Genomic DNA, 51,149 nt, shown 5'->3' with positions numbered 1-51,149 from the left:
GTGCATCCCCTAATATCCATTTTAAATTCAAAAATAAAGAAACCACCAATCCCATCTTTCGAAGGGGTCGCCATTCTAACCAAGTTATCCACATCTGTCAGGCAAATTTATGAGACTTTTGCCGAAAAAGAAAGCATTTGATTATAAATTTAAATTTAAAACCACTTGTGCATAACTTCTTACACAAGCTGTGGATAGTTTTAGCGCTAAAGTTATCCACAATTTATAAAATTAATAAAAACATAGTTATCCACAAAGTAAATCATTGTTTAAACTTATAAAAACATCAATTTCCACATAAAAAATGCATGCTAATAAGAATAAATTTAAATTTTAAAATTTGAATTTACTTATAAGATCGGGCTGGGTTGTGGATAACTAAGCATATCGAAATTTAAATTCAAAATCCAAGAATTAAATTTAAACTAGAATCTTGGTTGTTGATAAGTCTGCGTGTAAACTGTGAATATAGTTGAATATTGATATAATATAAAGGGATAGCTTGTGTATATTTTTTGTTTTCCATCATGTGAGATATTTGCTAGGTGTTTTATTGCTCCAAAACAGAACAAACAAAATGTAAAGTTTTTGATTTTCCATTGACAGCGTAAACATTGCACAATAAAATCGCGGACCTTTATAGAAAGATCATTTTGGGAGTTTCGATATGAAACGTACTTTCCAACCATCTGAATTAAAGCGTAAACGCGTTCATGGTTTCCGCGCTCGTATGGCTACTAAAGCAGGTCGTCAAGTTTTAGCTCGTCGTCGTGCAAAAGGTCGTCATAGCTTAACTGTTTAATACTGTTAAGCTGACCAGATTTGGGTGATGGCACTTTACAGTTTCGGCATGGAATCTCGTATTCGTTGTGCCGCTGATTACAAAAGTGTATTTGATGGTGCACTTTTTAAAGTGCACCAGCCCCATTTCCTTTTTTTAGCAAAATTAACCGAACAGCCAAATAGCCGTTTGGGTATTGTTGTTGCTAAAAAGAAAGTACGTCGTGCTCATGAACGAAATCGAATAAAACGTCTTGCTCGGGAGAGCTTTCGCTTACACAAAGTGCAATTTAATGCTGATATCGATATTGTGGTGATGCCTAAAGTTGGTATAGAAGCAATCGCAAATCAAGAATTACATCAACAATTAGAGTTTGCTTGGCAAAAATTACAACGCTTAGCAAAAAAGCATTCAAAAGCTGTTATAACATCCTCACAAAATTAGAGATCTCCAATGGTACGATTACTACATTGGTTGATAAGATGTTACCAGATTGCTATTAGTCCATTATTGGGTCCTCGTTGTCGCTATATTCCTACTTGCTCGCAATATGCGATTGAAGCATTGCAAACACATGGTGCGGTCAAAGGTGTCTGGTTATCGACTAAACGAATTTGCCGTTGTCATCCTTGGGGTGGTTCAGGCTATGATCCCGTACCGCGCAAGGCACTTCGTTTTATTTCGTTTCATCAAATAGATTCTCAAATGTATCACGTTGCTGTACCCTTTCGTGATCGTTTATTCAAGCAAAATCTCTCTAACCATTTGGGATAATAGATATGCAACAATGGGCCAGATTTGCAATTCTTGGAGCCATGTTTGTTACCGCATATTTGCTTATTTTGGCTTGGCAAAAAGACTATGGTCATGCTGCACCCGCACCGCAACAACAAGCGGCGGTTGTCACGGCACATGACGTATCTGCGGATTTGCCAAACGCTCAAAATGCAACAGCGGCTTCAGACTTGCCACAAGCGAATGTGACTGCATCACAAACCACAGAGCATAATACATCTGTGAGTCAGCAACTGATTTCAGTACAAACTGATCTTTATCACCTGTGGATCAATCCAAAAGGTGGTGATATTGTCCGTATTGAATTGTTAAGCCATGATGAAAGCAAAGACAGCGATAAGCCGTTTGTCATGCTGGAAAGTGATGCGAAACGTACTTATGTCGCTCAATCTGGTTTAATTGGTTTAAATGGACCAGATAGCAGCCGTAGCGGCCGTCCAATGTATGATGTTGAAAAAACAGCGTATACTTTGGCGGATGCGAAGAGCGTTGCAGCAAAAGATGGTAAGACACATCAAGTGTTGACTGTGCCATTGGTATTTAAAACACCTGAAGGTGTGGAAGTGATCAAGTCGTTCACCTTCACGCAAGGTGATTACCCAATTACAGTGAAACATCAGGTTGTTAACCGTAGTCAGCAAAACTGGCAAGGCCAAATGTTTGGTCAGTTAAAGCGTGACAATTCTGATGATCCAGGTAAATCTTCTCAAGGTATCTTCACTTTGGGAACTTATCTTGGTGGCGCATGGGGCACGCCAGATGCGCATTATAACAAGTTGAAATTTGCGAATTTCAATGATGAAAAACTGAATGTCGAAGCCAAAGGCGGCTGGGTGGCCATGGTTCAGCATTATTTTGTCAGTGCTTGGATTCCTGGGAATTTAAAACTGACTCAGGCTGATGGTCAGCCTTATGCTGCAAAATTAGAATCACGCCAGTCTACTGATGGTATGAATATCATGGGCTTCACCTCTCCAGTGATCAATGTACCTGCGGGTACGTCAATGGAAGTGGATGCACAACTTTATTCTGGCCCAAAAATTCAGTCTGAACTCAAAGATTTAGCTGCTGGTTTAAACCAAACTGTAGATTACGGTTGGTTATGGCCAATTGCCAAGTTATTGTTCCTGGGCTTGCAATTCTTCCATAATCTTGTTGGTAACTGGGGATGGTCAATTATCTTATTGACGATCTTGGTGAAGTTGATTTTATGGCCACTTTCTTCAAAAAGTTATCGTTCGATGGCGAAAATGCGTGTGATTGCACCAGAAATGCAACGTATGAAAGAAGAATTTGGTGAAGACCGTATGCGTTTCTCACAAGAAATGATGGCCTTATATAAGCGTGAACAAGTCAATCCATTGTCTGGTTGCTTGCCGTTATTGCTACAAATGCCGATTTTCTTAGCCTTGTACTGGGTGTTGATGGAATCCGTTGAACTTCGTCATGCGCCATGGTTGGGCTGGATTCAGGATTTATCCGCAATGGATCCATGGTTTATCTTGCCGTTGATCATGGGTGTGACCATGTATGTTCAGCAAATGCTGAACCCACAACCGACTGATCCAATGCAGGCAAAAGTATTCCGTATCATGCCAATCATGTTTACGGTATTCATGTTGTTCTTCCCTGCTGGTTTGGTGCTTTACTGGATCGTCAACAACAGTATTACCATTTTGCAACAATGGTTTATTAACAAAGGTGTCGAAAAAGACCGTCTCAACAAGGTTGAGCCGAGCGCTTAAGTTCGAACTTTTACTGAATAAATCCGCTTAAGATGGTAATCTTAAGCGGATTTTTCTTTGTCTGTATTTAGGGTTCCTGTTTCATAACCCTCGTGTTTTTTAGGTGAATTTAACATGCAACATCAAACCACAATTGCTGCGATTGCTACCCCATTAGGTCGTGGTGGTGTGGGCGTGATTCGACTTTCTGGACCGAAAGCCTATGCAATAGCAGAGCAACTGACCCAGAAAAAGCTCCCTACGGCACGCATGGCAGGTTTCCGTCAGTTTTGTGATGCCGATGGCTCGGTGATGGATGAAGGCATCGTGCTATGTTTTCCAAATCCACACTCGTTTACTGGCGAAGATGTGGTGGAATTACAGGGGCATGGTGGCCCTGTCATCCAAAATGCTTTGCTGGCACGTTTGCTCGATTTGGGCGCGACTGCTGCAAAGGCAGGTGAATTTTCCATGCGTGCCTTTGAAAATGGCAAAATGGATTTAGTACAGGCGGAAGCGATTGCTGATTTGATTGATGCTACCTCACAGGCGGCTGCACGTTCGGCAGTTCGTTCCCTACAAGGTGCATTTTCAACCAAAATTAATACGGTTTTAGAAAAGCTCATTCACTTGCGTTTGCATGTTGAAGCCGCGATTGATTTTCCAGAAGAAGAAATTGATTTCCTTGCCGATGGCAAGATTTTAGCTTTGCTGGATGATGTACAGGATTCGGTCAAGGCAGTACAGCAATCTGCACGGCAAGGACAGCTGTTACGTGAAGGTTTGCAGGTGGTGATCGCGGGTAAGCCCAATGCGGGTAAATCGAGTCTGTTAAACGCACTTGCAGGGCATGAGCGTGCCATTGTGACCGATATTGCAGGTACTACTCGTGATGTACTACATGAAAAGATCAGTTTAAATGGCTTGCCGATCACCTTAACTGACACTGCTGGTTTACGTGAGACGGGCGATATTGTAGAGCAGGAAGGGATTCGTCGTGCAATCAAGGAAATCGAACAAGCCGATTTGCTGCTGTTGGTGTATGATTTGAATCAAGGTGATGAGCCATTGCAATTGGCGTATGAATATTTTTCAGAGCATCTTGAGCCAAAACGTTTGCTATTGATTGGCAATAAATGCGATTTAACGGGTCAAGATGCCACATTAAGTGATTATCAAGGCTTCCGTCATATCAGTGTCTCCGCAAAACAAGATATGGGTGTTCAGGCGCTCATAGAGGCGATTACAGCGCATGCGGGCTTCCAACCTGAGGAAGACACCTTTATCGCCCGAACACGTCATTTAGATGCAATGAAGCGTACTCAGCGCTATCTTGCAGAAGCACGTGAGCAGTTAGTTGTGTTTAATGCAGGTGAACTTGTAGCTGAATCATTGCGACTGGCTCAAAATGCGTTGGGCGAAATCACGGGTGATTTCAGTGCTGATGATTTACTCGGAAAAATTTTTGGTTCATTCTGTATTGGAAAGTAATTTTTTAAGAGTTTAAAATTTTATATAGGCATTAAGAATATCTTCTTAGTGCTTTTTTTGTAGAATTTATTGTGTATTTTATACCAAATAAAGAATTAATTTTTTAGATTAATAAAAATTATTAATTCGTTTCATTATTTTGCTTATGCTTATATAGCTTTAATTTATCTTGTGAATATAAATTAATATATTTTAAAATTGGTAATGATAAACTGATTAAATTCTAAAATGAATATTAGGTTATATACCGTGAACTATTTTATTTTGACTGTGTTTTTTTGTATGTTTTCGACATTTATTTATGCGAAAACAGAGGTTTATCAATGTAAAGAGAATGGATCTGTTATATTCCAATCCAAACCTTGCAAAGGTACAGGTCAGACTGTAGCTGATAAGGTTAAAGAACAACAACAAGCAAAAGAACGTAAACTTGCTGAAATTCAGGAAAAAGAAAAACTTTTACAAGAGAGATTAAAGCACCAGCCGAAAAAAGAAATTGGTTTTAAAGCAACTATCATAAATTTTAAGAATAAAATGATTCGTTATTGGCATGCTTTAAAGAAGAAATTTTCAATTGATTCCTAAAATATTGAATATAAATCTTTAGATTTTAAAAAACAGCCTAAATAATTCCTATTATTTAGGCTGTTTTTTTTGTTTAAATGCCTTGCATTTCTTGCTCTTCAGAGTCTTCTTTCAGCATATTTAAAGAAGTTGCTGCACTAGCTGGAACTCCTTCTTGACGAGTACTTTTCAGCTTAATTTGTAAGCGTAACTCATTCAATGAGTCAGCATTACGTAACGCTTCATCATAACTAATTGCACCTTCGTTGTATAAATCAAACAAGGCCTGATCAAAAGTTTGCATACCTAATTCACGAGACTTGGTCATAATTTCTTTAAGATTATGAAATTGACCTTTTAAGATATTTTCTGCAATTAATGGTGTATTCAGTAGAATCTCTACGGCTGCACGACGACCTTGACCATCTTGAGTACGAACCAAGCGTTGAGAAATAATCGCTTTCATATTAGATGAAAGATCCATCAGCAATTGATTACGGCGTTCATCTGGAAAGAAGTTCATGATCCGATCTAATGCTTGATTGGCGTTGTTGGCATGTAAAGTTCCTAAACATAAATGCCCAGTTTCAGCAAAAGCAATGGCATGTTCCATGGTTTCAGTATCACGGATTTCACCAATCAAAATGACATCAGGTGCCTGACGCAATGTATTTTTTAAGGCATGGTGCCAAGTATGGCAATCTACACCGACTTCTCGGTGGGTAATCATTGACTTTTTATGCTTATGGACATATTCCACGGGGTCTTCAACAGTAATAATATGCCCCGCCGAATTTTCATTACGATGGTCAATCATGGCTGCCAATGACGTAGATTTACCTGATCCCGTACTTCCAACTACCAATATTAGGCCACGTTTTTCCATCATGACATTTTTCAATGATTCTGGGAGTTTGAGCTTTTGGAAGGTTGGGATTTCTGACGTAATGGTTCGGATAACCATACCGATTTGTAGTTGTTGCTTAAATACATTGACACGAAAGCGTGATACTTCTGGAATATTAATTGCGAAATTACATTCCCATTCATTTTCAAATTCTTGGCGTTGCTTTTCATTCATTAAGCTATATGCAAATAGCTTAGTTTTTTCTGGGGTTAAAGTTTGCTGACCTAAAGGACGCATTAAACCTTGGAGTTTAATACTCGGTGGAAAGTCTGCTGTAATGAATAAATCTGAGCCGCCATATTCAACCACTTTGGTCAACATATGAAACATAAACGTTTTGGCTTCTTCTAATAATTCCGCATTATACATGGATGTACCTAAATTTTAAGACAAGACTAGATTGAGTCAGATAGTGTGAAGTTAAAACTAATCATGCAAAGGAAAACATATCCTTGTTTCTTTAAAATGAAGTTTCAAAAGTTCTGTAAGTCATTTCATGGCTTTTCATTCACGCTGAACGAGATTACAAAAGTTGCCTTGCTGATTGTGATTGGATTATTCCAAAAATAAACCAATCGATCTAGTTTGATTTTTATTTATTATATGAATATCAATACAATGTGAGAATTTTTGTCATTTTTTTACCAAAACGAGCTTTTTTATCTTTGATTTGAAACCACTTTTTAAAAAAAGATGTTCCACGTGAAACATGACGATGATTGGTTGGCTTTTGGTTGTGACTGAGTAAGCTGTGCAATTTATGAGGATAAGCCTGATTAAAATAGCGCTAATTATGAGTTGAGTATGAGACATGTTGAAAAGAATCGCTTTATTTTCATTATTGAGTTGCACGTCTGCGATGATTTTTGCAAATGTAGAAACCTTAAAAAATAATTTAAATCAGCAATATCCCAATATTCATGTTAGCAATATTCAAGCAACAGAAATGACAGGACTATATAGTGCCAATTTAGACAATCAGATTATTTATTTGGATGAAAATGCCCAACATATGTTTATTGGTTCGATGGTTCGTTTAAAAGATCAAAAGAATCTGACCAAGGACTTGGTTCTAAAGCAAAATTCAATTGACTGGAAACAATTACCTTTAAAAGATGCAATAAAAACGGTAAAGGGCAATGGTAAACAGCAGCTTACTATTTTTTCAGATCCGAATTGCCCCTATTGTAAGAAATTAGAAGCTGAACTGGATAAGCTCAATGATGTCACCATTTATACGTTTATCTACCCACTAAAAGCACAATCGATTGCGGTCTCAAAATCGATTTGGTGTGATCCTAACCAAGCTTATGCGTGGAAAAACTTATTGCAGAAGAATGTACAGCCTAAAGAAAAAACTTGTACTAATCCGATTGATCGCAATCTGGAATTAGGGAAAAAATTAGGTATAGAAGGAACGCCAACGCTGATATTCGGGAATGGTCTGAAAATGGTTGGCGGGCGGAGTGCTGAAGACATTCGGATGATTTGGAAAGAACTCGGTTTATAAATTAAAAATGCCCAATGCATTGTAATAAAATGATTTGGGCATTTTTAATTTATTTTGTTCTAACTTTTTTTGGTGACCAAGTTGTAGATGAACAAAATAATAATGGCACCAATGACCGATGCAATAAAGCCAGCCGCTGAGTTTTCACCATATAATCCAAGTAAGCGACCGCCATAAGTTGCTAATAATGAACCTGCAATCCCTAATAAGGTCGTAACAATAAATCCTGCTTTATCTTCACCAGGATGCAACGCACGGGCAATTAAACCTGCAAAAAAACCGACCACAATCGCTACAATGAGAGACCACATGACCTTTTCTCCTTGTTTTACCATAGTATTTGTTTGTTACTATCCTGCTCGATTTAGCCTAACTCTGTCTGTAGTGGATTACTGAGTTATGTCGTATTTTTGTGCAATCTTTATCGTGCTTTGATTAACAAGCTAGAATAAAAAAGGCGCTTTAAAGCGCCTTTATAATTGATCAAAGACCGATTTCACCGATAAAGGGTAAGTGACGATACTTTTGATCGAAATCTAAACCGTAACCGACAATAAAGCGATCTTCGACTTCAAAACCTAAGAATTTTACTTCTAAATCAATCTCACGGCGTGAAGGTTTGCTCACCAAAGTACAAAGTTCAATTGAGTTTGGATTACGTGTTTTGAGCATTTCAACGACTTTGCTCAAGGTATTCCCTGAATCAATAATATCTTCAACAACAAGCACATCTTTACCGTGAATCTCACCATCAAGATCTTTTAAAATTTTGACATCGCGGGTTGAAACCGTCCCGCCACCATAGCTAGACACAGTCATAAAATCGAGTTCGTGTGGTTTTTCGATTGAACGGCATAAATCTGCCATAAAAATGACTGAGCCACGCAGTAAGCCAATCAATACCAGCTCTTTATCACTTTGAGCATAGTGTGCATTGATCTTTTCACCAAGTTCTTTGACTTTGGCTTGAATCTCTTCGCTCGAAATCATAATGCGCATTGCAATGGTCATCGGTAGATTCCTAAAACTTAAAAAAGGGAAAATAAAAAAGGTGTTGACCTGCAACACCTCGTAATCTTGAGCTAATGTGGCAATTTTAAAACAAAATCAGATTTCATGCACCTTTTGATGATGAAGAAAATGTTTCATTTTGAGCAGATGTACTGTCACGTTTCAGTAGCACCGCAGATCCAATAGCCAACAATAAAACTCCAAACTTTTGTTTGTTTAAAATTTTAGTTTTGACTATAGGCTTTTTGTCCATAGATATAGGTTGCCTCGACATTTCGATCATCCCCCATGGTAAATAATGCAAATAGACTATCTTCAAGTGATTTGGAACGTGACTGACGTAATTGTTGCAGTGCGGTTGGTTTAATATTTAACACCACAAAATCGGCTTCTTTACCGACGTTGAAATTGCCTAGCTTGTCATCTAAATCTAACGCTTTTGCGCCACCTAAGGTCGCATGATACAGCGATTCGTAAGCTGATAATTTGTCACCCTGAAGCTGTTGAACTTTGTAAGCCTCATTGACAGTTTGTAATAAACTGAAAGAGGTTCCTGCCCCAACGTCAGTTCCCAATCCAACTTTAACTTGCTGCTGCCATGTTTTGTTCAGCGGAAATAAACCACTACCCAAAAATAAATTTGAGGTTGGACAGAACGCAATTGCAGAGTCGGTCTCATGCATACATTGCCATTCAGCATCTTCTAAATGAACGCAGTGAGCAAATACAGAACGGTTTCCTGTTAGACCATAATGATGATACACATCCAGATAGCCTTTTTGTTCAGGAAATAAATCTTTAACCCATGCAATTTCATCTTTATTTTCGCTTAGATGTGTATGTACATAAACATCAGGATGTTCAGCTTTGAGTTGCCCTGCTCTTTCAAGTTGTTCAGGTGTAGAGGTTGGAGCAAAGCGTGGTGTGATGGCATATAACGCACGACCTTGACCATGCCACTTTTCAATCAGTGCCTTAGAGTCGTCATAGCTGCTGTCTGCGCTATCACACAGGGCTTCAGGTGCATGACGATCCATCATGACTTTACCTGCAATTAGACGCATCTGATGCTGTTCTGCGGCTTCAAATAAAGCATCTACTGATTCAGGATGAACCGTACAAAATACTAGTGCAGTGGTTGTGCCATTTTTAAGTAGTTCATTCACAAAAAACTTGGCGATCTCGCTCGCATAAGCTTTGTCTTTAAACTGGATTTCAGTTGGAAAAGTATAAGTGTTTAACCAGCTCAAAAGTTGTTCGCCGTAAGCACCGACCATTTCCGTTTGTGGAAAGTGAATGTGCGTATCGATCATGCCTGGGATGATCAGTTGCTCTGGATAATGCTGAATATCAACGTTTGCAGGTAGATGGTCTTGAGCGTCGTTCCACGTGCCAAACCAGCGAATTTTGCCTTGTTCTGTGATGATGACACCATCTTCGAGATAACGGACTTGATCGGCAATTTCACTCGCTTGGGAAACGGTTTTTTGAATATCTAAGAAGCGACCACGAATAACTGTGATGGGAGTAGCCAAAGTCATAACAACCTACCAATTTATTTTTTCGATTGATTGTACTCGATTTTGCTCGTTTTACTGGATTATTCGTCTAATTTAAGTATAGAAAGCCGAGCGAGGTATGAGTAATTGATTGGATCAATTCACTTTACTTTTCGGTGTAAATACGTAAATTGTCAGCAATAATGATACTTCTTGAGAAAAATACACATGTATTATTGGAATACCAAAGCTTTAGCGCATGAGTTGGCTGAAGATACTCTAAGTAAACAACATTATAAAAACTATTATCTCGCAGCGGCATTGGTGGTGAGTGCGGTGTACTATTACGGTATGTATTCGCCTTATTCTGATATTCGAGTGATTGGGATTGAAGCTGCATTGACCCTACTGATTATGCTGATTGGGATTCAACGGACTTATCAAGCCAATGGTGCTGATCAAGGTATCCATTTCTTAAATCGGGTCACGGCGTTGTCCTTTCCTATTTTGATGCAAAATACTGTGTTTGGCATTGTTTTTGGGCTGGTTTTATTGGGAGTTTATCAATATTTTGGTTTAGCGCAAACCGCATTTGAAATGTGGTACGAATGGTGTGTTTCGGCTTTTACCATTTTTCTGCAAATTTTATTTTTCACTCGCTTAGTGTCTTATATGAAACGTGTGGCAGCACATACGATTTAAACTTGATACGGTCAGGATGTATGTCATTAAATCCTGACCGATTGATGATTGTTATCTAGATTTACTCTATAAAATAATGCGCGGCAAAATGGGCATCATTGCCAATAATGTCGTAGCAGTCCTCACGAATCGACATGCCTGCACACTGATGTCCCACCATCCATAAACCCAGCGTGGGTAACTGACCAGCAAACAATGGAGTCTCTACCCATTTTTGTACCACATAGCCATATTTATCATAGTCATCAAAATAGAAACTACCAGAAGCAGCACCTTGATCTTGACCATCTTGCAACACTCGAATATTCGCCCCTTCCCTTGCTAAGATCGGTTTTTTCACCCATTTGCCAGAGAATTTTTGCTGGGGATCAAAATGATGGGTCTCAACTAAAAGTGGGTGATTTGGATAGCGTTTCCAAAGCTCCACTAAAATTGCTTTATTAGAGAGCAGCATTTTCCAACATGGTTCGATCCAATTCGATTGCGGACTCAGATATTGAGAGAATGATTCTTCCCAAATCCATTCCCAAGGATATAACTTGAATAGGTTTTGAATGGGTCGATTATTCAGATCAACAAAACTCTGTCCATTCCAGCCAATATTTTCCATTGAAAGTTCAGAAACTTGTAGATGCGCTTGAAAAGCGGTATCCATTAAATATTCTAGATTGCCCCAATCCTCTCGCCCTGCCTCCTGACAGGCTGCAAAATGCACGTGACTTCCTCGCGGTAGAATGGTTCGCCAACGCTTAATCAAGTCTTCGTGAATACTGTTAAACTGATCTCGATTCGAAATCCCAGATACTTGTTCGATCCATAGCCATTGTGCTACTGATGCCTCTAACAGTCCTGTGGGAGTATCAGCATTGTATTCCAGCATTTTGATATTGCGCCCATCATAGGCAAAGTCAAAGCGTCCATAAAGCATCGGCGCATTTTGTCGCCAAGACTGTTCGATTTGTGCAATTGCAGCAACTGGAATCTGGAAATAATCAGGATAATTACCGCGTTGAATCAAATCACTTGTCACAGCTAAACACATTTGATGCAGTTCATTAGCTGCATCTTCAAGCTGTTCAATTTGCTTCAATGTAAATTCGTAGGCAATTCCTTCTGACCAGTAAATTGAGCCATCCAGTGAGGGTAAATTAAAATAATCGAAACCAATTTTTTGGTGTTCGAGTTGCCAGTCTGTGCGGGGTGCTAATATTTTTCTTTTCATCTTGAGTTTCAGTCTTTTAATTAGCCGCCAAATGATGAGCCGCCACGACCGAAACCGCCACGAATAGGTGATGATACAGAATAGCGTTTTGCAGTGGTTGAAATTGAAGGTTGTCCCACACTGAGATTGGTATGTGGTCTCAAGGTGTTGCCGTTAAAAGAGACTTCACGATTATGTTGATAATATTGTGGTCCTAAATAACGCCCAGAACCAAAGCCACCATAATAACGAACGCCAGCAGTAGAACCTCCGCTTCCTGAGCTATTTTCTTCTTCACAAGTTTCAGTATTCCAGTCTGTTGCACAATCATATTGATTGTTATAAACATCTTGTACTAGAGGTCCATCATTGTGGCTACATGCAGTGAGTAGCAATGGCACCACCACAAGATTAATTTTTTTAGAACGCATGAGACCCCACTCATTTTAATTTGCTTGATCGACATAAATATGTGAGCAAGTCTTGTTTATTATGTTTCTGATTAGGAAAGATAAAAGCTTTAAGCCGCCATATGATATTGATCTGTTTTTTTAATGTACAGTCTATTTTTATGATTTAACTGTTCAGGCACCTGAATTTATCAAATGCCTGAATTCAACTGATTAAGATTGCAACTGCTTTTTATTATGACGTAATGATAGATAAGCGGTGATACTGAGTACCAGTACGATAAAACTCAATGAAATCCAGATTGGCATGTGGAACACATCCAGCAATAACATTTTCGCACCGATGAACAGTAAGATAATGCCCAAACCATACGGTAGGTAATGCAGTTTGGTTGCGGCACCAGCCAACAGGAAGAACATTGCACGTAAACCCAAAATCGCCATTAAGTTCGCTGTTAATACAATGAACGGGTCACTGGTTACAGCGAAAATTGCAGGAATAGAGTCAACCGCGAAAATAACATCAGATGCTTCAACTAAGATTAAAACTAAAAATAAAGGTGTTGCCCATAACACGCCATTTTGACGGACGAAAAATTTATTACCTTCAAGTTGAGGGGTAATACGCATGTGTTTGCGTAACCATTTCAGTAATTTAATATCTTCAATATTGGTTTCTTCGTCTTGACCTTTCAGGAATTTAAAACCTGTATAAACAAGGAATGCACCGAAAATATAAAGTACCCAAGAAAATTCTTGTACGAACCAAGCCCCAATAAAGATAAAAATGGTTCTTAAGACAATTGCGCCGAGTACGCCGTACAGCAGGATTTTACGTTGTAATGCAGGTGGAATTGCAAAAGCTGCGAAGATCATCAGCCAAACGAAGACGTTATCAATTGCTAATGATTTTTCCAGTAGATAACCTGCGAAGTATTCCATGGTTTTTTGATTCGCAAGGGTGAGTCCTACTGTTTGCTGTAGATAGAGCCACAAGCCCCCACCAAATAGCACTGCTACAGTGACCCAAGCAATACTCCAGTAAGCGGCTTGCTTGATTGGAACATCTTGGTTTTGTTTTTGTTTAAAGCCTAAAAAATCGACCAAAAGCATGACTGTGACAAGGCCGAAGAATACGACATACAGCCATAGATTACCGATAGTTTCCATCACAACTCCCTATCTAGCAACTGGGCATAAAAAAACCTTGACCAGTTGCCAGATGAATAAATACATCTGTTTCAACATGATCAAGGTCTTGCCTACATCGCAAATCGATTGCGATGCTCAGAGTCCGACTTTTTGCAAAGTGTAATGACGAAGCTCTGACACCTAAGTATTTTAACTACACTACCTAGGTTTGGAGGAGGCTACTCCCCTTGTCAAACGAATTCTGTATGGATGGTGACATCCAAATGTGTGTATAGAATTACACATTTTTAGCAAATGTGCAAATCTTCAGCAAATTAGGCCAGGATTAAAAATTTTCAAAATCTCTGTGCGTAAAAATTGATGTCGAGGATTGTGTTTTACGTGCTCATGCCAATACATACCCATATTGATTTTGGGTAATTCAATCGGAAGTGCATGAATCTGTAAATCTTTTGAATAGTGTAGATGTTTTAGAATACTTTGAGGGATAGTCAGTATTGCATTTGGGTGCTGCGCTAAGACCTGTAAAGCTGTCGAATAGTGCTGACAGCGTAAAAAAATTTGCCGAGACAATTGTTGCCGATTGAGATAAATATCCTCTAATAATAACCCCGTACGCCGTGATGACACACCAATATGCGGTGATGATAAATACAGAGATAAATTCATTTTAGTTTGCTGTGTGCAGACCACAAAATAATCTTCAATCAGGTTTTCAAACTGTAAATGAGCTTGATACGGTTGTACTAAGTCAATCACAAAATCGATTTGTTGTGCTGACAAATCAGCCAACATATTTTTACGATCAAGTTTAGAACTAAAAAACTGGATATTGAGATTTTGCTTGGCAAAGTGATTGACCAATTGAGGAAAAATAATGGGTTCGATTTCATCATGAATCGCGATTTTTATACTTTGTAGCATGCTCGGCCTAAAATCTTGCTGAGGCATAGCGATTTTTTGAATACTCAATAAAGCCATTTGAATCGGCTGATAAATCTGCTCAGCATAAGGCGTAGGCAGCATTTTTTGCCCACTACGCACAAACAGCTCATCTTTAAGTTGTACACGTAAACGTTGTAAAGCATGACTGACAGCAGATTGGCTGATACACAACAATTGGGCAGCTTTAGAAATGCTCTTTTGTTCAAAAATCGCAATAAACAGCGGATATAAATTAATATCAATACGATGAAAGTGAGCCACTTCCAATGGGCTAGTATTATGAATCTGATTCATAGTTTTGAATAAAATAAAATCATTTCATTCATAATAAATTTTCGCTTATGGTGATGTAAAGCAGCGAATCAAGCTTCGCCAAATTTTTACTTTGAGGGAAATGATGATGTTTGCATTATCTGAGCGCGCACAGGATTTTATTGCACGAACCAAAGCCTTTATCCAACAAGAAATTGAACCGATCGAAAAGGTATTTTGGGATGACGTCCATCATCTCAATGTGGATGGTGACTGGACCAAGTGGCAGTGGCCTGAACAATTACAACAATTGAAAGATAAGGCTAAAGCGGCTGGCTTATGGAATATGTTTTTGCCCGATGCGGAATTGGGTGCTGGTTTATCGGTTCAGGAATATGCGCATATTGCCGAACTGACTGGACGTAGCTTACTTGCACCCACCGTATTTAACTGTAATGCACCTGATAGCGGCAATATGGAAGTGTTATGGCGCTATGGTAGCGAGGCACAAAAACAGCAATGGTTGCAACCTTTGCTTGCAGGGGAAATCCGTTCAGTGTTCTGTATGACTGAACCCGCCGTGGCTTCCAGTGATGCCACTAATATGCAAGCCACGGCAGTGATTGATGGTGATGAAATCGTCCTGAATGGGCGTAAATGGTGGTCATCGGGCTTGGGTGATCCTAATGCCAAAGTGATTATCTTCATGGCTTATACCCCTGACGAGAGCAAAGACCGTCATCATCAACATTCGATGGTCTTAGTACCGATTGAAACGCAAGGCGTGACGATTGAAAGAATGTTGCCTGTGTTTGGTGATTACGATGCGCCGCATGGGCATGGACAGGTCAGTTTTGACAATGTGCGTGTACCCGTCAGCAGCTTTATTGGCGGCGCTGGGCAAGGTTTTGAAATCGCTCAAGGGCGTTTAGGGCCTGGACGAATCCATCATTGTATGCGTTGTATTGGCGCAGCTGAAAAAGCCTTAGAGTTGATGATTGATCGTGGCATGTCCCGTAAAGCATTTGGTAAAGAATTATTAAAGTTGGGTGGGAATTTAGAACGTGTGGCAGAAGCCCGTGTGCAAATCGACCAAGCCCGTTTATTAACGCTGTATGCGGCTTACAAGATGGACACTTTAGGTAATATGGCGGCACTCACCGAAATTTCTGCAATCAAAGTGGTTGCACCAACCGTATTGCAAAATGTGGTGGATATGGCGATTCAGATTCATGGCGGCGAAGGTGTGTCACGTGATACACCACTGACTGCATTTTTTAATCAAGCACGCAGTTTACGTTTAGCTGATGGACCAGACGAAGTACATAAGGGCATGATTGCTAAACTAGAACTCAAAAAACGTGGCTATGGTCGTTGATAAGGATATAAGAAAATGGCAGTGATTGATGTGGGTGGTCAGGTTCGGCATGGCGAAGAACTGGATATTTCCGCAGTGGAAACGTGGTTAAAAGACCAAGGTATAAATCTACAAGGACAGGCACAAGTCACCCAATATTCGGGTGGTGCATCGAATTGGACTTATCGCCTGCAATATGACAATGCAGATCTAATTTTACGCCGTCCACCGAAAGGCACCAAAGCCAAATCAGCACATGATATGGAACGTGAATACAATGTGCAGAAGCATCTTGCGCAGTTCTACCCTGTCCTGCCCGAAATGATGGCACTGTGTCAGGACGAGAGCGTAATTGGCTGTGATTTCTATGTGATGAAACGGATTGAAGGCATTATTCCACGTGCCAACCTACCCAAAGAATTACAGTTAGATGAGCAACAGGTACAGCAATTGTGCCTGAATGTTCTAGATAAATTGATCGAGCTGCATCAAGTACCGTATCAAGGTACAGAATTGGAACAACTGGGCAAAGGTGAAGGTTATTGTCGCCGTCAAGTCGAAGGTTGGGATGCACGTTATAGCAAAGCACTCACGCCAAATGTACCTGATTTTGCTTTTGTGCGTGAGTGGTTGTTGGAACATATCCCTGCCGATGCTAAAACTTGCGTGATTCATAATGACTGGCGTTTTGATAATGTCATTTTAGATCCACAACAACCTACAAAAGTGATTGGTGTGCTGGATTGGGAAATGGCAACACTCGGTGATCCATTGATGGATTTGGGCAGCGCCCTTGCCTACTGGATTCAAGAGGATGATGATGCGCTGATGAAATCAAGCCGCCGTCAACCGACCAATTTAAAAGGTATGCTGACACGTCAACAGGTGGTGGATTACTATCTGGAAAAAACAGGTTTGCAACCAACGAATTGGGCCTTTTATGAAGTGTTTGGTTTGTTCCGTTTAGCCGTGATTGCGCAACAGATTTATTATCGTTATTACCATCAGCAAACTGATAATCCCGCCTTTAAGGATTTTTGGATTTTGATTCATGCCTTACATATTCGGGCCTTAAAACTGATTGCGCAAAACAATACTGAAGCACGTCCATTGATTCCTGAATATGCTGCAAAACTACAGGATATTTTAAAACGATGAGCACAATTTATTTGGTGCGGCATGGGCAAGCGTCGTTTGGTGCAGCGAGCTACGATCAGCTTTCAGCTAAAGGTGAACAACAGGCACAGGTTGTGGGTGATTTTTTTAAACAAACCCTAAAACAAACGCCTTTAGTGGTTGCAGGTTCAATGCAACGTCATCAGCAGACGGCACAACTCGCTTTATCGCAAAGTTTCCATAATGCATCCATTCAAACCGAATCGGCGTGGAATGAGTTTGATCATCAGCATGTCTTTGCTCAATATGAACCGCATTTTAATCAGCCTGAATTGCTGAAACAGGATGTTGAATTGATGGCCAATCCACGTGCTTATCTGGCCAAAATCTTTGATGGTGCAATAGACCGCTGGATTGGAGCGCAATATGACCATGAATATCATGAAACATGGTTAGGCTTTCAATCACGTGTTGAGCAAGCATTGCAATCGCTTTGCGAAAGTATTGATATGACCAAGCATCGTCAAGCCGTCGTATTTAGTTCTGGTGGCGTGATTTCTGTGGCGGTAGGTAAAGTATTAGGTTTGAATGCAAAGCAGATCTTTGCGCTAAATTGGTCGATTGCCAATGCCAGTATTACCACACTGCGTTGGACAGATGGACGTTTGCAATTACTGAGCTTTAATGAGCATCATTATTTAAAAATACGTGATGCTGAACTTTTAACATGGATTTAAAAAATAGGTGGCAGGCATGGCAAAGACCATTTTAATTACAGGGGCAAGCTCGGGTTTGGGCGCAGGTATGGCGCGTGAATTTGCTGCCAAAGGCTATAATCTTGCGTTGTGTGCACGGCGGCTGGAACGTTTGGAAACACTCAAACAGGAGCTACAAAGCCAGTTTTCGATTCAGGTTAAGATTAAAACCCTTGATGTGACCCATTACGATGATGTGTTTACGGTTTTTAAAGCCTTTCAGCAAGAATTTGGAACGATTGACCGAATTATTGTCAATGCAGGTGTGGGTGAAGGTCGCCGTATCGGTAAGGGTCATTTTGATGTAAACCGCGCTACGGCTGAAACCAATTTTATTTCGGCATTGGCGCAATGTGAAGCCGCGGTTGAAATCTTTAGAGCGCAAAATAAAGGTCATTTGGTGGTGATCTCCTCAATGAGTGCAATGCGCGGTTTACCAAAGCATTTATCGACCTATGCTGCGAGCAAAGCAGCAGTGGCACATTTAGCGGAAGGCATTCGTGCCGAGTTGTTGAATACGCCAATTAAAGTCTCAACGATTTTCCCTGGCTATATTCGTACTGAATTGAATGAAGGTGCGAAGAAATTACCGTTTGAAGTGGATGAAAAGACAGGTTGCAAGGCGTTGGTGAAAGCCATTGAGAAGGAATCAGTAAAGGCTTATGTTCCGCAGTGGCCGTGGTTGCCAATGGGGATAGCAATGAAGATTTTGCCTTTAAAACTGGTAAATAAATTGAGTTAATTACAATAAATGGATTGGATATGTTTCATTTGGAAAAGGCTGCACAGCCTCATATAGGCTGAATAGTCGAGTTGTTTGGGTATAGGCGTTTCCTTACTTTTCAAAGATGAAAAGTAACAAAAATCTTTTGTTGAGCAGAGGGTACATCCATGTAACCCCTGCTCAACTGGCGGCATCCATGCCGCCGTCACAATAGTAAATATCAGCAAGAAATTAATTTAATCTGAGTTTGACAAGAAAAATGATACGCGTAAACGTCATCCACAACCTGCGTAATATCAGCAAAATGCTGTTTCTGCGAAGCATTAATTAAATGCAAGAAGTGATCAGGTTTTGTGGATGACAATGGTTTTGCCTACTTTTCTCGAAAGAAAAGTAGGGCGAGCCGCAGGCTGATCCAGAAATCAGATAAGAACTTGCAAGACCCCGTTGAGACAATAGTTTTTCAATAAGTTAGAGAAAATGTTGAAGTTAATTAAGACAAAGCCGTAATCAACTTTTGGTGTAATCCACCAAAACCACCATTCGACATAATCACCACAGCATCACCCTCACCTGCTTCATTCACCACACGAGCAATGATCTCATCTAAAGAGCGGCTGACTTCGGCCTTGTTTGATGAAGCGGCAATCACAGGCTGTAAATCCCAGTCCAAGCCTTCTGGTTGATACCAGATCACTTCATCGGCTAAACGTGCTGAATGTGCCAAACCATCTTTATGGCTGCCCATACGCATGGTGTTAGAGCGTGGCTCAATGATCGCCCACAGTTTACGTTCGCCTAGACGTTTACGTGCGCCGTCCAGCGTGGTTTCAATTGCGGTTGGATGATGGGCAAAGTCATCATAGACTTCGATACCACGCACCGTACCTAACAGCTCCATACGGCGTTTAACGCCACCGAAGTTGGATAAGGCTTCACAGGCTTGTTCAATCGTTACACCGACATGCTGAGCTGCGGCAATGGTGGCTAAAGCATTGGCAACACTGTGTTGCCCTGTCATGTTCCATTTCACTTCACCAATCACTTGACCGTGTTCAAGCACGTTAAAATGACTGCCATCAGCACTGATCAGCTCCGCAGATAAAGCAGCTTGGTCATTTGGCTCAAGACTGGTACGAACCACAGGCGTCCAGCAGCCCTGTTCTAGCACTTCATCAATATTGGTTTCAGTAATCGGCGCAATAATACGACCTTCACTTGGAATGGTACGCACTAAATGGTGAAACTGTTTTTGAATGGCAGCGAGGTCATCAAAGATGTCGGCATGGTCAAATTCAAGGTTGTTTAAAATCGCTGTTTTAGGGTGATAGTGAACGAACTTAGAACGCTTATCGAAGAAGGCAGAATCATACTCATCGGCTTCTACACAGAAATATTTGCCACCACCTAAACGTGCACTTTCACTAAAACCAAGCGGTACGCCACCAATCAAAAAGCCAGGGTTTAAACCTGCTTGATCAAGCACCCAAGCCAGCATGGTCGTGGTTGTGGTTTTGCCATGTGTCCCCGCCACACCAAGTACATGCTTGCCCTGCAAGACATGATCTGCCAAAAACTGTGGGCCAGAAATATAAGGCAGGCCTTCATTCAGCATGTATTCAATGGCATCAATGCCACGTTTCATGGCATTACCGACGATCACAAGGTCAGGATGCGGTTGTAAATGGCTACGCTCATACCCCTGCATCAATTCAATCCCTGCATTTTCCAGTTGAGTCGACATCGGTGGATAAACATTGGCATCTGAACCTGTGACTTTATGTCCTAAATCTCGTGCTAACAGAGCCAAAGACCCCATAAATGTGCCACAAATACCCAAAATATGCAGATGCATAATGCGCCTTCTCCACTGCTTTACATACATCACTAATCTCGTGTGTATGATTGTCGTTATCAATAAAAATCAATCGCAAAGATAGCAAGGCTGACATGGAAAAGATAGTCAAAATTCGTTGTTGTTATTAACTTAAAATTGAGTGATTTTAACGTTATTCTGATGTATTGAAATGCAAATGATTCAGCCCTTATTTTTTATAAAAGGACATCCGATTGAGCCCTACACTTTTAGCATTATGTTTGTTGATCATTTCTAACTGTTTTATGACGATGGCCTGGTATGGGCATCTGAAAATTTTACACAATGCGCCGCTTTGGCAAGCGATTTTGTTTAGTTGGTTGATTGCTCTATTGGAATATAGTTTTATGATTCCTGCAACTAAACTATTAAATCAACAGGGTTGGAGTTTGGGCGAAATGAAAATCACCCAAGAAGTTGTTACGCTGATTGTGTTTGTGCCCTTTATGATTTTTCTGTTTAAACAACCATTCAAGTTGGATTATGTCTGGGCGATGTTTTGCTTAATGGGCTGTGTCTATTTTGTGTTCCGTAACCAGAGCTAATTTTTCGGCTACTGCGCTAATGTTCTTTATTTGGGGATGCCTGAAAAAACCGCTATAATATTTGCCAATTTATTCCTTTGTGCTTGGCGTAAGTCGAGACATTTCCCTATTTTTATCATGTTTTGGAAAAGCCAATGAATGCGGTCGCAACAGATAGCCAACCTTTAGTCGGAATTATCATGGGTTCTCAATCAGATTGGGCAACACTTGAACATACCGCTAATATGCTCAAACAATTGGGTGTTCCTTTTGAAGCTGAGGTGGTTTCTGCGCACCGTACGCCAGATCGTTTATTTGAATATGCTGAAACAGCACGTGATCGTGGTATTCAGGTGATTATTGCAGGTGCGGGTGGCGCAGCGCATTTACCGGGGATGTGTGCTGCTAAAACTGATTTGCCTGTGCTTGGCGTGCCTGTTAAATCTTCAATTTTAAATGGCGTTGACTCATTGCTTTCGATTGTACAAATGCCAGCGGGTATTGCTGTGGGGACTTTAGCGATTGGTCAGGCAGGTGCAACCAATGCGGCAATTCTTGCAGCGCAAATTCTAGGTTTAACCCGTCCAGATATTGCTAAAAATGTGGCTGATTTCCGCACAGCTCAAACCGAAAAAGTATCGAACAATAACATTCCTGGTCAAGTATAACGGGGCCAATCATGAATAAAACCATCGGTATTTTTGGTGGTGGACAGCTTGGGCGCATGATGGCGCAAGCAGCTTTACCACTCAATATTCAATGTAGCTTTTTCGAAGCCGAAACAGACTGCCCAGCAGCTATTTTAGGTCCTGTATTTTCAAGTAAAAATCCAGAAGCACTACAAGATTTCATCGCAAGTGCCGATGTATTCAGTCTTGAATTTGAAAATACGCCTGTTGCTGATGTAGATGTTTTGACCCAAACCAAAACACTGCACCCTCCTCGCCTTGCTTTGGCGACAGCACAAAATCGCTTGGCAGAAAAAAGTTTGTTTGACGAACTCGGTATTCCAGTTGCACCATATCGTGCTGTGGATAGCTTGGACAGCTTAAAACAAGCCGTGGCTGAACTTGGATTACCTATCGTATTAAAAACCGTAACAGGTGGCTACGATGGTAAAGGTCAGTTCGTATTACGTTCTGAAGATCAAATTGATACAGCTTGGGCTGAATTAGGGCCTGCCAAAAGCCTGATTGCAGAAAGTTTTGTGAAATTTAGCCGTGAAGTATCCATTATTGCGGTGCGTGGTCAAGATGGTGATGTCAAAACTTGGGCACTTGCTGAAAACCACCATCACAATGGCATATTATCACACTCAATCGTTCCTGCACCAAATAGCACAGATTTACAACCAGTTGCACAAGACTATATTACTCGGTTGTTGAATCATCTTAATTATGTGGGGGTACTTACACTTGAATTATTCGTGACTGAACAAGGGCTTTATGCCAATGAAATGGCATGTCGCGTTCATAATTCAGGACATTGGTCGATTGAAGGTGCGATTTGCTCGCAGTTTGAAAATCATATCCGTGCAGTAGCAGGCTTGCCGCTAGGAGCAACCGATGTTGTGCGTCCAACAGTGATGATCAATATCATTGGTCAACACCCGAAATCAGAAGATGTTTTAGCACTGAAAGGTGCGCATTTACATCTTTATAATAAGTCTGAGCGTGCTGGTCGTAAGCTTGGTCATATTACTTTGATGCCGAACAATAGGGATGAATTGACCGTGTTATGCCGCCAATTAGCTCAGATTTTACCAGTTCCATTAGCACTGACAGATGATATGAACATCTAAACTTATCCACAGTAGCTAAAAAAGCGATCTTCGGGTCGCTTTTTTATTGCGTATGATTTTTTGAATTTAAAGTTTTAAATTCAAAAAATGTGCGATACCATTTTTGGAGTGCTGTGGATAACTTTAAGCTGAGCTTTTGAATTTAAAATAGTGTGAAAAATTTGAATTTAAACTATGGTGGGTTATTGAGTGTTGTGGTTTAAATTCAAAAATATGCAGTTTTTAAATTTAAAACTAAAGATATTGCTGTGTTTTGAATTTAATTTTTTAGATTGTGGGTATCTATTTTTGATCTTAATTTTATGAAATATAAGAAATAATGTGTAGATTAAAGCTATTTTAGTAAATTGGAATAAATTTAAATGAAGCATCTATTTTTGAATTCAAAAACATGGTTGATATGAAGTTATTTTTAAATTCAAACATACAGATAGTGATTGATGCTTGTTTTGAATTTAAATGAAGGGTGTTGGTAACTTTTAAATTTAAAACGATGGTGGAGTTATGAATTTAAAAATTAGGTTTTAAATTTAAAAGACAATAAATGAATTCAAAGTTACGTTTCCAAACGGTACATATTCAAACAGCATGTTAAGGTGAATAGGAAATTTAAATTTAAAAACTTTGGTTAAGACATGAAACATCATTTTTCTTTATTTATGGGCACTGCCTTATTTGCTTTATTTAATCAAGCGCATGCAGAACTCATTATTAATGGTGCAACGGTGTCAGCGACAACGACAGCACCATCCAACAGTACCTATTCACCAAATACAAATTTCCAGTCGTGTATTGCGAACTTGCGTTCTCAGGCCATCGCATCTGGGGTATCTGGTGCGACTTATGATCGTTATACGCAAAACCTAACGCCTGATTATTCAGTCATTGATAAATTAAATTACCAGCCTGAATTTTCGACTCCAATTTGGGACTATTTATCAGGTTTGGTTGATGATGAGCGTGTCCAAGAGGGCAAACAAAAACTTGCTCAACATCGTGCTGTTTTAAATCGAGTTGAACAGGCTTATGGTGTACCCGCAGAAACTGTAGTGGCGGTGTGGGGTGTGGAAAGTAACTACGGCGATATTTCAGGTAAATATCCATTATTGCAGGCTTTGGGAACGCTCAGTTGCGAGGGTCGCCGCCAAAGTTATTTCCGTAGTGAATTTTTTGCGACGATGCGTGTTTTACAGCGTGGTGATTTAACACAAGATCAACTCTATGGCTCATGGGCAGGGGCTTTTGGTCATACCCAGTTTATGCCATCGACCTACGAGCGTCTGGCGGTGGATTTTGATGGTGATGGCCGCCGTGATCTGGTTTCAAGTACCACAGATGCTTTGGCTTCGACGGCCAATTTCCTAAAACGGGCAGGGTGGCAAACAGGTATGCCATGGGGATTTGAAGTGACAATTCCACAAGGTATGTCAGTTGCAGGTGAAAGCCGCCGTAATAAAAGGTCGCTGAATAGCTGGGTTGCACAGGGTGTGACTCGTGCGGATGGTACAGCCTTGATTCAGGGCAATTTGTCAGGCAGTACGCCAGCAGGACTGATTACACCCGCAGGTGCCAATGGCCCAGCATTTTTGGTATTTAAAAACTTTGATGCAATTTATAGCTATAACGCTGCTGAAAGTTATGGTTTAGCGATCGCTCATTTATCTGATCGTTTACGAGGTGGTACAGCATTTTTAACGTCTTGGCCAACGGATGATGCAGGGACTTCTCGAGCAGAGCGTCGCGAAATTCAGCAGTTTTTGGTCAAGCGAGGTTATGATACTGGTGTGGTGGATGGATTGATTGGAGACAAAAGTCGTCAAGCCATTCGCCAAGAGCAAACGCGCTTAGGCCTGAATCCTACAGGTCGTGCTGGTCAACAAATTTTACGTGCATTTAGGCAAGAGCAAGCAAAACAAATGATGCAATAAATATATTTAAATAAAATAAGGTCTGCTTAAACACAGACCTTATTTTATTTAGGGTGCAGCATCTAATTTTATGGCTTCTAAAATATCAAAAATTACCGCAGTGACATCTTGGCTTAAATCACGATCATTAAAAATCTCGTAAGCAGTAATGGTCACATCTGTATCGCTAGGTAGTTGTTTTTGTTCTTCTTCAATCAGGTGTTCAATTGGCAAGAGCGTTTGTTTAATTTCGAGATGTAGAACTTCATTATAAGCAAGATTCTCATCTTCAAACTCTAATTCATGTTCATTGAAATAGGGGATCAAAATAGAATGAAGATACGGACTAAGATCCTGAATATCTAAGATTTCAATATCACGAGTCTGTTCAATCGTACTGATGTGGTCATTCACTTCAATAAGGATATGATAATAACTCATGCTGATCTCCATTAATACTAAGATGATGTTTTGACACCACAATAACATGAATAAATCAAAAGAATCGACTCATTGTTACGATCTTTTTAAAAACATCAGCTTATAGATTTTTCATATCCTTATAACAGAGACTTAACGAGAAAAGCCGAGTAGTTCCAGATCGACATCTGCGAGTTGAAAGTTCTTCGCATCTTGTTCCTTGATTCTTGGATACATCATTGATTTTGGATCTTTGGTATGCTTTAAACCCAGTGCATGCATGTCCAAACTCATGTGCCAGAGTGAGGCGTAAATCATCCAGTGATGAAAATTCATAAATAAAAATCTGTTTACCATTGAAATGCCCTTTGTGAAACAAACGTGGCTGAAATGTTTGATTAAATTGATGAGCTGATGCTACAAGTTGCTTATTATTTTGATTGAGTTTTTGAATATCTCGATTAAGTTGCTGAGTTTTTTGATTATAAACTTGAATCTCTTGTTGTAGGGCGAATTCAGCCATAAAAGGCTATCTTGTTAATAATAAATCACGGTCAGCCTGAGTGAGACGGAAATGGCCCATCTCTTGATCTTTCATAATAGGGTACATTAAAGCTTGAGGGCTGTTTGCATGTTGTAAACCAAGGGCGTGTCCTAATTCATGTGCTAGTGTTAATCGTAAATCGTTATCTGATTCAAACTCATAGATTAAAATTTGTTTTCCATTAAATAAGCCTTTATGAAATAAATGTGGTTGAAAGCGTTGTTTGTATTGTTTGACTGAAGCATCTAGTTGTTGATCCAGTGAGTTAAGTTCATCTATTTTTTGATTTAATTGAGTAATTCTTTGATTGTATTGATTAACTTCTTGTTGCACTAACTCAATATTACTTTGTAGCTCTTGTTGTTTCTGCTGAAAATATGTCGAATTCCCAGATGAAGATTGGTTGTGTTGAGCAGAAAGCTGCTCTTGATTATATTGCTGAATTTGTTGATTGAGCTGTTGTTGTTTGAAATCTAAAAATTGCTTACTCCGCATAATTTCTTGTTCAATTTGCTCTAATTGCTGTTTTTTATCTTTCCATACCTGTTGATTCGCTTCGAGTTGAGTTATATGTTCTCGGCGTTGTTCACTTTCTTGTTGGCGTTCATCGTAAATGAGGTGAATCGCAAGTTGGGCATTGGGGTCATAAACAAAATAATCTTGACCTGTACCATCTTTCCAAATTTGAGTTGCTTGTTGGCTAATTTCTTGTACTTGTTCAATACTGAGTTTAAAACGAGGATCTACCTCAGCGATTCGATAACGCAGGCGAGTATCTATTGGATGAGTGATACGGTCAGCTAATGAATTGAATTTTAGTTGAGGATGTTTCTGAGTTTGATAACTTAACCCTAATAAGAAAATAATTAACCCTGAAAAAATTAAAAAGCGCATGATTGTATTTTCTATTCTTCTGAAAATGAGATGAATCAGTTTAAGAGAGACTTTTGATCTAAATAAATTGAACTATAACAAGAATAAGAGATATCTGGAAAATATATCAACATGTATCACATTCTGCTTTAATGCATATTCTGAAGGAATAAATAAAATAAACATTAAGGCACAATATGCTGAAATACTTACTCAAAGCCCCCGAAGCGACATGGAGAGCTGCATCACCAGCTCAGGCAACAGTTGAAAATTTAAAAATCAAATATTTGGGGACGGCGGGATTCATTCTTTCTGATCAGCATCGTACGGTGGTGCTTGATCCTTTTATCAGTCGTCCAAACTTAACCCAAACGTTTACTCAGCCTTTATTGAGTGATTCTGAATTAGTCAGACAACATATACCAAATGCAGATGATGTATTGATTGGGCATGCTCATTACGATCATATTTTAGATGCACCTGAGGTTTGTAAGCAAACAGGAGCACGTTTAATTGGATCCAAAGCGACTTTAATGTATGGACGTTCAGCAGGCTTGTCTGAATCGCAAATGCTTGAAACAAAGGGAAGAGAAATCATAGATTGTGGTCAATGGCAAGTGGTGGGTTTACCATCCATACATGGTAAGGCACTGTTTGGCCGTGTGCCATTACCAGGGGATATGACCACTCCACCTCCTTATCCTCCCAGATTTCATCATCTGCGGCATGGTCAGGTGTTCAACTGGTGGATTCATACGGGCAAACTCAGCGTGGTGCATATTGATTCCGCCGATTTTATTGAACAAGAGTTGCAGGGGAGACCGGCAGATATCGTGTGCCTGTGTGCGATTGGATGGAAATATCGTCCGAACTATGTCAAAGATGTGGTGCGATTACTGAAACCGAAATACATTATTCCATGTCATTGGGATACGATGCTCACGCCTATTGATCAACCACCAAAATTATTACCTGGTGTGAATATTCCTGAATTTTTAGAAGAAATAAAAGCTTCTGGAGTCGAACCATTATTTATGCCGATTTCGGGTGAACTATATTTCGATCAAAATAATGAATCTTAAAATAAAAAAAACCGCGCTTTCGCGCGGTCTTTTTTAAAGAGACAAATTATTTTTTGTCATCTTTCACTTCTGTGAACTCAGCATCTACAACGCCATCGTCCGCTTTTTGTTGTTGACCCGCATCACCACCTTGGAATGCATTTGGATCAAAACCTTCTGCGCCGCCAGCACCTTGTGCTTGTTCATAAGCACGTTGAGTGATTGGCATCAAGATGTTTTGTAAAGCTTCAGTTTTCGCTTTGATGTCTTCAACATCATTTTCTTTGGTTGCTGCTTCAAGCTCAGAAACCGCAGTAGCGATTGCAGTTTTTTCATCTTCAGTCACTTTGTCACCTAGATCTTTAACTGCTTTGTTTGAGCTAGATACTAAAGCATCTGCTTCGTTACGAGCTTTCGCTAACTCTTCAAATTTACGGTCTTCTTCAGCATTCGCTTCAGCATCTTTAATCATTGCTTCGATTTCAGCATCAGACAAACCTGAGTTCGCTTTAATCTGGATTGATTGCTCTTTACCCGTGCTCTTATCTTTAGCTGATACTTTTAAGATACCGTCAGCGTTGATGTCGAACGATACTTCAATTTGCGGTACGCCACGTGGAGCAGGTGGGATATCGCCTAATTGGAAGTTACCCAACAATTTGTTTTGTTGAGCCATTTTACGTTCACCTTGGTAAACCGAAATGTCTACAGCAGGTTGGTTGTCAGCAGCTGTAGAGAACACTTGTGATTTCTTCGCAGGAATCGTGGTGTTCTTCTCAATGATCGGAGTCAATACGCCGCCCATTGTTTCGATACCTAAAGTTAATGGTGTTACGTCTAATAAAAGAACGTCAGTTTTGTCACCAGACAATACCGCACCTTGAATCGCAGCACCGATTGCAACCGCTTCATCAGGGTTCACGTCTTTACGTGGCTCTTTACCAAAGAATTCTTGTACTTTTTGTTGTACAAGTGGCATACGAGACTGACCACCAACTAAAATTACGTCAGAGATGTCTGAAGTCGAAAGACCAGCATCTTTAAGTGCGATTTTGCAAGGCTCGATTGTACGAGCAACTAAATCAGCAACTAAACCTTCAAGTTTTGCACGCGTTACGTTGATCACTAAGTGTTTAGGACCAGTCGCATCAGCGGTGATATATGGAAGGTTGATTTCAGTTGCATTTGATGAAGAAAGCTCGATTTTTGCTTTTTCAGCAGCTTCTTTCAAACGTTGTAACGCAAGTGGATCATTTTTCAAGTTCACACTTTGTTCTTTCTTGAACTCTTCAACCAAGAATTCAATTAACGCGTTGTCAAAGTCTTCACCACCAAGGAAAGTATCACCATTTGTTGATAACACTTCGATTTGTTGGTCACCATCAAGGTCTGCGATTTCAATGATTGATACGTCGAATGTACCACCACCTAAGTCGTAAACTGCAACCTTACGGTCGCCTTCTTTTTTGTCCATACCGAACGCAAGTGCCGCAGCAGTTGGTTCGTTAATGATACGTTTAACGTCTAAACCAGCGATTTTACCCGCATCTTTAGTTGCTTGACGTTGCGCATCGTTAAAGTAAGCAGGAACGGTAATTACCGCTTCAGTAACGGTTTCACCTAAATAGTCTTCTGCAGTTTTCTTCATCTTTTTCAAGATTTCAGCAGAGATCTGTTGAGGTGCTAATTTTTTATCGTTTACTTCAACCCAAGCATCGCCATTGTCTGCTTTGATGATTTTATAAGGTACAAGACCGATGTCTTTTTGTACCGCTTGATCTTCGTAGCGACGACCGATTAAACGCTTGATTGCGAATAATGTATTTTTCGGGTTTGTTACAGCCTGACGTTTAGCGCTTTGACCCACTAAGATCTCGCCATCTTTATAAGCGATGATTGATGGAGTTGTACGTGCGCCTTCAGCATTTTCGATTACTTTTACTTTATCGCCTTCAAGTACAGCAACACATGAGTTGGTAGTACCTAAGTCAATACCAATAATTTTTGCCATTTGGAATGTTCCTCTAAAATTTTGTTGCAATGTTTTGCTTGTTATTCGATATGAGAGTCAATCAGTTTTTTTCAAGCATTTTTATGAAAAAAAAATCAAAAATCTCTCAAAATTCTGCACTTTTGAGCAAAAACGCTTGCTCACGCGCATTATTGACCCACCATCACCATCGCTGGGCGAAGTAGGCGACCATTTAAGGTATAACCCTTCTGTAAAACAGTGCCAATTTGGTTGGCTTTGGCATTTGGATCGATCCCAACCGCTTGGTGTAGATCTGCATTGAAGCCATTTTGGGTATCCGCTTCATGCACGCCAAATTTTTCCAGTGTGGTCAGTAATGATTTCAGGGTCAGCTTGATACCTTCAAGCACAGGTGTCTGTTCTTCACCCGCGGCTTGAATTGCACGTTCAAGATTATCGACAGAATCCAGTAATTCTTTAGCAAATTTTTCCAACACAGTCTCTTTGTGCTTTTCAGATTCGCGTTGAATACGCTCGACACTCTTCTGCGCTTCGTAAACAGCATTTGCAGTGCGTGCTTTTTCTAATTTCAAGCTTTCTTCGAGTTTGGTGATTTGCGCTTGTAAATCTTCAACGCTAAGCTCGTTTGCCTGCTCTACACCTTCAGCTTGAGTTTGTTCAGTCTGTTGCTCATTTTGAATGTCTTGAGCTTGCTCATTGTGCTCATTAGCCATTGATGATCTCCGTTGAAAAAAGTTCTTAAACATGTACAGTCCTTTTGGCGTGAATGCTCATAGGGTTAAACCCGAACTGCCACATCTTGGTCATTCATAGATAGGGATGAAGTATGGGCAAGGCGACAAAATTCAAGCGTTCAGGTTGATTTAAATCTTTTAATTTTGCTGATTTAAGTAAAAATTTAAGTTTTCGATGACAAAAGCAATAAATTCTTGTGTGATTTTCGGTAAATGTTGCCTTGATGCATAGACTAACGACAAGGTTAGGTCAGGTGCAGAAAAATCTGTAAATACCTGTTGCAAACGTTGTTGTGCTATATCCTGACGCACCAATAGCGTTGGTAACATGGCAATGCCTTCTGCTTTGAGACATATTTGATAGAGCGCAATCACATCATTACTTTTAAACGTAACATTTAATGGATAATTCTGAGGTTGTTGATCTGTATCAAACAAAGTCCAATACTGATTATGCGTATGGTGGGCTATACATTCATGCTGAATCAGTTGGCTTGGGTGTGAAAGGGGAGTGTGATCTTGTAAATAGTGCGGATGTGCACAAAAGATGGATTCGATTTGACAAACTGGTCGGGCAATCAGCCCATCTACAATTTTCTGGGTAATACGCAGTGCAAGATCAACCTGAGCATCCATGAGGTCGACCGTATTTTCAGTTAAATAGACATCGAAATGGATCTATGGATAGTGTTTCTTAAATTGTTTAATGCATTCATTCACACCCAGTTGGAACAGAAACAGACCACAGCTGAAACGAATCGTACCACTGTGCTGTTCAGGGGCGGCTAAACCTTCAAGCAATTGTTGCTGCTGTAAAATATTCTCACAATAGACCAACGCTTTTTCACCCGCAGGGGGGAGTGAAACTTTGTGCGTGTTACGTTGAAACAGCCGCGTCGAAAAAGTATGTTCAAGATGATCGGCTTTGTTGCACGAAGTTTACGCCATTGGCGACGATATTCAGGTCCATGTTTCTTGCGTTTCCATTCGCCCTCACCTAGAAACTTCATCCCTGTAGAGTCCATGAGTAGATGCAGCCCATCGCTACTTTTTTGGTAGCTGATTGCAATATCAATATGCTTTTGTCTTCTACAAAGCGTGGAGTACGAATATCACTGATATTCGGGGCTGCTCAGCCGCAAAGTTTAATCAGACTTTGCACAAAGCCAGTGACCATACGTAAAGATAGACGGAATAAGGATTTGATCATTAAGCAGCATTCGATGGCTGCATCGGAGTAGGTTTGATTTAGCCCTTGTTTGCCTTTTGATGAAGCATACCATTGCGTAGCAGGATCAAACCAAATGGCAATATTTCCGCGATGAAAAGCCTTTACAGATAGGTTTGTGCAACAAAGCCATTAGAAATATTAAAAAATCAGAAAATACCTCTTTTACCTGTGTTTGAGCTTGGCTATTGGCATGAAAGGCAAGCAGTGATTAGCAAAATGGTTAATGACTTTTTAAGATAAGCCATTTAGGTTACAGCATGATTTTGAATTCTTTATCTTGATCTACGACTTTATAACAGCATATAGTCGATATGAACAAGAACTATGGACAGGGCGAAAAAGGGGAAGAACGTGTCAGCATTACCTCAAAAAATTCAAACGATTTTAGATAAAGGACAAGGTCCTGCTGCACGAGCGCTAGATAAGCTGCCTAAGATTGTACAAGAATCATTGGCGAAAGTTTTAGGCTACCCATATCAATATCCAGATTTGGATGCTTTTACAAAATGCTTAATGGCAGTTCAAATTAAACAAGGGCGTGTTGGTTTTATTGGAGATGATCCGATCGAATCTCGCCGTCAATTTGATACACAAATGTTAGCGATTTTAAATAAATCGACTTCTATAGAATCGGTAGAAGATATACGTCTGCCTTTACAGAGTGGCACTGTTTTCGCAAGACATTATCATCCTGCACCTAATAAAAAATTACCGATGATCGTGTTCTATCACGGTGGTGGTTTCGTCGTTGGTGGTTTAGATACGCATGATGAAGCCTGTCGACTCATTGCGAAGTACGCAAAAGTACAAGTTCTGAGTATCGATTATCCGCTTGCACCAGAAGCATCTCCGCAGTTACTCATTAAATCTTGTGATGATGCATTAGCATGGGTATATCAAAATCGTCGTCAGCTAAAAATTTATAAAAATCGTATCGCTGTTGCTGGAGATAGTGCAGGAGGAAATATTAGTACTGTAGTTGCACAGCATGCGGTTGGTAAATCGTATGCACCACAAGCTCAGTTGTTGTTTTATCCTGTTGTAGATTTTAAAAGTAAACATCCTTCTTTTTATGCCTATGGCCAGGGTCTGGTGTTAACCAGTAAAGATGTAGATTACGTCACTAAATATTATTCAGCACAGCATCAAGTTGCGTTAGATGATCCATTAATATCACCTACGTATGGAAGTCTTAAAAAACTAGCTCCAGCATTTGTGGTAACAGCAGGGCATGATTTATTACATGATGAAGGTGAGATTTATAGCCATAAACTAAGACACAGTGGTGTTAAAGTGCATTATGTAGATTATCCAGATCAAACGCATGGATTTATTAATCTCACACCGATTTCGAGTAAAGCTAAACGCAATACAATCGAAATTGCTAAAAACTTCAGAAAGTTTTGGGATAAACACAATTAAATTAATCAGCCTATGTTTCACGTGGAACATAGGTTTTTTTATTAGTAAATAACAAATAGAAATAGCAAAAATAAATCTGTAAAACTAATATTGAGAAGTACAACAAATCACTCGTTAAAATCAGAGAAAAGCAATCATGAAAAAGTTGTTGATGACAACCAGTCTACTATTAGTAAGCAGCCATTTATTTGCCAACACAATGGTTGATATGAAAACCAGTATAGGAAATATTGAAATTGAACTTTTTAACGATAAAGCACCTGTATCAGCAAAAAATTTTGAAAGCTATGTAAAAAGTAACTTTTATGCTGGAACTATTTTTCATCGAGTCATCCCAGGATTTATGATTCAAGGCGGGGGGATGGATGCCAATATGATTGAGAAGGTAACTAAAGCACCTATTAGTAATGAAGCAAGCAATGGCTTGAAAAATACGCGCGGTACATTGGCAATGGCTCGTACTAGTGATCCTAACTCTGCTACGAGTCAATTTTTTATTAACGTTGCTGACAACACTTTCCTAAATCGTTCACAAATGGATGCTGGTTATGCTGTATTTGGTAAGGTAACGAAAGGAATGAATATTGTTGATAAAATTGTTAGTGTTCCTACAGGTAACTATGGAATGCATCAAGATGTCCCTAAACAGCCGATTAAAATCATTAGTGTTCAGATAAAGAACAAGAAGTAAAAATTAAAGCAGAAATATTTTTAAATATTTCTGCTTTAATTCAATTTGATCATCAAAATTAGGTGGAATTACATCCGTATTTTCAATTAAGTCATTAAATTACAGTTATTTATGTTGATTAAATTCACTTTTAAGAAAATTAATAAATTTTAAATTATATAAATCAGTAAATTAGGTAAGTTAAAGTTTAAAAAAAAAACAACCGAATTTTAAATTTTCTAAAAGTGCTTGCGTGTGTTTTGAAATGGTGTAGAATGCACATCCATCGGCGGTGATGCAGATAAAAACTTGTTGAGAAACAAGGATTTGGCTAAAGTAGTTAGGTTCTTGGGTTGATTGGTGAGTTTTAAAAATATCGAAATTACCTGTTGACTTTAATTTAGATTAGAGTAACATAGCCGACCTAGCTTGATGATGACGAATCATCGAGAAGATCATTAAGAGAATAGAAGAACAACTTGTGTGGATTTTTACTGGTTGATCAATCGAAAATATTTCATTGATTGAATGGTAGAAATTTCTCGAAGTTTATTTGAGCGAATTTTTAGTCAGAAAATTGATGAGCCAGATTTAGTACTTTTAGTAAAGTACAAATGATTTTAAACTGAAGAGTTTGATCATGGCTCAGATTGAACGCTGGCGGCAGGCTTAACACATGCAAGTCGAGCGGGGTGATGTGCTTCGGTACTGATCCTAGCGGCGGACGGGTGAGTAATGCTTAGGAATCTGCCATTTAGTGGGGGACAACATTCCGAAAGGAATGCTAATACCGCATACGTCCTACGGGAGAAAGCAGGGGATCTTCGGACCTTGCGCTAAATGATGAGCCTAAGTCGGATTAGCTAGTTGGTGGGGTAAAGGCCTACCAAGGCGACGATCTGTAGCGGGTCTGAGAGGATGATCCGCCACACTGGGACTGAGACACGGCCCAGACTCCTACGGGAGGCAGCAGTGGGGAATATTGGACAATGGGCGGAAGCCTGATCCAGCCATGCCGCGTGTGTGAAGAAGGCCTTTTGGTTGTAAAGCACTTTAAGCGAGGAGGAGGCTACCTGGATTAATACTCTGGGATAGTGGACGTTACTCGCAGAATAAGCACCGGCTAACTCTGTGCCAGCAGCCGCGGTAATACAGAGGGTGCGAGCGTTAATCGGATTTACTGGGCGTAAAGCGTGCGTAGGCGGCTGATTAAGTCGGATGTGAAATCCCTGAGCTTAACTTAGGAATTGCATTCGATACTGGTCAGCTAGAGTATGGGAGAGGATGGTAGAATTCCAGGTGTAGCGGTGAAATGCGTAGAGATCTGGAGGAATACCGATGGCGAAGGCAGCCATCTGGCCTAATACTGACGCTGAGGTACGAAAGCATGGGGAGCAAACAGGATTAGATACCCTGGTAGTCCATGCCGTAAACGATGTCTACTAGCCGTTGGGGCCTTTGAGGCTTTAGTGGCGCAGCTAACGCGATAAGTAGACCGCCTGGGGAGTACGGTCGCAAGACTAAAACTCAAATGAATTGACGGGGGCCCGCACAAGCGGTGGAGCATGTGGTTTAATTCGATGCAACGCGAAGAACCTTACCTGGCCTTGACATACTAGAAACTTTCCAGAGATGGATTGGTGCCTTCGGGAATCTAGATACAGGTGCTGCATGGCTGTCGTCAGCTCGTGTCGTGAGATGTTGGGTTAAGTCCCGCAACGAGCGCAACCCTTTTCCTTACTTGCCAGCATTTCGGATGGGAACTTTAAGGATACTGCCAGTGACAAACTGGAGGAAGGCGGGGACGACGTCAAGTCATCATGGCCCTTACGGCCAGGGCTACACACGTGCTACAATGGTCGGTACAAAGGGTTGCTACCTAGCGATAGGATGCTAATCTCAAAAAGCCGATCGTAGTCCGGATTGGAGTCTGCAACTCGACTCCATGAAGTCGGAATCGCTAGTAATCGCGGATCAGAATGCCGCGGTGAATACGTTCCCGGGCCTTGTACACACCGCCCGTCACACCATGGGAGTTTGTTGCACCAGAAGTAGGTAGTCTAACCGCAAGGAGGACGCTTACCACGGTGTGGCCGATGACTGGGGTGAAGTCGTAACAAGGTAGCCGTAGGGGAACCTGCGGCTGGATCACCTCCTTAACGAAAGATTGACGATCGGTAAGAATCCACAACAAGTTGTTCTTCGAAGATGTATCTGAGGGTCTGTAGCTCAGTTGGTTAGAGCACACGCTTGATAAGCGTGGGGTCACAAGTTCAAGTCTTGTCAGACCCACCAAATCTGAAAGATATGTCGTTCATTAAATGATAAGCTGGGGACTTAGCTTAGTTGGTAGAGCGCCTGCTTTGCACGCAGGAGGTCAGGAGTTCGACTCTCCTAGTCTCCACCACGAATTAAATGAAACATTTAATTCAAAGCTAGAGTAAATTATAGAAATTAATAAATATCTAAATAAATCAAAAGAGATCTTGATTTGAGTTTATTAACTTCTGTGATTTATCACAGTTTACTACTCGCTGACGAGGCGGTAGTTAATCATTAACAGATTAGAATTTGAGTCTGAAATAAATTGTTCACTCATTCTTTGATTTAAACAATTCATTGTTTAAGTTGAATGAAATGAGAACTAGCAAAAACACTGAATCAAGCGTTTTGGTATATGAATTTAGATTGAAGCTGTATGGTGATTAAATTCACAGACAACGAATAGTAGCAATTAAGTTTGCAACGCTAACACTCACTTGTAAGTGTTAACGACTGTTTGGGGTTGTATAGTCAAGTAATTAAGTGCATGTGGTGGATGCCTTGGCAGTCAGAGGCGAAGAAAGACGTGATAGCCTGCGAAAAGCTCCGGGGAGGCGGCAAATATCCTTTGATCCGGAGATTTCTGAATGGGGGAACCCACCCGCTATAAGGCGGGTATCATAAGCTGAATACATAGGCTTATGAAGCGAACGAGGGGAAGTGAAACATCTCAGTACCCTTAGGAAAAGAAATCAATTGAGATTCCCTTAGTAGCGGCGAGCGAACGGGGATCAGCCCATTAAGTTGTGTGTGTTCTAGTGGAACGCTCTGGGAAGTGCGAACGTAGAGGGTGATATTCCCGTACACGAAAGGGCACACACAATGATGACGAGTAGGGCGAGGCACGTGAAACCTTGTCTGAATATGGGGGGACCATCCTCCAAGGCTAAATACTCCTGACTGACCGATAGTGAACCAGTACCGTGAGGGAAAGGCGAAAAGAACCCCTGTGAGGGGAGTGAAATAGATCCTGAAACCGCATGCATACAAGCAGTGGGAGCCGACTTGTTCGGTGACTGCGTACCTTTTGTATAATGGGTCAGCGACTTACATTCAGTAGCAAGGTTAACCGTATAGGGGAGCCGTAGAGAAATCGAGTCTTAATAGGGCGTTTAGTTGCTGGGTGTAGACCCGAAACCAGGCGATCTATCCATGAGCAGGTTGAAGGTTGGGTAACACTAACTGGAGGACCGAACCCACTGTCGTTGAAAAGCCAGGGGATGACTTGTGGATAGGGGTGAAAGGCTAATCAAGCCTGGTGATAGCTGGTTCTCCCCGAAAGCTATTTAGGTAGCGCCTCGGACGAATACCATTGGGGGTAGAGCACTGTTTCGGCTAGGGGGTCATCCCGACTTACCAAACCGATGCAAACTCCGAATACCAATGAGTACTATCCGGGAGACAGACTGCGGGTGCTAACGTCCGTAGTCAAGAGGAAAACAATCCAGACCGCCAGCTAAGGCCCCAAAATCATAGTTAAGTGGGAAACGATGTGGGAAGGCATAGACAGCTAGGAGGTTGGCTTAGAAGCAGCCACCCTTTAAAGAAAGCGTAATAGCTCACTAGTCGAGTCGGCCTGCGCGGAAGATGTAACGGGGCTAAAACTATGTGCCGAAGCTGCGGATTTGACATTAGTCAAGTGGTAGGGGAGCGTTCTGTAAGCCGATGAAGGTGTATTGAGAAGTATGCTGGAGGTATCAGAAGTGCGAATGCTGACGTGAGTAACGACAAAACGGGTGAAAAACCCGTTCGCTGAAAGACCAAGGGTTCCAGTCCAACGTTAATCGGGGCTGGGTGAGTCGACCCCTAAGGCGAGGCCGAAAGGCGTAGTCGATGGGAAATTGGTTAATATTCCAATACTTCTGTGTAATGCGATGAGAGGACGGAGAAGGTTAAGTCAGCCTGGCGTTGGTTGTCCAGGTGGAAGGTTGTAGGCATGTATCTTAGGCAAATCCGGGGTACTCTATGCTGAGAACTGATAGCAAGCTGTACTTGTACAGTGAAGTGGCTGATACCATGCTTCCAGGAAAAGTCTCTAAGCTTCAGTTACACAGGAATCGTACCCGAAACCGACACAGGTGGTCAGGTCGAGTAGACCAAAGCGCTTGAGAGAACTCTGCTGAAGGAACTAGGCAAAATGGTACCGTAACTTCGGGAGAAGGTACGCTGCTGACGGTGATGGGACTTGCTCCCTGAGCTATTGGCAGCCACAGAAACCAGGCCGCTGCAACTGTTTATTAAAAACATAGCACTCTGCAAACACGAAAGTGGACGTATAGGGTGTGATGCCTGCCCGGTGCTGGAAGGTTAATTGATGGGGTTAGCGTAAGCGAAGCTCTTGATCGAAGCCCCAGTAAACGGCGGCCGTAACTATAACGGTCCTAAGGTAGCGAAATTCCTTGTCGGGTAAGTTCCGACCTGCACGAATGGCATAATGATGGCGGCGCTGTCTCCAGCAGAGGCTCAGTGAAATCGAAATCGCTGTGAAGATGCAGTGTACCCGCGGCTAGACGGAAAGACCCCGTGAACCTTTACTGCAGCTTGACATTGAACTTTGACCTTACTTGTGTAGGATAGGTGGGAGGCTTTGAAGTTGGAACGCTAGTTCCAATGGAGCCGTCCTTGAAATACCACCCTGGTAATGTTGAGGTTCTAACTCTGCCCCGTAATCCGGGGCGAGGACCATGTCTGGTGGGTAGTTTGACTGGGGCGGTCTCCTCCTAAAGAGTAACGGAGGAGTACGAAGGTGCGCTCAGCGTGGTCGGAAATCACGCGTAGAGTATAAAGGCAAAAGCGCGCTTAACTGCGAGACCCACAAGTCGAGCAGGTACGAAAGTAGGTCTTAGTGATCCGGTGGTTCTGTATGGAAAGGCCATCGCTCAACGGATAAAAGGTACTCTGGGGATAACAGGCTGATACCGCCCAAGAGTTCATATCGACGGCGGTGTTTGGCACCTCGATGTCGGCTCATCTCATCCTGGGGCTGAAGCAGGTCCCAAGGGTATGGCTGTTCGCCATTTAAAGAGGTACGCGAGCTGGGTTTAGAACGTCGTGAGACAGTTCGGTCCCTATCTACCGTGGGCGCTGGAAATTTGAGAGGATCTGCTCCTAGTACGAGAGGACCAGAGTGGACGAACCTCTGGTGTACCGGTTGTGACGCCAGTCGCATCGCCGGGTAGCTATGTTCGGAAGGGATAACCGCTGAAAGCATCTAAGCGGGAAGCCTACCTCAAGATAAGATTTCCCTAGGAATTTATTCCTCTAAAGAGCCGTTCGAGACTAGGACGTTGATAGGTTGGGTGTGGAAGCACGGTGACGTGTGAAGCTGACCAATACTAATTGCTCGTGAGGCTTGACTATACAACACCCAAACAGTTGTTGTATTCAAGATAAATTCAATACATAACTTGATTTAGTGTGAAAACTAGTTAAAATGCTGAACACAAAGTTAGACTCAATATCTAATCCGTTAATAACTCTTTGGTTCGTAAGTAAGGCAGACATGAAGTGAAAACACAACATGATCAATAAGACCCCAAAACACCACAACAGTTTGCTGGCGACAATAGCAAGAGTGAACCACCTGATCCCTTCCCGAACTCAGAAGTGAAACCTCTTAGCGCTGATGGTAGTGTGGCATTTGCCATGTGAGAGTAAGTCATCGCCAGCTTTTAAATACTAACACCCCCTCCGCTAGCGCAGAGGGGGTGTTTTTTATTGTGCGGAGGGAAATGGAAATATAAGGAAAACCTATCCTATATTCGCCTATTCATTTCGATAAGTTATATATTTGTGGCGTATCACTATTTGAGTTGATATTTTTTATTAAAAAATGGTTTATAGTTCAAATAAATCAATTATTTTTTATTCAATTTATAATCAAACAGGTATCTTATGTAGCAAGTTTTCGCATCTTGTGTGTTATCTCTACCGCATAAGAGTAGTTATATTTTTTCGAGATAATTATGCATCAGATTGAAAAATCAATAATCCTTGACGAAGAAAGCCCATTATTTACGGCAAAAGTTGCTAATGAAAACCTTGAAGTAGCTGTAGATGATGATCTTAGTGTATATATTCTAGTTTGTAGCAAATCACTTAGTGCCATACAGTCTTCGATAGATAAAGCTAGGCTTTCTCTGACATTGTTAGATATCGGATACTTGGATTCAATTGCTGCTGAGGACTACTCAAAAAGTGCCTATATAGAAATGCTAATTGAAAATAGCATCATAAGAGTTCAATCAATATATGATCGAGCGCTTATCTTTACTAATAGGATTCTTGATCTAGGGATCAGCAATGAAACGATAAACCATAATCTATTAGTAACGAACGAGAATGTTAAAAAATTTAGCTTAGAAGGTAAGCTGAAAGCAATTAATAAGGTGTGTAATGATTATAGGCTTATTAGAAACACTGTAATACATCATGATCGTTACACAGAAGAGCAGCTTAATCAACTTACATTGATTATTAGTGCAGACCAACTATCTAAAGAAGCTGGTAAAGGTCAATTCATGGATCCAGACGAGCTTAATGCTATTACTCAAGCTTACCTAGGCATAAAAAAGGAAGAGCTTGGAAAGTATTTAGACGGAATAGAGCAAAAATTGTTTGACCTATACGATGCTATTTTACCTGTATATAATCATCATAAAGATAAGTTACGTGCCAAATAAAAAAATAACAATCGCGTCAATCAGGACGCTCGTAAGCTCGCGCCTATTACGCGGGCGATATGTGTAGAGAGATCTCCTTATTGAACAGGAATAAATTCTTTTCCAAGCTATTTCGGTGGCAGAAAGGTCGACAGAATACTGGTTACGACAAGATGCTTGTTGGTGGTGGGCTATGGCCATATCCATTCGATGTCTACATACTAAGATTTCGCGAGGGCCAAGAAATACCTCCTCACGTAGACAAGGTAGATCGGGGCGAACATTATCGGCTTAATATAGTTCTGAAGGCGGCGGAATGCGGAGGCGAGTTCATTGGTAGATCACCAATATTTGAAAATAGGCGCATCAAATATTTTAGATCTGACATTTCGGAGCACGCAGTAAGTAGGGTTTTAAAAGGTAGTCGGTACGTTCTAAGTATTGGTTGGGTGAAAGACACATAACTTAGCGTTACATCTTTGTGTACAATTTGGTATCGATGCTCCGCAAAGATTTCTGGATTAGCAGCGACAGTCTTTTGGATATTTTTCTGCCCAAAATACAAGAAGCCCCATCATCCTGACGGGGCTTCTTCATATTCAGTTTATGTCGTTGATATCCTATTAACGACCACGTCCTATGTGTTTTATTATTCTCGATGAGACTTCCTGTCTCTCTATGATTGATAGATTAAAGCTAAAGTTGATGGCAGTATATTGGTTAAAGACGCTGATTATTGTAGGTTTAAGCTGACATCTATCTCACATGATATTTTTGTAGCTTTTCAATGATAGCTTTGAGTGTCTTAATTTCAAATTCATTTGCCTCAAAAGTTTCTGTTTGGTTTCGTTTAAAAATATCTCGGATTTCAAGAACCGCATTAGAATCAACCAGCCCAAGTTGTGTGCCTACCTGACGGATTTGATCAATTGAACGTGAACCATTGGTTGAACCATAGCCGATAAAAGCTGCTGGTTTGCCTTGCCATTCTTTACCGACATAATCTAAGGCATTCTTGAGTGCTGGACTATAGCCATGGTTATATTCAGGGCTAATAAATATGAATCCTTGTGCTTGTGCAATTTTATCTGCCCAAGCTTGCTGTTTAGGTTGGTCATAGATACCTGTTGCAGGTGGGTGAGCACCTGCAAATAACGGTAAATCCCACTCTTTAAGATCGACGATTTCTGTTTGAAGATTATTTAATGTGAGCTCAGAGATTGCTTGTTGTACCCAGTTTGCAACTTTAATTGCAGTTCGACTTTCACGAACACTGCCGACAATAATATAAATGAGCATATTTAAAATCCTATGTGTTATTGCTTTGATTTAAAAATGAATGTTTCTATGATCTTATACAATTCTTTAGCGTTAAAAAAAGCTCTCATTTGAGAGCTTTTGTGTTACATCAATTTGATGCCTTGCTGACCTGCTGGGGTCACTTTAAAGATTTCAACTTCAAAGGTAATATTTTTACCAGCAAGAGGATGGTTAAAATCAATTTCTGTAGTGTCGTCATTGACTGATTTTACGATGCCAAACAAGGTTGCTTTAGCTTTATCTTCAAATTCAATCATATGCCCGATGATAGGACGTTGTTCAAACTTCACGGTATCAAAAGTTTGAATATTTTCAGGATTCCATGGACCAAAAGCATCTTCTGGCGGTAAATGTACAGTACGACGATCGCCTGCACGTAAACCAAATAATGCTTTTTCAAATCCTGGGAGTAGGTTGCCATCCCCAATTACGAGGCTGACGGGTTCTTCACGACCACGGGTATTATCAATTTCAACACCATTTTCGATCGATACTGAAAAATGTAAATCAACTTTTGAACCATCTTCAATCCGAATTTCTTCGTTTGGTTGGATAATTTCAGACATTTTTTGTTTCCGCATTTTGGATACGTTTCTTTTCAAGGAAGAAAGTATCAATAAGTAGCAGGATTGTTCCTAAGGTAATCGCACTATCTGCAATATTAAAAGCAGGGAAGTGACTGTCTTGATAATAGACATGAATAAAGTCAACGACATAACCCAATGAGACGCGGTCTATAAGGTTGCCTATAGCACCACCGAGAATTAATGCAATTGCCATCGGAAGGATGATCATTTTTTTTGGCATTTTCATTAACCAAAAAATAAAGATAATCGAGACAAAGCCTGCTAAAGAAGTAAAAAAGTAACGTTGCCAACCACCCGCATCAGATAAAAAGCTGAAGGCTGCACCATAGTTATGCAGTAATGTCCAATTCAGGAAAGGTAATACAGGAACAGGATCGGCATAGTTTAAGTGTGTACTTGCAATCCATTTTGTCCATTGATCTAACACAATGGCAAGGACTGAAAGTCCAAGCCACATGAGATTATGAGGATAAAACTGGAACAAGCCTTTTTTTGCTTGTGTATTAGGCATACTTTCTCACTTCGCCACTACCAGTGACATTGACGATACAACGAGCGCATAAACCAGCATGACCAACGTGGGTATTCACGTCTGGCAATACATGCCAGCAACGTACACATTTTTCACCATCAGCCGCAGAAACTTTGACACGTAATCCTGTTAAGTCAGTGCTTTCACCTTGTTCAGCATACGGGTAAACGATGACTTGAGACGTGATCAAGACGAAACGTAATTCATCAGCCAACTGATTTAATAATGTTTGTAATGCTTCATCTGCCCAAAGTTCAACTTTTGCAGATAAGTTACTACCAACAAGTTTAGCGTTACGTGCTGCTTCAATCTGTTTATTTACTGCTGATTTTACGCTAATCAATGTTTGCCAATCTGCTTCTGAAAGCAAGTTTGCTGTTGATGCCGTTGGGATGTCATACCATTCAGCAGTAAATACATATTTCTCAGTTTGCTCTGGGATCAATGGCCAAGCTTCTTGAGCAGTAAAGCTCAGGATTGGTGACATCCAGCGCACAAAAGCTTGTACTAAATGATACAGCGCAGTTTGTGCTGAACGGCGAGCTTGTGAATCTGCTTTGGTGGTGTACTGACGATCTTTGATGATGTCGAGATAGAAACCACCTAAGTCATTGATACAGAAATTGGTCAATGCGTTAGTTACAATGTGGAAGTTCATCTCTTCATAGGCTTGCTGAATGGTTTTTTGTACTTCAGCAGCACGTTGCAAGATGTATTGGTCTAATGCGATCAATTCGTTTACAGGTAAAGCATCTGTTGATGGCTTGAAACCATTTAAGTTTGCCAACAAGAAACGTAACGTGTTACGGATACGACGATAACCATCAGACGCACGGCTAAAGATTTCTTTACCTGCGGTCATTTCATATCGATAGTCAGCCGAAGCAATCCAGAAACGTAAACCATCTGCACCCATATCTTTGATGATGTCTTGTGGGGTGATGATGTTGCCTAATGACTTAGACATTTTACGACCTTTCTCATCCACGACGAAACCGTGAGTGAGTAGACCTTTATACGGTGCAAGTTCATTAATCGCAATTGAAGTTAACAATGACGATTGGAACCAGCCACGATGTTGGTCTGAACCTTCAAGATACAAATCTGCAGGGTCTTGTAACTCTTCACGTTCACGCAACACTGCATAATGTGTAGTACCTGAGTCAAACCAAACGTCAAGTGTATCGCGTACGGCATTGTACTGTTCAGCATCTGCGCCAATGAAGTCGCTAGCATCGCGGTTATACCAACCATCAATACCTTCTTGTTCGATCAGTTTAGCGACTTCTTCAATGAGTTCAGGTGTACGAGGGTGTAATGCATTAGTATCTTTGTGTACAAAGAATGGGATTGGTACGCCCCAAGTACGTTGACGTGAGATACACCAGTCAGGACGACCTTCGATCATCGATTGAATACGATTTTTACCCCAATCTGGAACAAATTCGATGTCATTCTCAATCGCATTTAAAGCAGTTTGACGCAAACCTTTGGCATCCATGCTGATAAACCATTGTGGTGTTGCACGGAAGATAATCGGTGTTTTATGACGCCAGCAATGTGGATAGCTATGTTTAATCGGCTGATGTGCCCATAAACGACCGACAGCACCCAAAGCTTCGATAATTTTTGGATTGGCTTTGTAGATGTGCTCACCCGCAAAAATCGGTGCAGTTGGTAAATATACGCCATTACCACCAACTGGATTATCGACTTTTAGATTGTATTGCAGACCGACTTTATAGTCGTCCACACCGTGTCCAGGAGCAGTGTGTACGGCACCTGTACCGCTAGTCGCAATTACGTGCTCACCTAAGATCACAGGCACTTGGCGATCAGTAATCAGAGGATGTTGTAATAAGACATTCTCGATTGCTGAACCTTTAAAATCAGCCAGTACCACTGGATTTTCAAGCTTATAGCGCTCAATTGCAGATTCAACCAGATCTTTGGCAAGAATAAAGTTTTGCTTGCCATGCTCAGTTGTCACTTGAACCAATTGATAGTCAATTTCAGCATGGAGTGCAACGGCTTGGTTGGCAGGTAAAGTCCAAGGTGTGGTTGTCCAGATCACAATATCAGTCACATCTTGGACATCAACACCAAGACGGCTGCTTAAATCTTTAAGGTCAACAACGCTGAAACCAACGTCAATTGCATCAGACTTTTTATCTTCATATTCAACTTCTGCTTCTGCGAGCGCAGAACCACAATCCAAGCACCAGTTCACAGGTTTTAAGCCGGGTTCGATATGACCTGCTTTGGCAATTGCGCCAAGCGAACGAACAATGTCTGCTTCTTGCTTAAAGTTCATGGTGAGGTAAGGATTATCCCAATCACCAAACACGCCCATGCGCACGAAGTCTTTTTTCTGTAATTCGACTTGGGTGTAGGCATATTCACGACACGCTTTACGGAAAGTTGAAGCATCGACTTTAACGCCTACTTTGCCGACTTTTTCTTCGACTTTCAGTTCGATTGGCAGACCGTGACAGTCCCAACCTGGTACGTATGGCGCATCGAAGCCATCCATCACGCGGCTTTTGATGATGATGTCTTTTAAAACTTTATTGACTGCATGGCCCAAATGGATTTGACCATTGGCATATGGAGGGCCGTCATGAAGAACATATTTTTTCTTGCCAATACGCGATGCACGAATCTGCTGATAAATGTTGTCGGCATACCACTCTTCTAACCATTTGGCTTCACGCACAGCCAAATTTGCTTTCATGGCAAATTCAGTATCTGGCAAATTGAGTGTGGCTTTATAATCCACTGCATTTTCAGGAGTTTGCTTATCGCTCATGCAAGTTTTCTTCCAGTTTTATCAGTCTAAACTGACATGTATTACAAATGAAATTTAAATTTAAAAAGGAAATTCTGGTGTGCGTTCACGATAGTCTCGTAATTTTTGCACGTCATCATCAATTCCAGCTTTGAGTGCTTCAAGCGAAGGGTAATTCAGTTCACCATGTAGATAGTGAAGAAAAGTCACCCGCATCAATAAGCCATACAGATTAGCAGAAACATCAGGAAAATGTACTTCTAATCGCCACTCTGGATGTTCTTGTTTGATGGCTGGGCGTGTCCCGACATGACCTGCACCAAACAAACTATCAGCTTGATAGCCTGTAATTCCGTTCAAAGCAGGATCAGTGTGCTTTGTTTTTGCTGTGAGTGAGGCATTTTCACAGACGACATCCACCGCATAAATGCCGTTTAAACAAGGTTTATGACGGTTTAAACGAACATTGATGGTTGGAAAATCAAGGGTGCGTCCAATCTGGTCGCCATATTGCACCCGTCCCGTAATGCTGTAGGGACGGCCCAGCAGCTTTGCCGCCAAAGCAAGGTCGCCCTGCTGTAGAACCTGACGGATACGGGTTGAACTGACTCGTTCTCCATTCAGTGCCACCGTATTTAAATTGGTGACATCAAAGCCATAATCGCGTAAAAATTCGCTGTTGCCTTGGCGGTCTTTGCCAAAATGAAAATCATCACCCAGCACTAAGCTTTGTGCATTGAGTTTTAATTGGAGTAAATCTGCAAATTCAGTAGCATTTAAGCTTCTGAAATATTGATCAAACTTCGCAACTGCAATGTAGTCCACACCAAGTTCAGTTAAATATTCTACTTTTTCTCTGAGGGAGCTGATGCGTGGCGGTGCATCATAAGCTTTAAAAAATTCAAGCGGTTGCGGCTCAAAAATCATCACCAGTGTTTTTAAGCCTTGCGCTTCAGCCAACGTTTTGAGTTGGGCAATCATCGCTTGATGGCCAAGATGGACACCATCAAAATTGCCGATCGTGACCGCAGTCGGCGGTAACTGAAAATCTGGCGATAATGCGTTGAGACGAAGCAACTTCATGGGCGTTGAATACAGTGAATTTTGCAAAGGCTATATATTGCCATATTCTCGGCGTTTCGTCTTGCTGTTGTGTTTTTCATCAGCAAAAAATTCGCAGAAAGGGTTGTCAGGGCAATTGCTGACCCTACTTCATTCTGTGGGATAATCCGCTACACTACGCATTTTAAATTGTTGGGTGATCATGATGCAGTCTGAGATTGCTTTAATTATGGCATTGCCGAATGAATCAAAGGGTCTGTTTGAGCAGGCAGGCATTCAGGTTCACTATAGTGGCATTGGCAAAATTAATGCAGCATTTAAAGCCTTTGAAGTGATTCAGAAAACTGGCTGCAAAACGCTGATCAATTTAGGTAGTGCAGGCAGTTCACACTTCGATGCACATAGTCTAGTTGAGGTCATCACTTTCGTGCAGCGTGATATGGATGTGTCTCCACTGGGTTTTGCTGTGGGTGTGACCCCAATGGATGAGGACATTCCTGCCGAAATCCATGTTCAGCCGCATTTTGAATATTTACCTAAAGGGATCTGTGGTACAGGTGACTCCTTTGAAACAGGACAGCCAAAAGTATCCTGTAATCTGGTGGACATGGAAGCCTATGCCCTCGCCAAAGTGTGCCAGAAGCTTGGGGTGCGTTTGATTTCAGTCAAATATATTACAGATGGTGCCAATGATACGGCTCATTTAGATTGGGAAGAGAATCTGCTGGTGGGGGCACAGAAATTATTGGCGCTGTATCAAGCCCATTTTTAAATGCAATGGTTGAATGCTGTGGTATGTAATTAGTGGACTTATTTGTGGTGGGTGAGTTGTTGAAACTAAAGTGTTATTTTGTGTTGAGTTCGCATAATGCCCATTATGTTAAATAGTTCTCTTTTTGGATAAATATACATGTTTTCAATACATGCTAATTAGAGATTTTGGATTCAAGCAATTCTATAAAATTTTAACTTATGTGTACCTCTACTTTTAACTTCGGTTATTTATGGGAGGATTACCCAACAGTACCCACCAAATAGCCAGTAGTAGTAGCTTTTGGTCAAAAAATACGTGCATTTTATTTTTATTTGAGTAATGTGTTAATTATTGTAAATCAAGCAGAAGAAGTGCTTCATGATTAACATTGAGCAGATGTCCATAGTTCTTGATACATTACCAGACCCTGCCTTTATCTTGTCCCGAAGTGGAAAGTACGTTGCGGTATTTGGTGGTCGTGATAAGCGCTATTATCACGATGGTTCCTGTCTCGTTGGTCTGTATATTTCAGATTTAATCAAGCCTGATAAGGCCAACTGGTTTCTTGAACAGATTGACCGGACTCTGGAGTCTGGAGAACTAATCATCGAAGAGTACGAATTGAGCAACAGTGATGTAAAAGGTCTACCCGATCATGGCCCTGAAAAACCAATTTGGTTCGAAGGACGCATCCAGGCACTGAGTTTTTCTGTGGACGACGAAGATGTGGTGCTCTGGGTCGCAAGTAATATTTCAAAGCGACACGACCTGGAAATCAGACTGAGAGAACTAGGCGATACCGATCAGCTAACTGGCCTTTTCAACCGAAGAAAACTAGAGCATGAGTTGGCGCTAGACTATGAGTCATACGTACGGTATTCAGTGCCAACTTCCATCTTGATGTTGGATCTTGATAACCTAAAAAAAATCAACGACGGCAAGGGGCATCACGTAGGCGATGAGGCGATTCGGGCAGTAGCTAACATTCTTCGCTCAACACTACGGAAGACTGATTGTGCCTGCCGCTTGGGTGGCGATGAGTTTGTTGTTGCCTTGCCCAATACTGAGCATGAGCAGGCAATTCAGTTTGCCAAGCGTATACATGACAGTTCCAAAAAAGAGTTAAGCCAGTTTTCAGTGGACAGTTCAGTTGTCACGGTTAGTATTGGGGTGACAGTTATAGTGCCGGAAGATCGTTCATACAAAGACACTATCAAACGAGCTGACCTAGCTCTATATGAAGCTAAAAATGCGGGGAAAGACAGAATTGTATCGGCCTGAGAGCGCTGTTACGAATAAGGACTTAAGTCAATGATATTCGATTCAAAAAAATCTTAGAGACCAAAAACGGTACTATTATTTCCATAATGCTAACACACGGTTTTGATTCTTTTCGGCTTTTTTGCATGAAGCTTTTAAATATAGAGTTTCTCTAAGCTAAACAAATTTAAGTGACAATTCGGGTATGTGGTCGGCCTAATTCTTTAACTTTGTTTAAAGCTGCTATATGGATATTAAAAATTAAGTTTATCTAAAATTAACATAATACGGGTTATGCGAAACACTTTAATTTTTCTTTTTATTATCAATGTTTTAAATAAATCCGTTTCAGTAAACAGCGCTCTGGAACGGTTTTTCTTGATCTTTTACGTTTCACGTATGTTTATTAATCAATTTTCTATATTTTTGATGAGCTTAATTGAATAATCGCCTTAATTATTTGGCAAGAAAAAGCGACTCACAAAGTCGCTTTTCTTATGTATTTCAATTGCTAAAATTAAAGCTTTTAACTAAAGAAAACTTAACGTGGCAACACACCATACAACATCATATGCACAGTGTGCTCAACCGTACGTTGAAACATACTACGGTTACGCAAAGTTTTACCTGTGACCATTTCCATTTGCGTCGAAAAATCAGCATAGTTTTGGGTGATTGCCCAGATATTGAGAATCAACAATTCAGGGTCAATCTCTGCCGACAATTTACCTTGTTCTTGCCAAGTTTGAATCACCTTGGTTTTACGCTTAAATAGCTTTTTCAATGGACCTTTCAGGATTGGCAGAATATGTGGCGCACCTTGAATGATTTCCAATGCAAATAAACGAGAAGCTTTAGGTTGATCTTTTGAAATTTCGATTTTTTGAATTAAATAGTGAGTGATGGCTTCAGTTGGCTCAAGCTCAGACTCTAGCGTTTGCAAGGGTGCAAGCCACTTTTGTAATACCGTGGTGAGCACTTCAACATAAAGTGACTCTTTATTTTCATAATAATAGAAAATATTGGATTTATGCATATTTGCGAGCTGGGCAATCTCATCCAGACTAGCTCCACTGAATCCATAGACGGAAAAAACATCGAGGGCAGCATTCAGCAGTTGATTGCGCTTTTGTGTACTTTTTTTCTGTTCCATCTGTGAGCTTGATTCAAAAAATGTCATTGACATTGTAAGATAAATTGTCCGATTTGTGCACAATAACACAGTTTTTTTGTCGAAAAATACGCAGTTCCAAGATGAATTGAAGCGATCTAATTGATAATACTTGAAATCTAAAAAATGAATTACATATTTTGTAAACAATTCAGTGTTAAATGCTGATGAATAAGCTCATTTTTTGATGCATATCCAGTGGAATTTATGATCATGGTGCGGTTTTAAGTTGCTAAAACCGCATCTAACACTTGTTGTTCCAACTGCGCAAATGCAATAGTTTTCTTACGTGGTCGTGGTAAATTCACTTGAAATTGATGTGCAATATGTCCTTGATCTAGCAAAATAATTCGATCTGCCAATTGTACCGCTTCACTCACATCGTGTGTGACCAAAATTGCAGTAAAACCTTGTTCTTTCCAAAGGCGTTCAATCAGGCTTTGCATTTCTAAACGTGTGAGAGCATCTAGCGCCCCTAAGGGTTCATCCAGTAATAAAATACGTGGTGCATGAGAAAGTGCTCTGGCTAATGCGGCACGTTGACGTTGACCTCCAGAGAGTTGAGTTGGCCACTGTGTGGATTTGTCTTTTAAGCCTACTTTTTCTAATAAATTTTCAGCAAGTAGGTGTTGATCTTTTGGTAAACCTAATTGCACGTTGTGTAAAATATTTTTCCACGGAAGTAAGCGTGGATCTTGAAACATAACGCGAATATCATCGTTTGTGATGCCTTCACGAAA

General features: G+C 40.8%; 42 protein-coding genes, 2 tRNA genes, 3 rRNA genes and 3 pseudogenes (1 of these 50 cut by a window edge). 27 read left to right on the top strand and 23 right to left on the bottom strand.

The window, feature by feature from the left end:
• Positions 1 to 667 precede the first annotated feature (667 nt).
• The 6 genes from rpmH to CDG55_RS15155 all read left to right on the top strand — a co-directional run bounded on the left by rpmH (position 668) and on the right by CDG55_RS15155 (position 5,376).
• Positions 668 to 802, top strand: coding sequence for a 50S ribosomal protein L34 (gene rpmH / locus CDG55_RS15180; protein WP_000831329.1), 135 nt, complete (start codon positions 668 to 670; stop codon positions 800 to 802).
• A gap of 27 nt (positions 803 to 829) precedes the next feature.
• Entirely contained in the window at positions 830 to 1,225 is a 396-nt protein-coding gene (gene rnpA, locus CDG55_RS15175; RefSeq protein ID WP_087537332.1) for a ribonuclease P protein component, read from the top strand.
• A 9-nt stretch (positions 1,226 to 1,234) separates the two neighbouring features.
• Positions 1,235 to 1,555 (top strand): membrane protein insertion efficiency factor YidD, encoded by a 321-nt coding sequence (gene yidD, locus CDG55_RS15170; protein WP_087537331.1) that lies wholly within the window; start codon positions 1,235 to 1,237, stop codon positions 1,553 to 1,555.
• Positions 1,556 to 1,560: 5 nt separating this feature from the next.
• Positions 1,561 to 3,321 carry a membrane protein insertase YidC gene (yidC, locus tag CDG55_RS15165; RefSeq protein ID WP_087537330.1) on the top strand — a complete coding sequence of 587 codons (1,761 nt, stop codon included), beginning with the start codon at positions 1,561 to 1,563 and terminating at the stop codon, positions 3,319 to 3,321.
• Positions 3,322 to 3,435: 114 nt separating this feature from the next.
• Entirely contained in the window at positions 3,436 to 4,791 is a 1,356-nt protein-coding gene (gene mnmE, locus CDG55_RS15160) for a tRNA uridine-5-carboxymethylaminomethyl(34) synthesis GTPase MnmE (RefSeq protein ID WP_087537329.1), read from the top strand.
• A gap of 249 nt (positions 4,792 to 5,040) precedes the next feature.
• Positions 5,041 to 5,376: a hypothetical protein gene (locus tag CDG55_RS15155; protein ID WP_228252561.1), complete on the top strand. Its 336-nt coding sequence runs from the start codon at positions 5,041 to 5,043 to the stop codon at positions 5,374 to 5,376.
• A 73-nt stretch (positions 5,377 to 5,449) separates the two neighbouring features.
• On the opposite strand, the gene CDG55_RS15150 is transcribed toward CDG55_RS15155, so the two are convergent.
• Positions 5,450 to 6,631 carry a PilT/PilU family type 4a pilus ATPase gene (locus CDG55_RS15150; protein WP_005158869.1) on the bottom strand — a complete coding sequence of 394 codons (1,182 nt, stop codon included), beginning with the start codon at positions 6,629 to 6,631 and terminating at the stop codon, positions 5,450 to 5,452.
• 442 nt (positions 6,632 to 7,073) lie between these two features.
• Here CDG55_RS15150 and CDG55_RS15145 point away from each other — a divergent pair, with 442 nt between their 5' ends.
• Positions 7,074 to 7,772 carry a DsbC family protein gene (locus tag CDG55_RS15145; RefSeq protein WP_087537327.1) on the top strand — a complete coding sequence of 233 codons (699 nt, stop codon included), beginning with the start codon at positions 7,074 to 7,076 and terminating at the stop codon, positions 7,770 to 7,772.
• A 59-nt stretch (positions 7,773 to 7,831) separates the two neighbouring features.
• On the opposite strand, the gene CDG55_RS15140 is transcribed toward CDG55_RS15145, so the two are convergent.
• From CDG55_RS15140 to guaD, 3 genes are all read right to left on the bottom strand, one after another.
• A complete protein-coding gene (locus CDG55_RS15140) occupies positions 7,832 to 8,083 on the bottom strand; it encodes a GlsB/YeaQ/YmgE family stress response membrane protein (RefSeq protein WP_004660536.1) in 252 nt (83 codons plus the stop codon).
• A gap of 172 nt (positions 8,084 to 8,255) precedes the next feature.
• Positions 8,256 to 8,783, bottom strand: coding sequence for a hypoxanthine phosphoribosyltransferase (hpt, locus tag CDG55_RS15135; protein WP_087537326.1), 528 nt, complete (start codon positions 8,781 to 8,783; stop codon positions 8,256 to 8,258).
• 224 nt (positions 8,784 to 9,007) lie between these two features.
• On the bottom strand, positions 9,008 to 10,324 hold the full coding sequence (gene guaD, locus CDG55_RS15130) for a guanine deaminase (protein ID WP_087537325.1): 1,317 nt from the start codon (positions 10,322 to 10,324) through the stop codon (positions 9,008 to 9,010).
• 186 nt (positions 10,325 to 10,510) lie between these two features.
• On the opposite strand from guaD, the gene CDG55_RS15125 reads away from it, so the two are divergent.
• Positions 10,511 to 10,984, top strand: coding sequence for a hypothetical protein (locus CDG55_RS15125; RefSeq protein WP_087537324.1), 474 nt, complete (start codon positions 10,511 to 10,513; stop codon positions 10,982 to 10,984).
• A gap of 61 nt (positions 10,985 to 11,045) precedes the next feature.
• Here CDG55_RS15125 and CDG55_RS15120 read toward each other — a convergent pair whose 3' ends face one another.
• From CDG55_RS15120 to CDG55_RS15105, 4 genes are all read right to left on the bottom strand, one after another.
• Entirely contained in the window at positions 11,046 to 12,206 is a 1,161-nt protein-coding gene (locus tag CDG55_RS15120; RefSeq protein ID WP_087537323.1) for a glutathionylspermidine synthase family protein, read from the bottom strand.
• Between the two features lie 20 nt (positions 12,207 to 12,226).
• Positions 12,227 to 12,616: a hypothetical protein gene (locus CDG55_RS15115; protein ID WP_087537322.1), complete on the bottom strand. Its 390-nt coding sequence runs from the start codon at positions 12,614 to 12,616 to the stop codon at positions 12,227 to 12,229.
• Positions 12,617 to 12,808: 192 nt separating this feature from the next.
• Positions 12,809 to 13,765, bottom strand: coding sequence for a TerC family protein (locus CDG55_RS15110; protein WP_087537321.1), 957 nt, complete (start codon positions 13,763 to 13,765; stop codon positions 12,809 to 12,811).
• Positions 13,766 to 14,053: 288 nt separating this feature from the next.
• Complete coding sequence (locus tag CDG55_RS15105; protein ID WP_087537320.1) at positions 14,054 to 14,986, bottom strand: LysR family transcriptional regulator; 933 nt, start codon at positions 14,984 to 14,986, stop codon at positions 14,054 to 14,056.
• A gap of 106 nt (positions 14,987 to 15,092) precedes the next feature.
• Between CDG55_RS15105 and CDG55_RS15100 the strand changes: the two genes are divergently transcribed.
• The 4 genes from CDG55_RS15100 to CDG55_RS15085 are packed head-to-tail and all read left to right on the top strand — an operon-like array spanning position 15,093 to position 18,914.
• Positions 15,093 to 16,322, top strand: coding sequence for an acyl-CoA dehydrogenase family protein (locus CDG55_RS15100; protein WP_162620845.1), 1,230 nt, complete (start codon positions 15,093 to 15,095; stop codon positions 16,320 to 16,322).
• A 15-nt stretch (positions 16,323 to 16,337) separates the two neighbouring features.
• Positions 16,338 to 17,459, top strand: coding sequence for a phosphotransferase family protein (locus CDG55_RS15095; RefSeq protein WP_087537318.1), 1,122 nt, complete (start codon positions 16,338 to 16,340; stop codon positions 17,457 to 17,459).
• Positions 17,456 to 18,154 carry a histidine phosphatase family protein gene (locus CDG55_RS15090; protein ID WP_087537317.1) on the top strand — a complete coding sequence of 233 codons (699 nt, stop codon included), beginning with the start codon at positions 17,456 to 17,458 and terminating at the stop codon, positions 18,152 to 18,154. The genes CDG55_RS15095 and CDG55_RS15090 overlap by 4 nt, the downstream gene beginning before the upstream one ends.
• A 16-nt stretch (positions 18,155 to 18,170) precedes the next feature.
• Positions 18,171 to 18,914, top strand: coding sequence for an SDR family oxidoreductase (locus CDG55_RS15085; RefSeq protein ID WP_087537316.1), 744 nt, complete (start codon positions 18,171 to 18,173; stop codon positions 18,912 to 18,914).
• 475 nt (positions 18,915 to 19,389) lie between these two features.
• Here CDG55_RS15085 and mpl read toward each other — a convergent pair whose 3' ends face one another.
• Positions 19,390 to 20,751 (bottom strand): UDP-N-acetylmuramate:L-alanyl-gamma-D-glutamyl-meso-diaminopimelate ligase, encoded by a 1,362-nt coding sequence (gene mpl, locus CDG55_RS15075; protein ID WP_087537314.1) that lies wholly within the window; start codon positions 20,749 to 20,751, stop codon positions 19,390 to 19,392.
• Positions 20,752 to 21,017: 266 nt separating this feature from the next.
• On the opposite strand from mpl, the gene CDG55_RS15070 reads away from it, so the two are divergent.
• The 4 genes from CDG55_RS15070 to CDG55_RS15055 all read left to right on the top strand — a co-directional run bounded on the left by CDG55_RS15070 (position 21,018) and on the right by CDG55_RS15055 (position 25,025).
• The gene (locus CDG55_RS15070) at positions 21,018 to 21,317 is read left to right on the top strand and encodes a DMT family protein (RefSeq protein WP_249571318.1); all 300 of its coding nucleotides are present in this window, start codon (positions 21,018 to 21,020) and stop codon (positions 21,315 to 21,317) included.
• A gap of 134 nt (positions 21,318 to 21,451) precedes the next feature.
• The gene (gene purE, locus CDG55_RS15065; protein ID WP_004660511.1) at positions 21,452 to 21,964 is read left to right on the top strand and encodes a 5-(carboxyamino)imidazole ribonucleotide mutase; all 513 of its coding nucleotides are present in this window, start codon (positions 21,452 to 21,454) and stop codon (positions 21,962 to 21,964) included.
• Positions 21,965 to 21,975: 11 nt separating this feature from the next.
• Positions 21,976 to 23,097: a 5-(carboxyamino)imidazole ribonucleotide synthase gene (locus CDG55_RS15060; protein ID WP_087537312.1), complete on the top strand. Its 1,122-nt coding sequence runs from the start codon at positions 21,976 to 21,978 to the stop codon at positions 23,095 to 23,097.
• 635 nt (positions 23,098 to 23,732) lie between these two features.
• Positions 23,733 to 25,025 (top strand): lytic murein transglycosylase, encoded by a 1,293-nt coding sequence (locus CDG55_RS15055; RefSeq protein WP_087537311.1) that lies wholly within the window; start codon positions 23,733 to 23,735, stop codon positions 25,023 to 25,025.
• Positions 25,026 to 25,073: 48 nt separating this feature from the next.
• Here the strand turns inward: CDG55_RS15055 and CDG55_RS15050 are convergent, their stop codons facing one another.
• The 3 genes and pseudogenes from CDG55_RS15050 to CDG55_RS15040 all read right to left on the bottom strand — a co-directional run bounded on the left by CDG55_RS15050 (position 25,074) and on the right by CDG55_RS15040 (position 26,862).
• Positions 25,074 to 25,457, bottom strand: a complete 384-nt coding sequence (locus CDG55_RS15050) for a hypothetical protein (protein ID WP_087537344.1) — start codon at positions 25,455 to 25,457, stop codon at positions 25,074 to 25,076.
• Positions 25,458 to 25,577: 120 nt separating this feature from the next.
• Positions 25,578 to 25,932, bottom strand: a pseudogene (locus CDG55_RS15045) (matrixin family metalloprotease); the annotation flags it as partial.
• A 21-nt stretch (positions 25,933 to 25,953) separates the two neighbouring features.
• Positions 25,954 to 26,862: a matrixin family metalloprotease gene (locus CDG55_RS15040; protein WP_087537310.1), complete on the bottom strand. Its 909-nt coding sequence runs from the start codon at positions 26,860 to 26,862 to the stop codon at positions 25,954 to 25,956.
• A gap of 176 nt (positions 26,863 to 27,038) precedes the next feature.
• Between CDG55_RS15040 and CDG55_RS15035 the strand changes: the two genes are divergently transcribed.
• Positions 27,039 to 27,923: an MBL fold metallo-hydrolase gene (locus CDG55_RS15035; protein WP_087537309.1), complete on the top strand. Its 885-nt coding sequence runs from the start codon at positions 27,039 to 27,041 to the stop codon at positions 27,921 to 27,923.
• Between the two features lie 46 nt (positions 27,924 to 27,969).
• On the opposite strand, the gene dnaK is transcribed toward CDG55_RS15035, so the two are convergent.
• The 4 genes and pseudogenes from dnaK to CDG55_RS15015 form a co-directional block, all read right to left on the bottom strand.
• Complete coding sequence (dnaK, locus tag CDG55_RS15030; protein WP_004949942.1) at positions 27,970 to 29,913, bottom strand: molecular chaperone DnaK; 1,944 nt, start codon at positions 29,911 to 29,913, stop codon at positions 27,970 to 27,972.
• Between the two features lie 149 nt (positions 29,914 to 30,062).
• A complete protein-coding gene (gene grpE, locus CDG55_RS15025; RefSeq protein WP_050041795.1) occupies positions 30,063 to 30,608 on the bottom strand; it encodes a nucleotide exchange factor GrpE in 546 nt (181 codons plus the stop codon).
• A 159-nt stretch (positions 30,609 to 30,767) separates the two neighbouring features.
• Positions 30,768 to 31,550 (bottom strand): annotated as a pseudogene (locus CDG55_RS15020) (substrate binding domain-containing protein); the annotation flags it as partial.
• Positions 31,551 to 31,564: 14 nt separating this feature from the next.
• Positions 31,565 to 31,950 (bottom strand): annotated as a pseudogene (locus CDG55_RS15015) (IS5 family transposase); the annotation flags it as partial.
• 261 nt (positions 31,951 to 32,211) lie between these two features.
• Between CDG55_RS15015 and CDG55_RS15010 the strand changes: the two are divergent.
• From CDG55_RS15010 to CDG55_RS14975, 8 genes are all read left to right on the top strand, one after another.
• Positions 32,212 to 33,282, top strand: coding sequence for an alpha/beta hydrolase (locus CDG55_RS15010; RefSeq protein WP_213066145.1), 1,071 nt, complete (start codon positions 32,212 to 32,214; stop codon positions 33,280 to 33,282).
• A 136-nt stretch (positions 33,283 to 33,418) separates the two neighbouring features.
• Positions 33,419 to 33,973, top strand: coding sequence for a peptidylprolyl isomerase (locus tag CDG55_RS15005; RefSeq protein WP_087537307.1), 555 nt, complete (start codon positions 33,419 to 33,421; stop codon positions 33,971 to 33,973).
• 601 nt (positions 33,974 to 34,574) lie between these two features.
• Positions 34,575 to 36,111 (top strand): 16S ribosomal RNA (locus tag CDG55_RS15000).
• A gap of 59 nt (positions 36,112 to 36,170) precedes the next feature.
• Positions 36,171 to 36,247 (top strand) — tRNA-Ile (locus CDG55_RS14995).
• A gap of 36 nt (positions 36,248 to 36,283) precedes the next feature.
• Positions 36,284 to 36,359 (top strand) — tRNA-Ala (locus CDG55_RS14990).
• Between the two features lie 384 nt (positions 36,360 to 36,743).
• Positions 36,744 to 39,634 (top strand): 23S ribosomal RNA (locus CDG55_RS14985).
• Positions 39,635 to 39,829: 195 nt separating this feature from the next.
• Positions 39,830 to 39,944, top strand: a 5S ribosomal RNA gene (gene rrf, locus CDG55_RS14980).
• Together the 16S, 23S and 5S rRNA genes with 2 tRNA genes alongside form the textbook arrangement of a ribosomal RNA operon.
• A gap of 295 nt (positions 39,945 to 40,239) precedes the next feature.
• Positions 40,240 to 40,956 (top strand): Cthe_2314 family HEPN domain-containing protein, encoded by a 717-nt coding sequence (locus CDG55_RS14975; RefSeq protein WP_162620844.1) that lies wholly within the window; start codon positions 40,240 to 40,242, stop codon positions 40,954 to 40,956.
• 735 nt (positions 40,957 to 41,691) lie between these two features.
• Here CDG55_RS14975 and CDG55_RS14965 read toward each other — a convergent pair.
• From CDG55_RS14965 to ribF, 5 genes are all read right to left on the bottom strand, one after another.
• The gene (locus tag CDG55_RS14965) at positions 41,692 to 42,234 is read right to left on the bottom strand and encodes an NADPH-dependent FMN reductase (protein ID WP_087536677.1); all 543 of its coding nucleotides are present in this window, start codon (positions 42,232 to 42,234) and stop codon (positions 41,692 to 41,694) included.
• A gap of 104 nt (positions 42,235 to 42,338) precedes the next feature.
• Complete coding sequence (locus CDG55_RS14960) at positions 42,339 to 42,821, bottom strand: FKBP-type peptidyl-prolyl cis-trans isomerase (protein ID WP_087536676.1); 483 nt, start codon at positions 42,819 to 42,821, stop codon at positions 42,339 to 42,341.
• On the bottom strand, positions 42,814 to 43,353 hold the full coding sequence (gene lspA / locus CDG55_RS14955) for a signal peptidase II (protein WP_004907358.1): 540 nt from the start codon (positions 43,351 to 43,353) through the stop codon (positions 42,814 to 42,816). Before lspA ends, CDG55_RS14960 begins: the two co-directional genes overlap by 8 nt.
• Positions 43,346 to 46,183 (bottom strand): isoleucine--tRNA ligase, encoded by a 2,838-nt coding sequence (gene ileS / locus CDG55_RS14950; RefSeq protein ID WP_087536675.1) that lies wholly within the window; start codon positions 46,181 to 46,183, stop codon positions 43,346 to 43,348. The genes lspA and ileS overlap by 8 nt, the downstream gene beginning before the upstream one ends.
• Before the next feature lie 60 nt (positions 46,184 to 46,243).
• Positions 46,244 to 47,245: a riboflavin biosynthesis protein RibF gene (gene ribF, locus CDG55_RS14945; protein ID WP_087536674.1), complete on the bottom strand. Its 1,002-nt coding sequence runs from the start codon at positions 47,243 to 47,245 to the stop codon at positions 46,244 to 46,246.
• 184 nt (positions 47,246 to 47,429) lie between these two features.
• Here ribF and CDG55_RS14940 point away from each other — a divergent pair, with 184 nt between their 5' ends.
• On the top strand, positions 47,430 to 47,996 hold the full coding sequence (locus CDG55_RS14940; protein ID WP_087536673.1) for a 5'-nucleosidase: 567 nt from the start codon (positions 47,430 to 47,432) through the stop codon (positions 47,994 to 47,996).
• 360 nt (positions 47,997 to 48,356) lie between these two features.
• Positions 48,357 to 49,259 carry a GGDEF domain-containing protein gene (locus CDG55_RS14935; protein WP_087536672.1) on the top strand — a complete coding sequence of 301 codons (903 nt, stop codon included), beginning with the start codon at positions 48,357 to 48,359 and terminating at the stop codon, positions 49,257 to 49,259.
• A gap of 520 nt (positions 49,260 to 49,779) precedes the next feature.
• On the opposite strand, the gene CDG55_RS14930 is transcribed toward CDG55_RS14935, so the two are convergent.
• Both CDG55_RS14930 and CDG55_RS14925 read right to left on the bottom strand, forming a co-directional pair.
• On the bottom strand, positions 49,780 to 50,391 hold the full coding sequence (locus tag CDG55_RS14930) for a TetR/AcrR family transcriptional regulator (protein ID WP_087536684.1): 612 nt from the start codon (positions 50,389 to 50,391) through the stop codon (positions 49,780 to 49,782).
• A 242-nt stretch (positions 50,392 to 50,633) separates the two neighbouring features.
• Positions 50,634 to 51,149 carry the 3' portion of an ATP-binding cassette domain-containing protein gene (locus tag CDG55_RS14925; RefSeq protein WP_087536683.1) on the bottom strand. 291 nt of this gene lie beyond the right edge of the window, so 516 of the gene's 807 nt are visible here — the last part of the coding sequence; the start codon falls outside the window, past its right edge; it ends in the stop codon at positions 50,634 to 50,636.

Origin of the sequence: Acinetobacter sp. WCHA45, from assembly GCF_002165255.2 — a bacterium.
In the GTDB taxonomy this organism is placed as follows: domain Bacteria; phylum Pseudomonadota; class Gammaproteobacteria; order Pseudomonadales; family Moraxellaceae; genus Acinetobacter.
The sequence above is the reverse complement of the archived record's forward strand: the minus strand, read 5'-3'. Positions and strand labels throughout refer to the sequence as shown.

What these genes read in the sequence shown, in the direction of transcription:
- rpmH (WP_000831329.1), top strand. Translation starts at nt 668, where the DNA reads ATGAAACGTACTTTCCAACCATCTGAATTAAAGCGTAAACGCGTTCAT.
- rnpA (WP_087537332.1), top strand. Translation starts at nt 830, where the DNA reads ATGGCACTTTACAGTTTCGGCATGGAATCTCGTATTCGTTGTGCCGCT.
- yidD (WP_087537331.1), top strand. Translation starts at nt 1,235, where the DNA reads ATGGTACGATTACTACATTGGTTGATAAGATGTTACCAGATTGCTATT.
- yidC (WP_087537330.1), top strand. Translation starts at nt 1,561, where the DNA reads ATGCAACAATGGGCCAGATTTGCAATTCTTGGAGCCATGTTTGTTACC.
- mnmE (WP_087537329.1), top strand. Translation starts at nt 3,436, where the DNA reads ATGCAACATCAAACCACAATTGCTGCGATTGCTACCCCATTAGGTCGT.
- CDG55_RS15150 (WP_005158869.1), bottom strand. Translation starts at nt 6,631, where the DNA reads ATGTATAATGCGGAATTATTAGAAGAAGCCAAAACGTTTATGTTTCAT.
- CDG55_RS15145 (WP_087537327.1), top strand. Translation starts at nt 7,074, where the DNA reads ATGTTGAAAAGAATCGCTTTATTTTCATTATTGAGTTGCACGTCTGCG.
- CDG55_RS15140 (WP_004660536.1), bottom strand. Translation starts at nt 8,083, where the DNA reads ATGTGGTCTCTCATTGTAGCGATTGTGGTCGGTTTTTTTGCAGGTTTA.
- hpt (WP_087537326.1), bottom strand. Translation starts at nt 8,783, where the DNA reads ATGACCATTGCAATGCGCATTATGATTTCGAGCGAAGAGATTCAAGCC.
- guaD (WP_087537325.1), bottom strand. Translation starts at nt 10,324, where the DNA reads ATGACTTTGGCTACTCCCATCACAGTTATTCGTGGTCGCTTCTTAGAT.
- CDG55_RS15125 (WP_087537324.1), top strand. Translation starts at nt 10,511, where the DNA reads ATGTATTATTGGAATACCAAAGCTTTAGCGCATGAGTTGGCTGAAGAT.
- CDG55_RS15120 (WP_087537323.1), bottom strand. Translation starts at nt 12,206, where the DNA reads ATGAAAAGAAAAATATTAGCACCCCGCACAGACTGGCAACTCGAACAC.
- CDG55_RS15115 (WP_087537322.1), bottom strand. Translation starts at nt 12,616, where the DNA reads ATGCGTTCTAAAAAAATTAATCTTGTGGTGGTGCCATTGCTACTCACT.
- CDG55_RS15110 (WP_087537321.1), bottom strand. Translation starts at nt 13,765, where the DNA reads ATGGAAACTATCGGTAATCTATGGCTGTATGTCGTATTCTTCGGCCTT.
- CDG55_RS15105 (WP_087537320.1), bottom strand. Translation starts at nt 14,986, where the DNA reads ATGAATCAGATTCATAATACTAGCCCATTGGAAGTGGCTCACTTTCAT.
- CDG55_RS15100 (WP_162620845.1), top strand. Translation starts at nt 15,093, where the DNA reads ATGTTTGCATTATCTGAGCGCGCACAGGATTTTATTGCACGAACCAAA.
- CDG55_RS15095 (WP_087537318.1), top strand. Translation starts at nt 16,338, where the DNA reads ATGGCAGTGATTGATGTGGGTGGTCAGGTTCGGCATGGCGAAGAACTG.
- CDG55_RS15090 (WP_087537317.1), top strand. Translation starts at nt 17,456, where the DNA reads ATGAGCACAATTTATTTGGTGCGGCATGGGCAAGCGTCGTTTGGTGCA.
- CDG55_RS15085 (WP_087537316.1), top strand. Translation starts at nt 18,171, where the DNA reads ATGGCAAAGACCATTTTAATTACAGGGGCAAGCTCGGGTTTGGGCGCA.
- mpl (WP_087537314.1), bottom strand. Translation starts at nt 20,751, where the DNA reads ATGCATCTGCATATTTTGGGTATTTGTGGCACATTTATGGGGTCTTTG.
- CDG55_RS15070 (WP_249571318.1), top strand. Translation starts at nt 21,018, where the DNA reads ATGACGATGGCCTGGTATGGGCATCTGAAAATTTTACACAATGCGCCG.
- purE (WP_004660511.1), top strand. Translation starts at nt 21,452, where the DNA reads ATGAATGCGGTCGCAACAGATAGCCAACCTTTAGTCGGAATTATCATG.
- CDG55_RS15060 (WP_087537312.1), top strand. Translation starts at nt 21,976, where the DNA reads ATGAATAAAACCATCGGTATTTTTGGTGGTGGACAGCTTGGGCGCATG.
- CDG55_RS15055 (WP_087537311.1), top strand. Translation starts at nt 23,733, where the DNA reads ATGAAACATCATTTTTCTTTATTTATGGGCACTGCCTTATTTGCTTTA.
- CDG55_RS15050 (WP_087537344.1), bottom strand. Translation starts at nt 25,457, where the DNA reads ATGGAGATCAGCATGAGTTATTATCATATCCTTATTGAAGTGAATGAC.
- CDG55_RS15040 (WP_087537310.1), bottom strand. Translation starts at nt 26,862, where the DNA reads ATGCGCTTTTTAATTTTTTCAGGGTTAATTATTTTCTTATTAGGGTTA.
- CDG55_RS15035 (WP_087537309.1), top strand. Translation starts at nt 27,039, where the DNA reads ATGCTGAAATACTTACTCAAAGCCCCCGAAGCGACATGGAGAGCTGCA.
- dnaK (WP_004949942.1), bottom strand. Translation starts at nt 29,913, where the DNA reads ATGGCAAAAATTATTGGTATTGACTTAGGTACTACCAACTCATGTGTT.
- grpE (WP_050041795.1), bottom strand. Translation starts at nt 30,608, where the DNA reads ATGGCTAATGAGCACAATGAGCAAGCTCAAGACATTCAAAATGAGCAA.
- CDG55_RS15005 (WP_087537307.1), top strand. Translation starts at nt 33,419, where the DNA reads ATGAAAAAGTTGTTGATGACAACCAGTCTACTATTAGTAAGCAGCCAT.
- CDG55_RS14975 (WP_162620844.1), top strand. Translation starts at nt 40,240, where the DNA reads ATGCATCAGATTGAAAAATCAATAATCCTTGACGAAGAAAGCCCATTA.
- CDG55_RS14965 (WP_087536677.1), bottom strand. Translation starts at nt 42,234, where the DNA reads ATGCTCATTTATATTATTGTCGGCAGTGTTCGTGAAAGTCGAACTGCA.
- CDG55_RS14960 (WP_087536676.1), bottom strand. Translation starts at nt 42,821, where the DNA reads ATGTCTGAAATTATCCAACCAAACGAAGAAATTCGGATTGAAGATGGT.
- lspA (WP_004907358.1), bottom strand. Translation starts at nt 43,353, where the DNA reads ATGCCTAATACACAAGCAAAAAAAGGCTTGTTCCAGTTTTATCCTCAT.
- ileS (WP_087536675.1), bottom strand. Translation starts at nt 46,183, where the DNA reads ATGAGCGATAAGCAAACTCCTGAAAATGCAGTGGATTATAAAGCCACA.
- ribF (WP_087536674.1), bottom strand. Translation starts at nt 47,245, where the DNA reads ATGAAGTTGCTTCGTCTCAACGCATTATCGCCAGATTTTCAGTTACCG.
- CDG55_RS14940 (WP_087536673.1), top strand. Translation starts at nt 47,430, where the DNA reads ATGCAGTCTGAGATTGCTTTAATTATGGCATTGCCGAATGAATCAAAG.
- CDG55_RS14935 (WP_087536672.1), top strand. Translation starts at nt 48,357, where the DNA reads ATGATTAACATTGAGCAGATGTCCATAGTTCTTGATACATTACCAGAC.
- CDG55_RS14930 (WP_087536684.1), bottom strand. Translation starts at nt 50,391, where the DNA reads ATGGAACAGAAAAAAAGTACACAAAAGCGCAATCAACTGCTGAATGCT.